Raw genomic sequence first — 42,681 nt, forward strand, 5'->3', positions numbered from 1 at the left:
CCGGCGTACTTCTTGGTCATCAGGTCGCCTGTCAGCCCCAGCTTGGTGAAGTGCCAGAAGCGCAAGGGCTGACCGTTGACGGTGATCGCGCCGTCCTTGCCGATGGCCACCTTGCGCTGGGAGAGATTCCAGCTGGCGACATTGTAGCCCGGGTCGCGCACCACCTTCACCTTGTCGAACAGGGCCGGCACGTGGTCGCACCACCGCTGATCGACGAACAGGCCGCGAGGTATGTCGTCATAACAGTATTCGAGCAGGCGATCGTTCCACCAGCTGGCGAAGCGCGCGCCCTCGCCCCGCGTGCGGATCGCCACGAAGCCGAGATTGAAGATCCCCGTGCGCGAGGCTGACAGGTCGTTGTCTAGGATGGCGGTGCGCTCGGTGTTCGGATCGAGCAGATGGGGCGTCAGCAGGATTTCGTCGGTCTGCAGCCAATCGATCAGGGGGTCGAGGGGCGCGAGCAGGGCCGTATCTGGATCCAGATAGATGGCGATGTCAGCCTGGCTGCAGGCCTGGTGGATGAAGGGCCCCTTCACCGCCGTACAAACCTCGACCACATCGTGGCGGAACAGCCAGCTGCGGAAGTTGTCGATCCCCAGATCCTGAGCCCAGACGACCCGATCGAAGGGCTCCTGGTCCGGATCGAAGGCGAAGCCCGCCGGCGGTTCGTCGGTGATCAGCGCCACCAGCTCCCAATCCGGATGGAACCGCCGCAGGGTGGAATAGAGCACGCGGGCCCGGTTGAGGTAGGAGAAGGTGAAGCTGGAATAGCAGAGCACCTTCATCAGACGGCCTCCCCATCCAGAAGGTCGAAGGTGAGGCGGCTATAGCTGAGAGCGGACAGGACGGGCTGGCGCAAAGACCGGCGAAGGTCGAGCACGGCGCCTGTTTCGAACATGTCGAACAAGGCCGCCTCGTCGTCGAGCACCCGCCCCTGCCCCGTCTCTGCAACGAAGGCGGCGACATTGCCCGTGTCCGGGCTCGTCAGGATCGCCGCGCCGGCGGCGGCAGCCTCGTAGGTCGTGAAGGAAAAGGTTTCGCGGCACAGGGACCAGATCATCACCGCATCGACGCCGAGCGCTTCCAGGGTGTCCTGCATGGCCGTGGGCTGGGCTTCGCTCACGGTCACGGGGTGGAAGCTGAGGGGAAGCGCCCCGGTGGCGTCGCGGGCCAGATGCAGGAACTCATAGCGAGGATCCTCGGCGAACCTGAGGACCAGGTCGCGGAAGACCGGCCAGCCCTTGAGGGTGCTGGCCATCCCCGGAAAGGCCAGACGGAAGGGGCGATCTGCGGGGGCGGCTAATTCAGCTGGCGCTCGCTCAACCAGCCTGGCCAGGGGCGCGACGACCGCGCGCACGCCAGCGAGGCCGGTCCCCCGCCGCCAGGTGTCCAGGGCCGCCTGGCTCGGGGCGGCGACAGACATGCTCAGGACACTGAACAGCCGGTCGTGCTCATCCAGATGAAACTGCCGGTGCGGGCCATAGACGCAGACGCCGCAAGCGGCGCTGCCTATGGGCGGGGCGCCGCAATCGGCGACGTCGTTGCGCAGGAGGTGATAGCTGGCGCAGACGCCGGCGAAATCATGGACCCAGAACCAGCCTTCGCGGAATCCGGCGGCCCGGGAGATCGCCAGAATGTCGCTGACCGAGTGGCCGAGCAGGCTGTGAACGGCGAGACTTCGCCGCCCGGGGACCACCGCCGCCAGGGCCGATTCAAGCCCCTCGACCAGAAGGCCGGGATAGAAGGTTCCCGCCGGGACGCCATTCCACACCACGCCCAGAAGCTCGGCATGGCCGGGGCGGCGCAGAACCGGCCGGGAATTGGCGGGATAGATGTGCAGATGGTCGCGCCCGACCGCAGCGGCTGCGGCGCCCTCGCGCTGAAGGCAGAGCTGCACGCCGCCCAGATTGGACATGTAGTCGTCGTGACTGAAGGTCAGGTGGAGATCGGCGAGGCCGGACCGGCTGGTCGCCAGCAAGGCTGCGAAGTCGCTCGCCGTACCGCTCGTCGGCGGCTCGTCCTCGGCCTCTGACGCCTTGATCCGCGCTTCCAGGGGCTGCAGCGCCGCGATGATCCGGTAACGGAACCCGAGCTCGAGACGCGGAACCCGACCCTCCTGACGGCCGGCCCGCAGATAGTGGACGAACGGGTTGATCGAGGCGGCCGCGACGTCGGGATTGAGCTCCAGATAGTCGGATACCGAGAACCAGCGCGTCGGGTCGCGGCCCTCACGCCAACCGACCTCGAGGAAGTGCGTCACCGGATCGGCGCCCTCTGCGGCGACGTCGGGATTCTCCGCCATATAGTAGGGGCGGTCAAAGGCCTCGGCGACCAGGTCATAGATCGCGCCCAGCGACTCAGACTCGGGCTCCGGCGGCTCCGGCGGCTCCGGCTCGGCATGGAGATCGTCCGGCGGAATGTCGGCTTCGTCCGGCTGGACCGTGTCGTCAGGGCCAGGCGCCGGAGCGGCAGGTTCGGGGACGTAGGCCCAGGCCACCCGCGTCGGATCGTCGGCCAGCACGCGCCCCAGGGCGGAGGCGCGGATGGTGCGACCTTGGCCGGCGCCGACCGCCAGGAAATGAGCCAGGGGGTTCTCCCCCGAAGCGGCCACATCGGCATGGTCGGCGAGATAGGCGGTGGTGGAAAACCAGGCGGCAGGATCGCGCCCTTCCTGCCAGCCCCGCTCCACATAGTGCGCGATGGGGTCGGCGCCGGCGGCGGCGACGTCCGGATAGGCGCGCCGATAGAAGACGGGATCGAGGGCGGTGCTGACCAAAGCCAGTGCGAAGTCTTGGGCGGCCGGAGCAGCCATGCGGGGCTCCTTGTCGAGGCCGAAAGGTTGTGTGCATCAGATGAACGGGGGGATCAACCGCAGCGTTCACGTCTTGCGGCGCGGACCGCGCGGCCATACAGCACCTTGTGTGACACTCGCCAAGAGCCATCCGATGGACCAACGAGCGGCCAGCCCCCCTTCGAGCCGGGCGGCTTATCTCGTGCTCGGCATGCATCGGTCGGGCACGTCTGCGATCACCCAGGTCCTGGCCCTGGCCGGCGCCTCGCTCCCGGAAAACGTGATGCCGGGGGACGAGTACAACGCGAAGGGCTACTTCGAGCCCTGGCGGATCGCGATCTTCAATGACCAGAGATTGCGCGCCGCCGGCTCCGCCTGGGACGACCCCTTCGCCTTCCCCTATCGTCCGCTGGAGGTCCGCGAGGAGAAGCGCTGGATCACGCGGGCCACCGACCTGTTCGACGAAGAATTCGCAGGCGCCCGCCACCCCCTGATGAAAGATCCCCGGGTGAGCGTCCTCTGTCCTCTGTGGCGAACGGTCCTGGACGATCTTGGAATATCGGCCCGGGCGGTCATTCCCGTGCGCCATCCTCTGGAAGTGGCGGGGTCCCTGACCAAGCGCAACGGCTTTCCGGTGGAGAAGTCGCTGCTGGTCTGGGTCGCCTATATGCTCGCCGCCGAAGCCCACAGCCGCGACATGCCCCGCGCCTTCGTGCCCTATGACGGACTGCTGAAGGACTGGCGCGCTCAGGCGGCGCGGATCGAGACCGCCCACGGCGCGCCCCTGCCCGCCCTGACGCCACAGGCGGGCAAGGCGATCGACGGCTTTCTGACCCAGGAGCTGCGCCACAACGCCGCCCATGGCGAGCTGGACAAGGTCCCGCACGTGGGGGCGCTCGCCGCCCAGGTCTATGACTGGTTCGAGGCTGCGGCGCAGGATCGCCCAAGGCCCTCGGCCGAACTCGCCGCCGCCGCAGAGGCGCTCGAGGAGATGCGACGGGTCATGGGCGTGTTTGTCTCGCCGGTGACCTCCGATCTCGATGCGACACGCAGCGACCTGCTGGAAATCCGCCAGATCGCCGCCTTCGAACAGGCCAAGATCAGATCCCTGGAATCGCAGCTTGCGAGCCAGCAGGCGATCAACCTGGCGCAGGCCGACGAGCTTCGCCGGCTTGAACAAACCTTGGACGAGCTTCTAGACGACCCTCTCAGCGAGAGCTGAACCCTCGCCCACCGACGGATCCCCGTGTCAGAATCCAATTTCTCTTCGCCGACCGATCAGGCCGCCGAACTCCTCGGCAAGCGCCAGCGCGTGCGCCTTCAGACGGTCGCCGCCGCCGCCCAGCGCTGGCGGCGATACCGCGAGGTCCGGGTCCGCCAGGGCTCCAGCCTTGTCCTGGCCCGCCTGGCGCAGCGCCTTGCGCTTCCCTTGGCCCGGGGCAAGTGGCCCGGGCGCGCTCTGCTGATCATGGCCTCCGGCCTTTGGCGGGAGGAGCAGGTCTATGGGCTGGGGATCGAACCCGCCATGACCCCTGGCCTCGACGCCTATGTGCGGGCCGGTCCCGACCCCGCCATCCAGCCCCGCGCCCTGTTCGATCAGTCGGACTATCTGAGCCGCGCCCCGGAACTGGCCGGGTCACGCTGGGCGCCCCTGGCCCACTATCTTGTCCTGGGCGACAGCGCCGGCCTCGATCCCCATCCTCTGGTCAGCGTCAATGACTACCGCCTGCGGCACGGCGTAGCCGTTGAGGCGAGCGGACTGAGCGTGCTTCAGCACTACCTGCTGGTCGGCGCCGCACAGGGGCTGGACCCGCACCCGCTGTTCGATCTGCGCCACTATGTGGGCCAGTGCGAGGCCGTGGCGACGTCGGGCGAAGATCCCCTGATCCACTACCTGCGGGAGGGCTGGCGGCAAGGCCTGGATCCGCACCCCCTGTTCGCCAACGACTGGTATCTGGAGCGCTACCCCGAGGTCGCCGTCGCCGGCGTCGCCCCCCTGCTGGACTATGTCACCGGCGGCGCCGAACTGGGACGCGATCCTCATCCCCTGTTCGACAGCGCCTGGTACGCCGAGCGCTACCGCGACCTGCGGACGCCGGGCTTCAATCCCCTGGCCCATTTTGTCCGCTTCGGGGTCCGCGAGCATCGCGACCCCAGCCCGCACTTCGATTCCGCCTTCTACCTGCAACAGGACGGCGCAGCAGAGGGCGGCGGGCCGGACCCGTTGAGCGACTATGTGGCGCGAGGCGCCTTCGAAGGCCTCTGGCCAGCCGCCGACTTCGATGAGGCGGCCTATCTTCTGGCCAATCCCGAGGCGGCCGCCACGCCCTTCAGCAGCCTGGAACACTGGAAGCGCCATGCCGGGGCCAAGCCTGAACCTCTGGCGGGGTCCGGGGTGCAAGGCGCCGCGGCCATGTTCGACCAGATGCGCGCAGCGAGCCGCCACCGCGACCCGGCCGCCTACGACCCCCAGGGCTATGACGACCTCGCCCGGGCCTGGGCCAGGATTCAGGCCGAGCGGATCGAGACCTTTGTTCCCACCCCGCCCAGCATGGTCTCGATCACCGGCGACCTCGCCGCGGCGGCGCGGCGGATCAGCCTGCCGGCTGCGGCCACGCCCCGCGTCTCGATCATCATTCCGGCCTTCAACAATCTGCGCTTCACCCTGGAGTGCCTCCAGGCCCTGGCCGACGCCGGAGGGCTGGAGGGCGCAGAGACCCTGGTCATCGACGACGCCTCCACCGACGAGACGGCTGCGGTGCTCGCCCTCGTCAACGGCCTGAAGGTCATCAGCAACCCTGAGAATCTGGGCTTCATCCGCACCTGCAACCGGGCGGCGGCCGAGGCCCGGGGCGAGGTGCTGATCTTCCTGAACAACGACGTGCAGGTGCGGAAGGGCTGGCTTGCGCCCCTGGCGGAGGCGCTGGCCGATCCACAGGTCGGCGCGGTCGCGCCCAAGATGCTGTTCCCCGATGGTCGGCTGCAGGAGGCCGGCGCCCGGATCAACGCCGATGGCTCCAGCGAGATGATCGGCCTCTTCCAGGACCCGGACCTGCCGCGCTGGAATGTGGCTCGAGAGGTGGACTACGCCTCGGGCGCCTGTCTGGCCGTGCGCCGGGCCGACTTCGAAGCGCTCGAAGGTTTCGACCTGGCCTTCGCGCCGGCCTATTGCGAGGACGCCGATCTCTGTTTCCGCCTGCGGGAGCGGGGCGCGAAGATCCTTTATGAGCCGCGCTCGGAGATCATTCACCACCTCAGCGTCACGGCCAATTCCATTGATGCGGGCTACAAGCTGCGCCTGGCGACTCGCAACCAGCAGCGCTTCGTCAAGCGCTGGGCCCACCGGCTGGACGCCCTCAATCAGGTGCGCACCATCGCCTTCCACCTGCCCCAGTTCCACGCCATCCCGGAGAACGATCGCTGGTGGGGCGCAGGCTTCACCGAGTGGACCAATGTCACCCGCGCCCTGCCGAGCTATCGCGGGCACTACCAGCCGCACCTGCCCGCCGACCTCGGCTTCTACGACCTGTCCGATCCCGCCGCCCTGAAGCGGCAGACGGCGCTGGCGGCCCGCTATGGCCTGGGCGGCTTCTGCTTCTACTACTACTGGTTTTCGGGCGGGCGTCGGGTTCTGGAGACGCCGCTCAACCATCTGATGGCTGACGATGGGCCGGACTTCCCGTTCTGCGTCTGCTGGGCCAACGAAAACTGGACGCGGACTTGGGATGGTCAGGAGCAGGACGTCCTGCTGGCCCAGACCTACAGCGACGAGGACGCCGTCGCCCTGATCACCGACATGGCGCCGCTGATGCGGCGGCCCAACTATATCCGCGTCAATGGCCGCCCCCTGCTGGTGATCTATCGCCCCGGCCTGCTGCCGGACGCCGCGGCCTGGGCCAGGACCTGGCGCGAAACGGCTCGGGCCCTCGGGCTCGGGGAGATCTATCTGGCCTTTGTCGAGACCTTCGATGTGGCCGGGACCTATCCCGATCCCGCCGTCCTGGGCTTCGACGCGGCCATCGAGTTCCCCCCCATGGGCGCGGCCCAGCCGATCAGCCTGCCCGGTCCCCTGCAGAACCGCGCCTTCGAGGGCGTGGTCAGCGACTACCGCGAACTGGTGCGGCATTTCCTGAAGGCGCCGACGCCCGGCCACACCCGCTTCCGCGGCGTCGCGCCCTCCTGGGACAACACCGCCCGGCGGCAGGACAACGCCTATGTCTTCCACCATGCCAGCCCCGGCGCCTTCCAGGCCTGGACTGAGGCCATGCTGGCCGAAGCTAGACGCCAGAACTTCGGCGACGAGCGGATCGTCTTCATCAACGCCTGGAACGAGTGGGCCGAAGGCGCCCACCTGGAGCCCGACGTCCGCTTTGGTCACGGCTGGCTGGAAGCCCTGAGGAACGCGGCCGAGGCCGACCTGCTGGAGCCCCGCTCATGAGCGCGCCAAGCCGCGACGCCGATCTGACCGACCTGGTGGTGGTCGGCCACCCCTTCGCCCCGATCGGCATGGGCGAGCATCTGAGGTCCACCGTCCGCGCCCTGCGCGCGGCGGGCCTGCGCCCCGGCCTGCTGGACGTCTATGGCATGGATCGTGGCCGGGATCCGGATCTCGAGCGAGCCTATGGCCCTGACGTGACCCGCCAGCTGTCGCGGGCCTTGAACCTGTTCTGCGTGAACGCCAATGAGGTGGACGAGGTCCTGGCCCGGCTGGACGCCTCAGCCTTCAGCGAAGCCCACAACATCATCTTCCCCGCCTGGGAGTTGCCCGACTACCCCCAGCCTTGGGTGGAGAAGCTGGCGGCCTTCGACGGGATCTGGGCGCCGACCGCCTTTGTCCAGGACGCCATCGCCCGGGCCACGGGCCGGTCAGTGGCGCGCATTCCCTTGGCTGTCGACATGAAGCTCTCGACCTTCCTGGGACGACGCTGGTTCGACATCCCCGAGCACGCCTTCGTGGTGATGTTCGCCTTCGATTTCTCGTCCTATGCGGCGCGGAAGAACCCCTTCGCCGTGCTGGAAGCCTTTGAGCAGCTGGTGGCCAGACGGCCCGAAGCCCCCCTTTACGCCGTGATCAAGTACAAGGGCGGCGCGCCGGACGATCCCGACCGTAAGGCCTTGGAGGCGCGGGTCGCGCAGCTCCACGGCCGGGCGCAGACCATCACCCGCGAGATGTCGGACAACGAGGTCAAGAACCTGTTCCGCAACATCGACGTCTTCGTGTCGCTGCATCGTTCGGAAGGGTTCGGGCGCGGCCTGGCCGAGGCCATGGCGCTGGGCGCCCCTGTGGTGGCGACCGGCTGGTCGGGCAATATGGACTTCATGGACGCCGAGACGGCCCTGCTGGTGGACTACCAGATCGTGCCGGTGAAGCCCGGGGCCTATCTCTATGGCGAGGGGCAACACTGGGCCGAGCCCGATGTCGCCCAGGCCAGCCGGCTGATCGAACAGGTCATGGACCGTCCCGCCGAGGCGCGGGCTCGCGCGGCGCGGGCCCGGCGGAACATCCGCATTCACCTCAATCCCAAGACGGTCGGCCTGGATGCGGTCGAGGCCCTGCGGCCCCCTAAGGCAAGCTAGGTCGCAGGCCGCAGGCCGATCGCGTTTTCCGGGGCGGGCGGCTCGGTGATCGCCACCTGATGGATCAGGAACTCCCCGCCGGCGGCCTCGTCGAGGTCGATGCGAACGCGGTCGATCACCGAGGCGGTCCAGTCCTCGCCCCCGGCCAGGGGCTTTGACATGTCATAGGCCAGGATCACCGTCTCATTGACCTCGGGTTCCTCGCCCTCGAACGGCCTGTTGGTGAACTGCACGGACTCGGGGTGGGCCTCGGTGGCGTAGTACAGGGCCCCGTCCCAACCCGTCCCACCGGCCAGCCGCGTGGCCCGCACCAGCACATGGGTATATCGCCGCCCCTGAAGCGCGAGACCGCTTGGGGTGCGAACCGCCGAGTCGACGACACGGGCGGCGATCCTCAGGCCGCCCTCCTCGGCGGGCGCCACCTCGCCGCCGCCCATGACGAATCCGTCCGTCGAGCCATCGAAGGTCCAGGTGCGGGCCGCGCGCAGGGGTTGGCCGTTCCACAGGAAAGCCTTGGCGGCCGGGTCCCAGGCGAAGGGGCTGGGCCGTTCCACCGTATTCTCCGGCGAGAAGTCCGTGGGCGGCAGGCTGAGATTGTCGGGCGCCACCGGCCGCGGATTGAGTTTCGGCTCGCGCGAGCGGGGCTCGTCGCAGGCGGCCACGACGGCGGTGGCGAGGATGACGGCAGGAAGAACGAAGGCTCTCAAAGGGCGCTCCCGGACTGGGTCGCTCAGCGAAGCCGCCGCCGCAACCGGCCATAGGGTGGGTCGAGGGCCAGATATAGGAGGCCTGCGAGCGCTGCGAGGTCCAGGAAGTAGAGATATCTGTAATCGCAGGCGATGGAGATCACTGCAAAGCTGGCCGCAAAGGCCAGGGCCGACAGCAGCATGGCGACGATCACCAGATCCGCCGCCTCTCGCCGCCACAGCAGCACGCCAGCGCAGACCAGGGCGATCAGGGCGTAGAACACGTGGGAATACAAAGGCGTATCGAAGAACCAGGTGGCGTAGTTGTACAGGGCCTGGTCTGCGGGATCGGCGGCGATGGCGATGCCGAGCGATGCGGCCAGATCCTCAGGCCCGCCCACCCCCACATGCATGGGCAGGCAGGAATCGATCTTGGGGGTGGTGAACACCCAGCGGAAGACCTCCCAGCGATGGCGCAGATAGGCGTCCGGCTGTTGCGTCACGATATCGCGCCACTGGGCGAACACCACCTCGTCAGGCAGGCCCCAGAGCGAGCGGCCGAACTCGGCGTCCTGGCCGAAGTAATCCATGCGTTCGGGCGTATAGAGCGCCACGCCGCGATGGCGGAGCAAGCGCTCGGTCGCGGGGTCATGCTGGCGTATGGCCTCCAGCGGCAGGGTCGGCTTGACCGCCGTGGCGCCGACGATGTCGTAGTGGGCGACGATGCGCAGGCCCCGCGTCCCGGCCACGTCGGGCCCCGCCTGCGGCGGCTGGGCCAGGTGCCCCATGGCGGCCGAAAGCGCCAGGGTCAGGATCAGGCCGCCGCCCCCCCCAGACCAGGCCTGAGCGCCATCCGCTCCGCCCCCAGGCGAGCCACGCCAGGGCCAGGGCGGCGAACACCGGCGCGATGAGGCCGTTCTGACGAACCTGGGCGGCGGCCGCGAACAGCAGCAGGGCGCCGATCAGGGCCAGCCAGGGCCGGCGGGGGCCATCCCAGACCCGGGCCGCCTGGGCGAGGCACGCAAACCCGGCGAGGGCGAGGTTGGCGAACAGCACGTCCTTCCAGACCACGCCCTGATAGATCAGCAGGGTCGGGGTCAGCACCATCAGCAGGGCCAACCCCACCGACAGCCAGGAGACCTGGCGGCGCAGACGGCGGAAGGACAGCAGACTGCCGGTCACCAGGAATCCGCTGGCCGCCACATAGAGTCCCGTCCCGGGGATAACCTCGTCGAAGGCGCCGAGGATCCAGGCATAGAGCGCCGGCCCGATGGATTCCCGGACATGCATCCGGCCTTCATGCAGCTGAATCAGGGAGTCGTAGGACAGATGCCCCGGCAGATTGCCCGCGAGCATCAGGACATAGCCGGCGAGCAGAACGATCCCCAGCGCCTGGCTGGCGCTGAAACCGAGCCTTTGTTCGAGCGTCATGGCGGCTCCCCCTCCGACATCTCCTACGATTGGCCGTGGCCGACGGAAAGGTCCATTCGCGTGACGCCCGCGAGAGGGCGGCCCGCAAGGGCGATCGCCAATCTGGCCGCCGGCCCAGGGGCGGGCTATGTGTCGTCATCCGTGACGCCAGGGTCGATCCAGATCGGGCGCGACGGGCGATGTCGCATCGTGCAGGGAGCCGATTGGGATGGATGCATTGATCGGCGCCACCGGGTTCGTGGGCGGAACACTGGCGCGTCAGCATGCGTTCGCCGCCGCCTTCGACAGCCGGACGATCGACCAGGCGCGAGGCTGCGCCTTTGACGCCGTGGTCTGCGCCGCCGCGCCCGGCTCCATGTTCGAGGCCAACCGCTTTCCCGACCGGGACCGCGCCCGCATCGACATGCTGATCGATCATCTCGCGACCCTGAGGGCCGAGACCTTCGTCCTGATCTCCACCATCGCCGTGCTGGCCGATGGCGGTCTGCAGGCCGACGAAACCGCCGACCGGTTCGAAACCGACAAGGCCTATGGCCGACATCGCCGGGACCTCGAGGTCTTCTGCGCCGACCACTTTCCCCGGTGTCTGATCGTTCGCGCCCCGGCGCTCTTCGGCCCCGGATTGAAGAAGAACTTCCTGTTCGACATCCTCAATCCGACGCCTTCGATGCTGAATGCGACGCGCCTGGCTGAGCTTCAGGCCGCCCTGCCTGCGGCCCTGGGCCAGGCCCTCGCGGGCTTCTATGTCTGGGACGCAAACCTCGATCTCTTCGTGCTCGACCGGCCGGCCTTCAACGCCTCTGGCCAGCGGCCCGCCTGCGAGGCGACCCTCATTGAGGCAGGCATGTCGGCCGTAGGGTTCACCAACCCCGCCTCCACCTTCCAGTACTATGACGTCAGCCAGTTCTGGGCGGACATCGGTCGGGGGCGGGAGGACCGCCTCGATGTCCTGCACCTGGCGCCCGCGCCGCTACAGGCCGCCGCCGTCTTTACGGCCCTCACGGGTCACGCGCCGCCCCCCAGCCCCGCGCAAGTTCACCATGAGGATATGCGCACCCTGCACGCGGATCTCTGGCGCCGCGCCGGCCCCTATATCTCGGAGCCTTCGGAGGTCCTGGCCGGCCTGGAGCGCTTCTACGAGTCTGAAAGACCTGCCGCGTGAAGCTCGCGGTCTCGAACATCGCCTGGCCGGCCGCCGACCGGGACGCGGCCTATCGCCTCCTGGCCCGCCACGGGATCAGGGGGTTGGAGATCGCGCCCAAACTGCTGTTTGCGCAGTCGCAGGACGCCTTCGCGCCCAGCCCAGACGAGGCCGCCCGCGCCCTGGACGCCGTCAGGTCGGAAGGCCTGCAGCTGGTGTCGATGCAGTCGTTGCTGTTCGGCGTCGAACGGGCGGCGCTCTTTCGCGACCAGGCGTCCCGGGACCGCCTGGTCGCGGCGACCCTCCGCGCCATCGACCTGGCCGGACGCTTCGACATCCCCAATCTCGTCTTCGGCTCGCCGAAGCAGCGAGACATCCCGCCCGACCTGGACCGCGCCGCCGCCGAGACCATCGCGCTTGATGTCTTCCATCGTCTGGGCGAGGCGGCGGCGAAGGCGAACACGCGGCTTGGTCTCGAGCCCAATCCCGCCGCCTATGGCGCCAACTTCCTCAACCGGTTCGATGAGACCGAGGCCTTTGTCCGCCGGCTGGATCATCCCGCCGTGCGGCTCATCCTTGATGGCGGCGCGCTGATCATGAACGACGAGATGGCGGTGCTTCAGGACCTGACCCCGGACCGGGTGAGCCGCATCAGTCATGTCCATATCAGCGAGCCGCAGCTCGCCCCCGCGCCGGCCGACCCGCAGACGGCCAGCCAGATCCTCCGCGCCATGTCGGCGGCGGGCTACGGCGGGTGGTTCTCGATTGAGATGAAGGCGTCCGCCGGGGGGCTGGAGGATCTCGATCAGGCCCTGGGTCGTCTGGGGGCGGCGGTCGAACTGGCCAGGTCGAAGGGTTTGGACGTCCGATGACCACAAGCCGTCGCGAGGATGTCCTGGTCTCCGTCTGCTTCGCCGACGCCGAGTTCGACGCGGCGGGATATGACGCGCTGAAGCGGCTTGCCCAGGCGCTGAATGAGAGCTTCCGCTATTGGGAGATCCTGATCCTGGACGACGGATCGCGGCGGCACATGGAGGACGACCTCCTCCGCGCGATCGAGAACCTGCGCCTGCTGCGCACCAGCCTTGGCATGCCCTTCTATCGCCGCCGGGTGGCGGTGGCCGCCGAAGCCATCGGCGACCTCGTCCTCCTGACCGCAGCCGAGGAGATCGGCCAGATCGACGCCATCGCCCTGTTGAGGACGGCCGAGCAGGACGGGGCCATCGTGGTGTCCCGCAAGCCCGGCTGGAGCGCCCTGAACCTTCCATTGCGCGTCCTGGGCCGCACGGCAGGGTTTCAGGTGAACGCCCAGGACATGTTGAGCGCCGCTTTCCCGCGGACCCTGCTCAACCGGCTGCTGGCGCGGCGGGACCGTGAGCTGGCGGTCCGTTTTCCCCCCGCAGACGGCCTGACGCCGGTCATCTGGCGCCTCTGCGACACCGCCCGGGGCAAGGGCCGGTCCCTGCGGGAAACGCGGCGCCGGTTCAATCTTCTGCACAGGCTGCTGGTGGCCTCGGCGCCGCGGGTGCTGGCGTTGCTGGGGCTGGGCTCGTTGTTGGTGGTGCTGTCGGCCCTGGCCTATATCGCCTACGCCATCATCGTCTGGCTGGTGATGGACGACGTCCAGTCGGGATGGCTGACCACCTCGGTGGTGCTGGGCCTGACCAGCGCCTTCCTGGGGACCGCCATCTTCGGCCTGTCCATCGGCCTGCAGAACCTCATCGAGCTGTTGGCCACCAACGCCGGCGACGACGTGCTGGAGGAGCGCAGCGCGGTGGACCTGTTTGGCCGCGTCATCGACGAGCTGAACGTCGAGATCAGCACCGGCCTCGCCCATCCGCCCCCCCGCGTCCGAGACAGACAGGACGGCCCGCGGGCATGAGCGGGCGGCGCAGGTATGACTATGTCATCGTCGGCGGCGGCTTCTACGGCTGCAACCTCGCCCTGTTCCTCAGGTCGATCTCCTCGAGCATTCTCCTGCTGGAGGCTGGCGACGACCTCATGACCCGCGCCTCGCGGGTCAATCAGGCGCGCATCCATACCGGCTTTCACTATCCCCGCAGCGCCCTGACCGCCGTGAAGTCGATGGTGTTGCGCCAGAGGTTCGCCGCCGACTACGCCGAGGCGGTGATCGACGACTTCCAGATGCTCTATGGGATCGCCAGGCGCCGCTCGCGGGTGAACGCCAACCGGTTCTTTCGCACCTTCAAGACCATGGGCTCGCCGATCGAGCCGGCCAATGCGTCCCAGTCGGCCCTGTTCGACCCGGCCATGGTGGAGGCAGTCTTCAACTGCGTCGAATACGCCTTCGACTACCGCGTCCTGCACAGGGGGCTGGCCAACCGCCTCGACGCCCTGGGGCTGGAGGTGGCCCTCAACACCGAGGCGGTCGAGCTGGAGGATCGTGCGGAGAGCGTCGTCGTCAGGTTGGCCGACGGTCAGGAGGTCGAGGCCCGCTACGTGTTCAACGTGACCTATGCGCAGATCAACCACGTCCTGCGCGCTGGCCATCTGCCTGAGGCTCACCTCAAGCATGAAGCGGTGGAGATCGCGCTGATCGAACCCCCGGCGCAGCTCGAGGGCTATGGGATCACCATCATGGACGGCCCCTTCATGTCGACCATGCCCTATCCGGCCGAGCGGCTCTATTCGCTCACCCATGTCCGCTACACGCCGCAGAAGAGCTGGACGGACGCCGAAACTTCCGATTCGCCCTATCAGGTGTTGGCCGCCGCCGCGCCCGTGAGCCGCCACCGCCACATGCTGCTCGACGCCCAGCGCTATGTGCCCAGTCTGGCTGAGGCCGCCTGGGTCAAATCGCTCTATGAGGTGAAGACGGTGCTGCTCAAGAACGAGGCCGACGATGGGCGGCCGATCCTCTACCAGCGACAGCCCCGGGATTCCCGGGTGATCTCCATCATGGGCGGCAAGATCGACAACATCTACGACCTGTTCGAACTGATCCGCACGACGGAGCCGGAATGGGCCGGCGCCGATGACCGCCACCTCTTTGCGCGTCAGATCCCTTGATTCCCCAGGTGCTCAGATTTGGCCTGGTGGCCGCGGCCGGCCTGGTCGTGGACCTGGCCGTGGCCTCGGCGCTCGCGGCAGGGGCCGGCCTGCCCCTGCCCCTGGCGGCGGCCTGCGGCTTCTGCGCCGGCGCGGCCTTCAACTATGTGGTCAACCTGCGTTGGACCTTCGCCGCGGCGCGACCGTCGGGGGGCGTACGGCGCATCGCCGCCTATGGCCTGACCCTGGCGGCCACGCTCCTGACCCGGGTGGTCATGGTGGCGCTGCTGGAGCCTCTGGCGGGCGAGGGCGCCCTGGCCGCGCTCGGGGTTCTGATCGCCGCCACCGGCGTCTCGTTCGTTGTGAACTATGGGCTGAGCAAGCGCTTCGTCTTCGTCCCCAGCCAGGATCGGACCTGAGATGACGTCGGACGTCCCGAGCCCTCCCGCCGACCGCGCCGGGTGGCGGATCCCCGCCCATGAGACGCTAAGCCTGGGCCCGCGCCGCCACGCCTACGCCCTGGTCATTCCGGTGATCAACGAGGGCACGCGTATCCAGCGGCAGCTGGAAGCCCTCCAGGCGGCGAACCTGCCGGTGGACGTGATCATCGCCGACGGCGGCTCCACCGACGGCTCCCTGGCGCCCGAGTTCCTGCGGCAGGCGGGCGTCCGGGCGCTGCTGACCAAGACGGGCCCGGGTCGCCTCAGCGCCCAGCTGCGCATGGCCTATGCCTGGTGCCTGGACGAGGGCTATCTCGGCGTCGTCACCATGGACGGCAACGGCAAGGACAATGTGGAAGCCGTCGCCCAGTTCGTGGCCCTGCTGGAGGCAGGCTATGACTATGTCCAGGGCTCGCGCTATCGCCCCGGCGGACAGGCCGAGAACACGCCGCTCGACCGCACCCTGGGCAACCGTCTGGTCCACGCGCCTCTGCTCAGCCTGGCGGGGCGGCGCTGGTTCACCGACACCACCAACGGCTACCGCGGCTATTCCAGCGCCTATCTGATCGATCCGCGGCTGGCCCCGTTCCGGGACGTCTTCTCCAACTACGAGCTGCTGTTCTACCTGACCGCCCGCGCCGGCCCCCTGGGCTACCGGGTCTGCGAGACCCCGGTCCGACGGTCCTATCCCGTGGGCGAGGCCACCCCCACCAAGATCGGCAGGCTGTCGGCCAAGCTGGCCCTGCTGGGCCAGACGATCCAGGCCGCCCTTGGCCGGTACGATCCGCCAAGGTCTCCGTCCTAGATCGTCTCCCCCGCACGGGAGGCCGCCTTGGCGGCGCCGCACAATCATGGTCATTTGGCCGCGATGGACACCGAAACCCCGGATATCAGCCCCTCAGGCGTGGCCCCCGCCGCGCTCGAGGCCTATTCGGCCCTGCTTTCGAATGTGTTCGGGGCGGGACCGAAGTTTACGCCCGAGGCGATCGCCTGGCGCTATCGCGACAATCCGGCCGGCCATGTGGTCGGGGCCGATGCGTGGTCGGGATCAACCCTGGCGGCCCACTATGTCACCTGCCCCATGCGCGCCTTGGTCGAGGGGCGGCCCCTGAAGGGCTTGCTGTCGCTGAACACCGCCACCCATCCGGACTTCCAGGGTCGTGGGCTGTTCACCCGGCTGGCGCGGGCCACCTATGAGCAGGGCGCCGAGCGGGGCTATGACTTCGTGATCGGAGTGGCCAACGCCCAGAGCACGCCAGGCTTTCTCGGACGCCTGGGGTTCCAGCATGTGGGCCGGCTGGAGGCTGGTCTGCTGGCCGTCGCGCCCCGAAAGTTCGCAGACGTCCCCCTGCAGTTCTGTGGCGACTGGGACGCCGCGATGCTGGCCTGGCGGCTGGCCAACCCGGCCGCCACATACCGGACAGCCCGACGGGGCGAACTCACCGCCGTCTATGCCGACACCCATTTGAGCGGCGTGCGCTGCGCGGCCTTCGTCGACGGCCAGGCGCTGGGCGCGACCGAGGCGGCCCCCCTGGGCTTCACGCTTTTCCTCGGTCTCGATCCGCGCTTCAGCCTGGATGGCCCGCGCCTCCTCCGCCTGCCCGACCGCTTCCGGCCCTCGCCGCTGAACCTGATCTACCGCCCCTTGAGCGAGGCCGCGCCACGCAGCCTCGATCCCCGGGCCACGGCCATCAGCTTCCTGGACTTTGATCCGTACTGAGATGACGGTCGTCTACATCCTGGCCCATTGCGACGACGAGTACGCCGCCCTGCCGCTGATCCTGGAGGCCAAGGCCGCAGGACGGGACCAAGTGTTCCTCTATGTGGCCGAAAATCCGGGCGCGGCCGTGGCCGAGCGGCGCCTGGGCGAGACCCGCGCCTTTCTCGCCAGCCTGGGGCTCCCAGAAGAAGGCGCCACCTACGCCGTGTCGGGCGCCGAGGCCTATGACGGCCAGGTTCACCGCCGCCTCGACGCCTGCCTGGACCAGCTCCGGAAACGGCTGGCGGCGAGCCCCCGTGTGGAAAAGTTCGTCATCGCCGCCTGGGAGGGGGGCCACGCCGACCACGACGCCTGCGCCGCCCTCACCGCCGTCCTCGCCGCCGAGTACGGCGCGGCGATCGAGCAGTTCGGCTTGTATAACCGCCGGGGCTTGAGCGCCCTGCCGTTCCAGGCCTGCGCGCCGATCCCGGAAAACGGCCCGGTGCGCCGCATCCGGCTCAGCCTGCGCCAGTGGCTGAACTGGGCTATGCTGGTGCGGCGCTATCCGTCCCAGGCCACCAGCTGGCTTGGCCTGTGGCCCTCGATGTTCGCGGGCTTCGCCCTGCGCGGCGGCTACGGCGTTCAGCGGCTGGACCCCGCCCGCCTGGCCGAGCGACCGCACGCGGGCGACCTGCTCTATGAGCGTCGGTTCGGGGTGGCCTATGCCGAGGTGGCCGAGGCGGTACAAGGCCTGATGGCCCGAGAGCTCAGGCCTGGCTCTGCGCCTGCATGACCACCGCAAAGCCTGCGAACATGATCAGATAGCCCAGGGCGAAGCGCCAGGAGACCGGCTCCTTGAACAGCGCCCAGGCCAGCAGCGGCACCAGGGCCGAGCCCAGGATCGAGAAGACATAGGCCTGCGACAGCGGCACTCGGGTGAGGATGTAGAACCACAGCAGCGCCGTCAGGCCGTACCAGGAGAAGGCGCCGATCAGCGGCAGGTTCTTGATCAGGCGCAGGATCAGCGGCCCATCAAGCCTGGCGTTGTAGAGCGCCGCCCATTTGAACATCACCTGGCCCACCGGCAGGGCCGCGGCGAAGACCACGCAGAGCGCCATGTCGCGCAGGGCCATCATGCGCGCGCGTCCCCGACGGCCATCGTCGCCTCGGTATGGGCGGCGGCCTCCATGCGGGCCAGGGTGCGCAGATAGGGGTGGATCGGCCGCACCGGCACATTGACCACGTCGAAGTTCATCGCCTGGAGCAGCAGCTGGACGCCGATGATCACCGGCAGGGCGGCGGTCATGACAACGCCGGCCGAGGCCGCCTGGCCGGGTTCGCGCACCGCCATCCAGTTCAGGGTGTAGAGGCCGCCGAACACCAGGAAGAGGGCGCCGAAGATCAGCTCCAGGGTGGCGACGTTGAAGTCCCGCACGAAATACTGGCCCAGCGCCCGACGCACGAAGTTGCGCAGGTGGCGCCAGGCGAAGGGGCCGAGCACCTCGGTGATCTTCAGATTGCTCACCTCGTCGCCGTAGCGGGCCGGCATCGGCACGTCGCGGACCACGGCGCGCAGCGTGCCCAGGTGATAGAGCAGGTCGGTCTCGAAGAAGAAGCGCTTGGCCACGCGCTTCTCGGCCACCAGCCGGGCCACGCTGGCCTCGATGGCCGTAAAGCCATTGGTGGGGTCGAACACGTTCCAGTAGCCGGTGGAGAGCTTGGCCAAAAAGCTCAGGCCCGCATTGCCCAGGATACGGACGCCGGGCATGCCCTGCAGGTGGCTCACGGACGAGAACCGGTTGCCCTTGGCGTAGTCGGCCTCCCCCAGCAGGATGGGCGTCACCAGCTGGGGCAGGTAGGACAGGTCCATCTGGTCGTCGCCATCGACCTTGACCAGGATCATGCCCCCCAGGCGCGCGGCTTCGCCATAGCCGGCCAGGGTGGCGCCGCCGACGCCCTGATTCTCGGCCAGACGCAGCACATGAACCCGAGGGTCTTCGCAGGCCGCTTCGATCAGGTCGCCCGATCGGTCGGGACAGGCGTCATCGACGCAGACCACCCCCTCGACCCAGGCTGGGACCTTGGCGAGGACGTGCAGGATATGGTCGCGCACCCTGTAGCAGGGGATGACGATCCACACGCCAGCGCCCTCAAGGGCCGGCTCCATCAGGCGCAGATCGTGATGCGCCGGGGCCGGCGACCGATGGAACTGATCGATGGACGACATGCGGGCGACGGTCTCCTTCGCTTTGCGCTATCACGGGGCCGCCTGTGTGCAAAGCTGCAGCCCCGGCGCCATGCTTGCGCCGCAAAAATGCACCTGATACCAGCGGCGCTCGCTTTGGGAGACCCTATGGAATCCGCTCAACACATGCTGCGGACCGGCCGGCGTGGCACGCTGTTCGAATTCAGCATGGCTCTGCGGGACCTCGCCATGTCCTGGGACCGCCGCGGCCTGGCGTGGTCGCTCGCCTGGCATGACGTGGTGTCACGCTATCGCGGCTCCATCCTCGGTCCGTTCTGGATCACCATATCCATGGGCCTGATGGTTCTGGGCATCGGCCTGCTCTATGCGCGGCTGTTCGGGATCTCGGTGGCCGAGTTCATGCCCTATGTGGCCATGGGCATCGTCTTTTTCGGCCTGATGTCCGGCACGATCAACGAGGGTTGCGAGACCTTCGTCCAGGCTCGGAACATGCTGAGCCAGACGGCGCTCCCCATGTTCGCCTTCGTCTGGCGGACCGTGCTGCGGAACCTGATCAACCTCGCCCACCATGCGGTGATCATCGTCGCGGTGATCGTGGTGTTTGGCCTGTGGCGGGAGATGGTGATCCTGCCAGCCCTGGCGGGCTTGGTGCTGACGGTGCTGAACCTTTCGTGGATCAGCATGCTGGCGGCCATCGCCTCGGCGCGATTCCGCGACATTCCGCAATTCGTCATGTCGGTGATGCAGTTCGCCATATTCATGACGCCGGTGTTCTGGAAACCGGACGCCTTCCCCGACCGCCACGCCTTCCTCACGCTGAATCCGTTCTACCACATGCTCACCACCATCCGGGCTCCGCTGCTGGGCGAGCAGGCCGACGGGCTCTCCTATATCGTGCTAGCTATTGCCGCGGTCCTGGGATGGGCGCTCACCTTCTCGGTCTTCGCTGTCACCCGCCGCCGGATCGTGCACTACTTATGAAGCCTCCCGAAGTCTCGATCACGGTCACCGACCTCAGCCTGCGCTTCCCCGTCTATGGGGTGGACGCCAAGTCGCTGAAGAAGAACCTCGCCCGGGTCACGGTCGGCGGTCGGCTGGGCTCGTCGAACACCGGCGCGACCGAGGTCACCGCCCTTTCCAACATCAGCTTCAATCTACGGCCCGGCGATCGCCTGGGCCTGGTCGGCCACAACGGCTCGGGCAAGACGACCCTGCTGCGGGCGCTTTCCGGGGCCTATGAGCCGGACGAGGGTCAGATCGAGGTGCGCGGCCGAATCGCCGCCCTGCTGGACCTGTCCCTGGGCATCGACCCCTCGGCCACCGGGGTGGACAATATCCGCCTGCGTGGCCGCATTGCGGGCATGAGCGCCAAGGAGATCGAGGGCAAGATGGACGAGATCGCCGCCTTCAGCGGTCTGGGTCCCTTCCTCGCCATGCCTATGAAGACCTATTCCGCCGGCATGCAGGCCAGGCTGGCCTTCGCCGTCGCCACGGCGGTCGAGGCCGACGTGCTGCTGATGGACGAGTGGATTTCGGTGGGAGATGCGGAGTTCAAGAAGCTGGCCCACCGCCGGCTGTTGAACCTGGTGGAGCGCGCCGGCATCCTCGTGCTGGCGTCCCACGACACGCAACTTCTGCGGCTCTACTGCAACAAGGTGATGCGGATGGAAGGCGGGATCGCCTCCGAGGTGAAGGACATCCGCCGCATCGACGAACTACTCGCCGCCGCCTGATCCTGGACGGCCCGCGGGGCCGCGACCAGTCGGGCGCCAGCTGTCGGGAGCGGGCCCTTGGACGTCGTCTTCACCATCGTCTCGCGGAACTACGCCGCCCAGGCCGCGGTCCTCATGCGGAGCCTGGCGCAGGTCGAGCCCGACGCCGCCCGGGTGGTGATCGCCGCCGACGGCCCGATCCCGGCGCTGGAGCCGTTCGCCCGGGTGATCGAGGCGGCCGAGACCGGCGCGCCCATGGGACCGATGAGCGTCTATTACGACGCCCTGGAGCTCAACACCGCGATCAAGCCCCACGCCTTCAGACGGTTGATGGCCGAGCCGGGGGTGACCTCGGTGACCTATCTGGACCCGGACATCTTCGTCTACGCGCCCCTGGAGCGGGTGCGCGCGGGTCTTGCCGCCGCGCCCCTGGTGCTGATCCCGCACCTGACCCGACCCCTGGCCGGCGAGGCCAATCCCAACGACCACACCATCCTGACGTCGGGCGCCTTCAACCTGGGCTTCATGGCCGCCCGGCGGGCCGACGAGATCTTCGCCCTGCTGGACTGGTGGGCCGAGAAATGCCGGTTCGACTGCCGGGTGGACTTCGAGAACGGCCTCTTCACCGACCAGAAATGGATGGATCTGTCGCCGGGCCTGGTCAGCGACGTGGCCATTCTGCGCGATCCCGGCCTCGACCTCGCGTACTGGAATCTTGAGGGCCGCACCCTGTCCGATGGCGGCGGGACGTGGATGGTCAACGGCCAGCCCCTGGGCTTCTTCCACTTCTCGGGCTTCGATCCCCGCAGCCCCGACGTGCTGAGCAAGCATCAGGACCGACAGGTGGTCCCGCAGGGCTCGCCCCTGTCGCGCCTGCTGGAAGGCTACGCCAAGGCGCTGCTGGACAACGGCCACGACAAGGCCCGCCACCAAGCCTACGCCTATCAGGCCTTTCCCTCCGGCCGCCCGATCAGCGGCCCCATGCGCCGCCGCGCCCTGCGCGCCGCGCGCGAGGGTCAGAGGTTCGACGACGGCCTCACCGCGCCGGTCGAGGCCTGGCTGGATGCGCCCGACCCCCTGGCCGCCGTCGATGGTCTGCCCGACGTGACCCGGGAGATGGACCAGGTCTGGCGGGAGGACGCCTTCGCCGCCGCCCGGTTCGGCCGCGGAGACCTGGAAAGCCGTCTGGGCTTCCACGCCTGGTTCGCCGCCCAGCCGCACAGCGCCACCGCCTCCATCGCGGCGGGTCAGGCTCTGCTGGACGCCTGGCGGGCCGGCGCGCGGATCGCCGCCCCCTGGCCCCAGGAGGATCCGCCCTGGACCGGCGAATCTTCCCAGATCGCCGAATGGCTGACCGCCCCTGGCGATCGCCCCCTGCCCCGGGCCGCCGCCGCCCTGCTGGCCGCCCGGGCAGACCTGCGCCGACGGTTCGAAGGCGGGCCGCCGGAAGACCTGCTGGCCTGGCTGCTGGGACCGGAGGCGCAAGGCGGGCGCTTCGCCCCGGCCCTGCTGGACGGTCCGACCCAGCTCGATCTCAGCCAGGAGGTCCAGCCCCTGCTTTGCGCCGCCCGCTACGCCCGGGCGGCCCAGGGCGACCTGGCGGCCTTCCGGCTGCAGGCCTGCGCCGGCTATGGCCTGGCCGTGCGCGGCCGGTGGCCGCCCGTCCTGGCCCAGGCGGTCCGCGGCGATGGCGACCGGCTGGTGGGCAGCCTGTCGAGCCCCTTTCCCTTCCCCCGCATCCTGATGCTTGTCTGGGAAAGCCGCCCGGATCTGCAGCGGCTGTTTCCCCTGCATCGGCCGCTGGGTCGGGTCCGATATCTGCGCTGGCTGATCGGCGGCGGGTTCGCCGAGTACGACATCGATCCGGCGGGCCTGCCCGATGTCCTGACCCGCAGCCTGGTCTATCGCCTGGCGCGGCTGAGCGTGCGCAATGGCGCGCCGCTGCTGGTGCGCAACCGGCCCGCGCGGGTCGCCGCGGTGGTCGTCGCGCCGATGCGCACCCGCGACATGGAAGACTGGCCCAATGACGTGGTCATACTGGAGGCCGCGACGGGCCGGCTGCGCCGGGCCGACGGCGGGCCGATGGGCCCGGTCGAGGCCGATCTCGTCGTGTACGCCACCGGACCTGGTTTCGTCGCCGCCGACGCGGTGGCGCTTGTCGCCCAGGGGGTCACCTGGCGGCAGGCGGCCGCAGCCTGGACCACGACGGCCCTGGCCGAACTGGCCGACGACCATCCGGTCTGGGGTTTCATCGACGAGGTCTGGAGCGACCGCCCCGCCGTGGACGATCGGCCAAGGCCGGTGCGGACCCTGTCGTCCCAGACGCCCCTGCAGGCCCAGATCGCCGGACTGATCGGCCTGTGAGCCTGCTCGGCCCGGTGCGCAAGGCCTGGCGCGACCTGGCGCCAGAGCGCCTTCGCCGTATGGCCCAGCCGGTGCTGGCCCCGATGCTCGAGGCCCATGTCCGCGCCCAGGCGCGGAGGCCGCACGGGGCGGCGCGGCAGGACGGCGGACCGATCCGCATCGTCGGCCATCTGTCCGGCTCCCACGGTATCGCCGCCTCGGCCCGGCTGGCGGCCCGGGCCTTCGAAGCCCTCGGCGTTCCGGTCGAGCGGATCGACGCCACAGGCTCGGCCCTCACCTGGAGCCCGCAGGGGCCTGCGCCCACGCCGGCGGCGGCCTGGATCTTCCACCTCAATCCGCCGGAAATGCTGGCCGCCCTGGGACAGATGGGCCCCCGGCGGGTGATTGGGCCCCGCTTTGGCTATTGGGCCTGGGAACTGCCGAGCGCCCCGCCGCAGTGGCTAAAGGACGCCGCCATGGTCGATGAAGTCTGGGCGCCCAGCCGATTCGTCGCCGCAAGCCTGGCCGGCGCGCGGGCGCCGGTGCGGGTCGTGCCGCATCCGCTGTTCCTGGAAGACTATGAAGACGTGCGCCCCGCGCCGCGGCGGGCGGCGTTTCAGGCCGTCGCCCTGTTCGATTTCAATTCCTCCCAGGCCCGCAAGAACCCGCAAGGCGCCATCGCAGCCTTCGTCCAGGCCTTCGGCGATGACCCGACCGCGCAGTTGGTGATCAAGACCCAGAACGGCGGTCAGCATCCGGACGCGCTGGCCCGGCTCCGCGCCGGCGCGCCGGCCAATGTCGAGATCATCGATGCGGTCTGGCCCTATGCCGAAGTGCTGGCCCTGATCGCCGGCGCCGACGTGCTGATGTCGCTGCATCGATCGGAGGGCTTTGGCCTGACGCCCGCCGAGGCCCTGGCCCTGGGGACCCTGGTCCTGGCCACCGACTGGTCGGGCGTGACCGACTTCCTGGACGACGAGGTCGCCCTGATGGTCCCGGCCAGCCGCACCCCGGTCGAGGACCCCCAAGGGCTCTATGCCGGCCAGACCTGGGCCGAGCCGGACATCGGCTATGCCGCACAGGCCCTGGTCGGCCTGCGGGCAGACCCCGGGCGCCGGGCGGTGCTGGCCGCGGCGGGCCGCCGCCGGGTGGCCGAGCGCCTCTCGCCTCAGGCCTGGTTCACGACCCTGCCGGACACGGTGAAGGCGGCAGCCATGCGGGCGGCGCAGGGACGCTGAACCGCCGGCGCCGATCTCAGAAGTCGAAGCGGACGCCCTGGGCCAGGGGCAGGGTCGCCCCGTAGTTCACCGTATTGGTCGCCCGGCGCATATAGGCCTTCCAGGCGTCGGAGCCGGCCTCCCGGCCGCCGCCAGTCTCCTTCTCGCCGCCGAAGGCCCCGCCGATCTCTGCGCCCGAGGGGCCGATGTTCACATTGGCGATGCCGCAGTCCGAGCCTTCGGCCGAGATGAACCGCTCGGCTTCCCGCAGGTCCAGGGTGAAGATCGCCGAGGACAGACCCTGGGGCGCCGCATTCTGCGCGGCGATCGCCTGATCCAGCTCCCGATAGCGAATGACGTAGAGGATCGGGGCGAAGGTCTCCCGCAGCACGACCTCACTCTGCTCAGGCATCTCCACCAGGGCGGGGCGGACATAGACGCCGGGCGCCTCCACCCGCTGGCCCCCATGGACCAGGCCGCCCGCAGCCTTCGCCTCATCGAGCACCTGCCCCATGGCCGTGGCCGCCGCCTCGTCGATCAGCGGTCCCACCAGGACGCCCTCGGCCCGGGGATCGCCGACGGCGACCGACGCGTAGGCCGCCTTCAGGCGCGGCACGAAGGCGTCATAGACATCCTCGTGGACGAACAGACGGCGCAGGCTCGTGCACCTCTGCCCCGCGGTCCCCATGGCGGCGAAGGCCACGCCCCGCAGGGCCAGATCGAGATCGGCCGAGGGGGTGACGATGGCGGCGTTGTTGCCGCCCAGCTCCAGCAGGGGGCGGGCGAAACGCCCAGCCAGCCGCGGCCCGATGGCCCGGCCCATGGCGGTGGAGCCGGTGGCCGAGATCAGCGGCAGGCGCGGGTCGTCGGCCAGAACCTCGCCCACCTCGCGCCCGCCGATCAGGACCGAGGACAGGCCTGCCGGCGCATCGCCGAAACGGGCGGCGGCGCGTTCGAAGGCCGCCTGGACGGCCAGGGCCGTGAGCGGCGTCTTCTCCGAGGGCTTCCACACCACCGGGTCGCCACAGACGAGCGCGAGGGCTGCGTTCCACGACCAGACGGCGACAGGAAAGTTGAAGGCGGTGATCACCCCGATGGGTCCCAGGGGATGCCAGGTCTCCATCATCCGGTGGTCGGGTCGCTCGGTGGCGATGGTCAGGCCAAAGAGCTGCCGCGAAAGCCCCACGGCGTAGTCGCAGATGTCGATCATCTCCTGGACCTCGCCCTGGCCCTCGGAGACCACCTTGCCGGCCTCCAGCGTCACAAGGCGCGCCAGGTCGGTCTTAATCCTCCGCAGTTCCTCGCCTAGCAGGCGCACCAGTTCGCCCCGCCGCGGCGGGGGAACCTTGCGCCAGGCCAGCCAGGCCTCGTGTGCGCGGCCGATGGCCCCATCGACAGCCTGCAGGTCAGCGTCATGGACCCGAGCCACCACCTCGCCGGTGACGGGCGAGACGACCGCGCGCTCGCCGCCGGTCCACAGGTCAGGCGCCACACCCAGGCGCTGCAGGGTGGCGGCGACATCGGCGGCGGCGTCCGGGGTCGGGGCGGACTGGAGAGAGGGGGTCATAGGTGTCCTTCAGGCCGAGCGGAGGGCTTGGTCGTCGCTGGCGTACCAGCGGCCAAAACGGTTGGCGAGGAAGCGGTCGAGGGGAATGTCCTCCTGCCGCACAAAGCCGCTCTGGGGCAGATCGCCCTGGGCCAGCATGTCGGCCACCGCGCAGATGGAGGCCGCCGTGGTGATCTGGATGGCGCTCATCGGCAGCCCGTCGACGGGCTGGGCGTATATGCGATTCACATAGGTTTCCTGCATCAACGCTCCGGCCTTCAGCCCGCTGACCGTGACGAAGACGATCACCACGTCCTGCAGGGTGGCCGGCACCGCATGCTCCAGGATGTCCTTCAGCAGGTCGCGGCGGTCGCGCAGGGCCAGGTCGTGCAGCAGGGTGCGCATGATGGCGGCGTGGCCGGGATAGCGGATGGTTCGGTAGTTCAGGTTTCGCACCTGGCCCACCAGGGTGTCGCACAGGCTGCCCAGGCCGCCGGAGGTGTTGAACGCCTCATAGGCGACGCCGTCGAGGGCGAAGGCCTCCAGCCCCTCCAGGGGCGCAACCTCGCGCCGCTCGCCCAGGACGATGGCCTCGCAGGGCTCGCAATACTCGTTGATGACCCCGTCGGTGCTCCAGGTCAGGTTGTAGTTCAGGCCGCCCGTGGGATAGCGCGGCAGGGCGCCGACCCGCAGGCGCGCCTCATGGACCTCGTCGAACCGGCGCGCCAGATCCATGGCCACGATGCTGATGAAGCCCGGCGCCAATCCGCATTGGGGGATGAAGGCCCCGCGGGCGCCCTGCGCCAGGGCGCGCACCTGGCGGGTGGCGGCCACGTCCTCGGTCAGGTCGAGATAGTGGGCGCCGGCCGCCTTCACCGCCTGGGCGATGGGTACGGTGAGTTGATAGGGCGCGGCGCTGATCACGGCGAAGACGCCCTCCAGCCGCGCCGCCAGGGCCGCGGGATCGCGGACATCGACGCAGATTCGCTCCACGCCCTCGCCCACCTTCAGGGCCGCCAGTCGCGCCGCGTCCTGGTCGATGACGGCCACCTGATAGGCGCCCGAGGTTCGGAGCATGTCGACAATGGCCGAGCCGATCTTGCCCGCGCCGACGACGGCGATCTTCCGCATGCTGCCTGCATCCTGTGGCCGGAGGTGTGATAGGCCAGGGTCACCGGCGGGCTTGGCGGTATCAATTGCGATATCGGCGAAATCGCCCCATAATCTCGGCGATCTGCCATAGATTTCCGGCGTAATCACCATGGACGACCTGGACCAGCATCTGCTGGCGCGACTGCAGGAAAACGCCCGCGCGCCGGTCGCCGAGCTCGCCCGCAGCCTTGGCCTGTCCCGCACCACCGTGCAGAGCCGGATCGCCCGGCTGGAGCGCCAGGGCGTGATCGCCGGCTATGCGGTGCGCACCTCGCAGGCCCATGAGCAGGGACAGATCCACGCCTTCGTCATGCTGACCATCCAGCCCAAGGCGGCGGGCCTGGTGGCCACGGCCATGCGCAAGATGCCCGGGGTGCGGCGCCTGCAATCGGTGAGCGGCGCCTTCGACCTGATCGCCATGGTGTCGGCGGCCGACGTCGCGGCCATGGACGCCCTGATCGACGAGATCGGCGCGCTGGCCGGCGTCGAGCGGACCAATTCCTCCATTGTGTTGTCCACCAAGTTCGACCGCTAGATCCCGGCCTTGCCCGTCACCTGGAACGCTCCCCCTGGAACTCTCCGGCGCGCCTGCGGATTGGGGATCGGTCAGAAAGGGACTCGCCATGACCGACGACAAGCAGGACGCCTTCCGCCAGGACGCCGAGCGGACGGCGCAGGACGAACGCGCCATCCAGGCCCGCATCGACCGCCAGGACGCCGCGGCCTCAACCGAAGATGAGGCGCCCAAGGCCATGCAGGCCGGCACCCGGGCCTATCCCGCCCCGCCCCTGCCGCAGCAACACCTGAAGAAGCCTGGGCGCGAGGTCGATCTTGAGCTGAAGCCCATGTACGACGCGCCCTTCTACAGGGGCTCAGGCAAGCTGGAGGGCTGCGCGGCCCTGATCACCGGCGCCGACTCCGGCATCGGCCGGGCCGTGGCGGTGCTCTATGCCCGCGAAGGCTGCGACGTGGCCATCGCCTATCTCTCCGAGGATGAGGACGCAAAGGCCACCAAGGCCGCGGTGGAAAAGGAAGGCCGCAGGGCGATCCTGCTGCCTGGCGACGTCGCCGATCCGGACTATGCCCGCGATGCGGTGGCCAAGACCCTTGAGGCCTTTGGCCGCCTCGATGTCCTGGTGAACAACGCCGCCTTCCAGGAACACGCCGACGACTTGGAGCAGATCACCGACGCCCACTTCGACCGGACGATCAAGACCAACCTCTACGGCTATTTCTACATGGCCCGCGCCGCTGTGCCGCACATGAAGCCCGGCGCCGCCATCCTGATGACCGGCTCGGTGGTCGGCCTGCAGGGCTCGGGCGAGCTTCTGGACTACGGCATGACCAAGGGCGGCATCCACGCCTTCGCCCGCTCCCTGTCGGCCCAGCTCATCCCCAAGGGGATCCGCGTCAATGTCGTGGCGCCGGGCCCCGTCTGGACGCCCCTGAACCCGGCCGACCGACCAGATGTCAGCAAGTTCGGCTCTGGCGTCCCCATGGGCCGACCGGCGCAGCCGGAGGAGATCGCGCCAGCCTTCGTCTTCCTGGCGTCGCCCCAGATGTCGAGCTACATCACCGGTGAGATCCTGCCGATCATCGGCGGCTACTAGCTCTCAACTCGCACGGGAAGACCCGCCTTGGCCGAACCTGACCTGAGCCCGCCGGCCAAGACCCCCAAGGCGTCTTCCCTGTCTCCTGTTTTCGTGCGGCGGGTGCTGTTTCTGGTCGGCGTCGGCCTGATCCTGGTGGTCGCCTGGCAGCTCATCGACGTCATGCTGCTGGTGTTCGGCGCCATTCTGGTGGCCGTGCTGCTCCGGGCTCTGGGCGACCCGATCCACAAGCTGACGCCCCTGAACGAGGGGTTGTCGCTGCTGGCGGCCGGGCTGCTGATCGTCAGCCTGCTGTCGGCCGCCGGCTGGCTGTTCGGCGCCACGATCGCCGAGCAGGTGCAGGAATTGCTGGAAAGCCTGCCCCAATCGGCCGAGGAGCTTCAGGCCCGTCTGGCGGAACTGCCGCTGCCGGCCGACGTCATGGCGCAGTTCCAGACCTTCGACCTCGACTCCGCGCGCCAGGCGGCCGGCCCGATCCAGAGCATCCTCGGCCGGGTGGGCGGCTACGCCATGACCGTGGCCGGCGCCGTGACGAACCTGCTGGTGGTGATCTTCGCCGGCATCTATCTGGCCATCAGCCCGCGCTCCTCCCGCGACGGCCTGCTCAGCCTTGTGCCCTCGGGCCCTCGGGAGCCGATGCGTCACGCCATGAACGTGACCGGCGTGGCCCTGCGCCGATGGCTGCTGGGGCAGTTCGCCTCGATGGTCATTGTGGGCGTGCTGACCTGGATCGGCGTGTCCATCATTGGCCTGCCCTCGCCGGTGGCGCTCGGCCTGTTCGCCGCCCTCGCCGCCTTCGTCCCCATCGTCGGGCCTGTGGTCTCGGTCATTCCCGCGATCATGCTCGCCCTGCAGGACGGGCCGATGATGATCGTCTGGGCGATCCTCGTTTACATCATCGTTCAGCAGGTGGAGAGCAACCTCACCTATCCCCTGATCCAGAAGCGCGCCGTCGCCCTGCCCCCGGCGCTCACCCTGTTCGCGGTTTTGGGCTTTGGCGTGCTGTTTGGCCCGCTCGGCGTCATCTTCGCCGCCCCCCTGCTGGTGGTCCTCTTCGTGATGGTGAAGATCCTCTACATCCGCAACACCCTGGGCGACGACGCCGATGTCCCCGGCGAGAAGGCGCTGGAAGCGCAGTAGGCCACCGGCAGGAGCCCCCGACTGTCAGGCCTTGCCGTGGTCGCGCCTGGCGTGCGACGGGCATAGAGGCGCTGAGGGTCGCGCGCCGGCCCCTTGCACGGCTCCACCGTACGCGGAGGGTCCGTCCCATGGTCGGATATGAGGTTGTTTCGTGACGGGGTGGGGAAAGGCGCCGCGGCTTGCGGCGCAGCTCGGCTGGTGGAGCGTGCTCGGCCTCGGCGGCTTGGTGGCGCTGTTCTATGTGAACCGCCTGTTCCCGGAATTCCCGCTCTATGCCAGCGACGAGGGCGCCTATCTCATCCGGGCGCTGTTCGCCGACCAGATCGCCCTCTATCCGGAGCTGCACCGCCACCTGCAGCCGGTCGGCAACTCGGCCTATCTGCTGGTCATTCGGGCCGTCGATGAGCTGACCCTGAATGTGCTGCCCTGGCTGCGCCTGATGGGCGCGGCCGCCTATTTCGGGGGGCTGCTTCTGCTCCTGCGGGCCGTCGGCGCGAGATTGCCCCGCCCCCAGCTGTGGGGGCTGGCGGCGGTGGCGCTCCTCTTTCCCTATTACCGCTTCGTCTTCTCGGCCATGCCGGAGGGCCTCTATGTGGGTCTGCTCTGCGCGATCATCGCGATCACGGCCTGGCTCTATCAGCGGCGGCCCTATGCGCACGCCCTCGCGCTCGGCGCGCTTGGCGCCACCCTGGTCCTGATCAAGCCCCATGGGCTCATCGTCCCCCTGGCCTTCGCCCTGCTGGTCGGAGCCGAAGCCCTGCTTTCACCGCCCGCACGGCGCGTCATGGGTCAGCGGCTGATCCTCTTCGCCATCGCCTTCCTGGCGACCGGCGCGGCCATCGACCTCGCCGCCCGGGGGCCGGAGGCCGATCCCCTGCTGTTCTTCCTCGGCGGGGCCTATTCCGAACACCTGGGCCTGGAGCCGCCGGGTGACGGCCTCTGGCTGGCGGCCCTCGGCGTGGCGTCGATGTCCGCCGTGCTCGCCCTCTTCGCAGGCCCGCCCCTGTTGGCCGGCCTGTGGTCGCTGGCTGCAGGCGCGCGCAGAATCCTGCGGGAGGGCGGCGCCTTGCGGCGGGAGGATCTCGTCTTCCTCTTCACCCTGATCCTGGCCCTGGGGACGGTGGCGATGGTGGCTGTCTTCACGTTCAAGATCGCGGCGGTCGAAGGCGAGCGATACCGCCTGTGGGGCCGATACTTCGAGTTCTTCGTCCCCATCCTCTGGCTCGCCGCCGCGCCGCACCTGCAGCCCTGGCGGCAATCCTATCGGCATGCGGCCCGCGCCGCCGCAGCCCTGGCCCTGCTGGGCGCCCTGGGGCTCGCCGCCGCCTTCTGGCTAGGAATCATGCTCTTTCCCTGGGACGGCACGGCGGTCACGGCCTTCTTCGCCCCCGATCCCGAGCGCTGGGGCTTCGCCCCGCAGACGCCGTTCCGCTGGCTCGCCTTCATCGCCACGGCAGGCCTGGTGGTGGCTGCGGCGACCCGACGGGATCTCTACAGGTCCTGGGCGACCTATTTCGTCGTGCTCGGCGTGCTCTCGACCCTGTTCGACGACGTGTGGGTCGGCGAGATCGCCCAGCAGCGCAGCGACATCGAACGCGAGCTTCATGTGGCCCAGGGCCTGATCACCGCGACGCCCGGCCCCTCCGTCGCCCTGGTCCCCAATCTGAACAGCGCCCACCTGGCCTATATGCGGCTGGGCGGCGGCGTTCGGGTCCAGCTCGTCGCGCCAGGGTCGGCGGCCGCGGAGGCCGAGGGCTATGACTGGGCCATCGTCATGAGCGGCGAAGCCCTGGCCGCGCCGTGGACGCCGCGATTCGATGGTCGCGAAGTCGATGTCTTCCAGCACGAGGATGGCCCGCCGCCATGAGACTGTTCCTCGCCGCCGTGATCCTGCTGGCGTTCGTGACCGGGTGCGACAAGCCGAACGTCGAACGGGTCTCCGTATTGGAGCCGCCGCAGATCCGTTGGGACCAGGAGACCCGGCAGTTCCGCTCGGGCCCTCACCCCCTGCAGATCGTCGCCGCCTGGCGGTTCGAGAATGCGACCCACGGCGTCTCAGCCGTGAACGCGAGCCTGACGCCGACGCCGGACGGGCTGAGGGTCGTGGCCACCGCCAACGACGCCGGCATCCGCACGCCCGCAGGCCTCAGGCTGAACGGCCGATACGCCGACCTCGTCCTGGTTCGCCTCACCCGCCTGGCCGAGGCGCCGAGTTGGGATGGGTCGCTCTACTACGCCACCGACGGCCAGGGAGAATCAGCCGAGCGACGGGCCGCGCCGCAGCCGGCGTCGTCGCCGCCCATCGGCGTGCCGACCCTGCTGATCTATGACATGAAGCAACCGTCCGTCGGCCGCGCCTGGCGCCGATCCCAGATCGATCAGATCCGCCTCGACCTCGACAACGAGGCCGGCGGCGCCGTCCTGATCCACGAAATCGCCATCGTCCGCAGGTAGGCCACACGCTTGAGCACGGCCGTCGCCTAGCCCCGTCGACCCTGGCAGATCGTCTGTATTTCCTGGAGAAATGGCGCGCCCGGAACGACTCGATCACCAACGATGATCCACCCCCGCAGGAGCCGTGCGCCATAAGAACTTCTATGATTTTCAGCGGCTTCCGGTGTTGCGCGGTGAAATTGGCGATGTAAATCGTGGTGAGAATTCGCGGCGTGTGTGGGTGCGATGGGACGGAAACGCAAAGCTGGCAACGAACGGCTCGGGCAATATGTTCAGCTGAAGTCAGGAGGGCTTCTCGAGTTGCGATTTCCGCTCCCAGTGGAGGTTCGACACGCCTTTCTGAACGCCCAGGGAGAGCCGAAATCGCAGATCATCGAGTCGCTCGGCACGACCGACATAAGGATCGCCAACGAGAAGGCAGACCGCCGTCGGACAGAGATCAGAGAGGACATACGTCGAGTGCGAGAGGCCCGTGCCTCTGGCACGTTGGGTGACTTTCTACGGTGGCTCCACGAATACGAGATGGCGGCGTTCCAACGGGAGCAAGACGCCGCTGCAGCTGAAAGGAGACGTGAGCGCTTCAGACAAGCCGATCAGGGGGCAGCGATTGGTGCCCTTCGGACTAATACCCGGATGAAATATGGCGCGGCGCTCACCTCCGACGACCCGGATGAGCGGCTCGCCGTTGCCGCGTGGGCTGCCGACAAATACTTCGAACAAAAGGGCGTCAACGCGAACCGTAGCTCAGCTGAATACCGAGCAGTTGCGGAGGAGTGCGCTCGCATTCTGGCCGACGCGGTTATAGCACAAGATGACATTCTTCAGGGCCGGCCCGCGCGGCTGCCTATCTCTTCAAACATCGCAGGGGTGGCCTCGACGGACCTGTCTAGCGCCCTCACTGACCGCGGAAAATTGAAGCTGTCTGCGTATTTCGCCGAAGTCTACGCCCCGTCCGAAGGACGAGATAGCTCCAGCCCAAAAGGGGAGCGCAATATTGGTGGGAAGCGCCAATCCGTTCGGCTGTTTGTAGATTTGGTTGGCGACAAGCCAGTCTGCGCCATCACGAAAGGCGACCTATATGAGCTTCTCGATAAACTTCAGGATTACCCCGACAGTCGTCGCCTAACAGGCGAGCTAAAACGTCTATCCGCACTTGGCATCCTCGGGAAGATGCGCTCTGGCGAGCTAGAGCTACCTCGCATGAGCCCCAAGACGCCAACAAACATTTGTCGAACCTTTCTGCGGTCCTTCAGTTTGCTGAACAGCGTCGTGACGTGAACAAAGTCGACTCCAGGGGCGTCAAGGCCCGCATCGACGGGGGGGAGCTTGGCGCAGGAAGGTCGTTCACGACAGCAGAACTCAACCGTATTTTTGCCCTTCCGCTCTTCGCCGGTTGCGCTGGAGATCAGATTGAAGGCGGGCTCTTCAAGCCCGGCTCGGTGAAGATCAGGGACGATCGGTTCTGGATACCACTTGCACTCCTGTTTACGGGGGCGAGATCATCCGAGATCGTCGGCATCCTTTCCAACGAAGTGGTGCTTGACCACGAGGTGCCCCACTTCCTCATCCAGCCCAACGCAGTCCGCTTACGCCTAAAGAACGTCCATTCTAGGCGTATGGTCCCGATCCACGCACGACTGATTGAATTGGGCTTCTTAGACTTTGCTAAAGCAAGGGTAGCCAATGGCGACGATCGCCTGTTCCCCATGGCAGAGCAGACCCAATATCGGGAGGGTGCCACTGGTATAGCGGTGAGACGATCACTCGCTTCTAGTCTAATCATGCGCCAGTTTAATCGGACCGTCCTAACTCACGCTGACGCACGGGCAGACGGCGGCTCTATCAAGTGCTTCCGCAACACATTCGAACAAGAGGCAGCGTCGAAGATATCCTCCGATGAGGTCAGACAACGGTTGACCGGGCGCAAAGTCGTTAGCACTTCCCGAATTTATACAGAAAATATTCCATACGACCCCGTTAAGAGGGCTTCTCAGCTACTTATGCTGAAGAGTGAAATTGATAAGATCACTTATGACCACGTAAATCTAGATCATCTGCCCATAAGAACCGAAGTCTAAACTAGGACGCGCGATGCGTATCCCGGTCCGTTGTGTCGGCAGGACCCCAGGGGGCAGGCTCCCTTATAGGGCGCATGAATTCGCCGATATCGGCTTTTATCGGTCACTTTTCGTCCTTTATTCATGCGCAGAAATTTTTGGTTGATGCTCGATAAGACGGGCTATCTCCGCGTGGAGCTAGGCGCTGGCGGAGTGTAAGTTGATCATCGGGTAGCTGCGACAGGCCTGATCCAGCCCCACACGAGTGACTTCCTTCGTGCTTTCTACGTTGGGGTGCTTACCCCTCATATTCGGCCCCCTCTTGAGCATTGGCCCAGGACCGCCGAGACTTCTTTGTTCAGTTCAGCGGCGTTACAACAAATGCAAGGCTCAGCTTGGTGGAACTTGGTCCGCCGGCCAAGTCCGGCGAATTTTGCACCGATCTGAAGTTATCGGCGTGACTTAGCCGCGCTCCGCCGCTAAAATTTTGGCAATTGTGGAGTTCTTCACCCGACGTCTCGTCGTCGGCCAACCGGCTTGCCGGCCCTCCACAGCCACATGAAGCCCACACCCATCATGACAAAAGGACTTCCCCATGCGACCGCTTGCGCATGACGCTCGCGGCCAAGATTACTGCGACGCGCGCTAGCCTCGCAGCCAGCCGATGCTCTCTCCCAGCCGCTCTCATTGAAGGTTACGCGGACTTCTGGGTGGAGAATGGCGCAACGCACGAGCTGACAGTCTCACTCGGCGTTCATCCCACCAGGTTCGACCCAGAGACCGAATTCCTACCTCAGATGCGCCGGATCGCCCGCGAGATCACACGTCGCGTGCGCGGGGTTCCGAAGCGTCAGATGCTTTGGCTTGCTCCTCAGGATGCCGTCTGGATGGCGGGGTTCTATGAGCCGACGATGGGGGACGGATGCCTTTTCCCGCACTGGCATGGCGTTATCGCCCTTCGCGAGGGAGAGGAGTCGATCCTCCGGTCGCTTCTGGTCGAGTGCGTAGGCGAGGACAAGACGCAGGGCTCAGTGGGCCCTTTCGAGACTCCTCGGCCCGTCATCACGACGCCTAAGGCAAAGCCGACCTTCCATCTGACCTCGCTAGAGACGCCAGAGCGCTACGTCGCCTATGCCAACAAGACGGTCCGTGGACGCGATCCGACCCATTGGACCACCGCCGACTTCCTGCCCCAGCAAGACTGACCAACCCGAAACGTTATTCGCCAACAGCCCAACAGCCCAACAGCCCAACAGCACGAAGCAAATACGCCAGGCCGCAGATCAAGCGCGGCCTGGCCAATCCTCCTGAATAGCCGAACCGCCTCCTCTGCGAGGGATAGGTGGCCAGGGGGTCGCGGTGGTGGATTGGCCATAGCCGTGAACTACAGCCTGGAGCCTCCGACTAGGCGACAGCCTGTGCCGCTACAGCGCGGCTTCAAGCTCAGCAGCAGCATGTCGCGCCCGCAGAACGCGGGTGTCGGTCTACGACCGGGGGTCGCCCTCCCAACAAGGCGGGAATGGCGGATCGGGAGCGCGCCCCGACCGCCAGTTCTCATCATGCCTGAAGACGAGGGCGACGAGTCGAGACGCAAGGCGCTGGTTAGTCATCCATCCACTGCTAACATTCCCACCAGCCTCGCTTCCGGAGATGATGGCGCCGTGTTCGTCCCGTTCCCCAACAACCTGCCAGATGGCCCCGCAGAACGGGCTCTCGTTCTTCAGGATACCCTGATCAGTCGCTCTACAGGGGGCGCCTTCAATCCAGGGGTCTACAACCTCCTCCGCAAGGAGTTCATCGCTGATCCCGAGGCTGCGCCGCTACTCCCCCGCTACGTCAGGAGATGCAGGGACCTGAATGCGTTTTGGTCAGAAGCGAAGGCAATGTCTGACACCTATGAAGGCCGCCGCGCTCAGATTAGAGCCGACTTCCAGCCCCTGCTAGATCACTTGGAAGGTGCGGGACGCGCACCACTTGACGATGCGATTACGGACGCGCTTGCCGCCTTCAATGCCGAAGGCGTGTCGGTAGTCTGGCGTAAAGCGCTTGAGCGACGTGAGAGGGACCCGGAGGGGGCGATAACGGCCGCAAGAACGCTGCTAGAAACCGTCTGCAAGCACGTCCTGGATGAAGCTGGAGAAGTCTATGACGATGGAGCCGATCTACCCAGCCTTTACAAGCAGGCGGCGAAGCTCCTGAACCTTGCCCCCTCTGCCCACACGGAAGAGGTCTTTCGCCAGATACTCGGCGGCTGCACGTCGGTGGTAGCGGGGCTAGGGGCGGTTCGAAACAAAATCAGCGATGCCCACGGTCGTGGAGCAGCTGGGGTCCGCCCTGTCGCGCGGCACGCGCAACTCGCGGTCAACCTTGCGGGGGCCATGGCCACCTTTATCGTCGAGACTTGGCAGGCTCGCAATCAGCTGTCTGGCTGAGGCCATCTCGACCCGGCGGGCCACCTTGGCAAACCCGCTGGCGCCTCGCGACCCCTCTTAAGGCGAGGCGCTAGGCCTCGCAGTGAGGACTCGCTTCCCAGTCGGATGTTCTTTATATGTTCCGCCCCGTGTCCGAGGGCAGAATGGGCAGCAGAAATCCCGACCGCGTTCCAATCTCCTACCGTCGTCGGAAGTGCGAGACGGTCGGCGACATGATCCACCAAGGGTGGGACGTTCATTCCCGCTGCATGACCTGCGGAACGCTCTTCCGAGTCAATCTCCGGATCATAGCTAAGTTGAAGGGGGCGGGGTTCAGCATCTGGAACCGCAAAGACCGCTGCCGACGGTTGGGTTGCGTCGGTCACGTCGAGTTCCATGGACGCGCTCCGGATATGTCCTGGCATGAGGTGCTAAGCACGCCATAGCACTAGGGCCGATGGCCCCCGCCGACGCCCATTTCCCGGACTCTCAGGAGTCCGCAGGGCCGCCCCAGCAACCTCTCCGCTTGTTGGGTAGCGCAACAGCCTCATGAGCGCTCCAGCACGCTCCTGGCGGCTCGGCCGTGCCCCGACCAATTCCCACATTGTTCCGAGGGCGTGAGGCGGAAGAGGTGTGCACACAAAGTATTGCAGCAATACAACTCGGCATCATCTCATTTCGATAAATAGTCAACAATGACTATATAATATCCCAGTAGACTCCAACCTCAATAAGGTGCATTATGACATCGCTCTGTTAAGCAATACCCGAATTAACTCGGGCCGGCCTTCGGGTCGGCCCATTTTTTTGAGGTTGTGGATATGCAGCGATACCACATCGTGCGTTGGATAGACCAAATTCCGTTCGCCCATGAACGGTCTGTTCAAAACGACGACCAAGCGATTGGCTGCGCGACCGAAACAGGCCTCCGCCACCTCGAGCAGTGGGGTGAAAGCGCCGCAGGCATGGCGCCCCATATCCACGTCTACAAATCCGAAGAGGGCGCACGTGTTGTGCGCTTTTCGGTAGAGACCTTTGTCGCCTCGCTCCTTCCTCTCAGGAAGGATGGAGAACTTGGCTACGCGCTGAATTACCCAGCGGCTCAAGGCCGCCAGCCGAACAAGCGCGACCTTGAGATATGAGTTCAGAGGATGGACCGGCCGCCCAGGTGACGCAACGGCATCTTGGCGAGCTGGATCGAGAGCTACGCGAACTCGGGATTGTGAACCTGCGGCTGGACGCCCGTCTGGCAGAGCAGCGTGTCCGACTGGCGCCATGGTGGGCGGCAACTGGCGGCGCTGGCCTTCTAGCGGCTATCGTTTGGGCGGGGACGATCCTGGCTCGGGTGAGTGGCTCTTAGTTCTGACTGCCCTCACCTGGCTCTCGGCGCGTTTCAACAGGGAGATGGATGTGCGGGCTGCGACCGGCGCCCAAGCGGTTCGAACTATGGGGCATCCGCATCTTCGATAAGCTGCCGCAACTCCTCCACCCCCAACCAGGGCCGTGAGGAGTGGATCATCCGGTGGCAGTTCGGGCAGACCAGAGCGAGGTCCTCTAGCTTCGTCTTTCCTTCTTCCGGAAGGGTATGGACGGGCTTCGTATGGTGAGCCTCGATGAAGCCCTTTCCTCTGGCTCCATACGTCTTCTCGAAATCGAACCCGCAGACTTCGCATTCGAGTTTGCCGATCTCCTTCAGAGCTTTCGCCTTCCGGTTCTCGACAAGCTTCCTGTTCCGCTCCTTGTAGCGATGAAGCCGGGTGAGGATTTTTCCTTCCGGGGCTTCGACCAGGTCCTCATCGAACGCGATCTGGAGATCCTCGATCTCGACGGGAAGAGTGACCTGCTGGCGGATCGCCTTCGCTACCGCGGTCAACCGTTCCGGATCATCCGCGAAGAGGTCCCAGACGACCTGTTCATCCTTATTTCCGCGGACTAGGCCGACCCCTCCGGATGCGGCGACTTCCGGGTCCAGCCTCCGGAAGTTCATCATCTTCATGTAGACGCCGTTTGGGTTTCGGAAGGTCTCTGCGTCACCGCCCCCGGTTCGCTTCGCCAGATCGTTGAGGGTCGCCGAGAGTTCGGCGATGGGCTTGGACGTCTGGGAGGGCATGTGCTCCCGGTGTCGCATGTAGAAGTCCAGCGCCAGGATCAGTTCGTCCCGGGTCCAGGACGGGTTCCGAGGAGCGTCTTCGGTGAGCTTCACAACATCAAATCCGAGCGCAGTGAGGGCCGCTGAGACCGTCTTCTCACCTCCAGTGAAGTCCGCAGACTTGAGGGAGTCTCGCCCCTCAAGACGCCCATGAGCTGCCCCAGCGATGGCCTTGGAGTCATACCGGACACCATCCCGCACAACGAAATAGGAGCGCGCTGGTCCAAAGCCGTAGCGCTTTAGGAACGCGTCTCTTCCCAGGGCGTCGAATTCATCAAGGGCGGCTGTGACAGCAGCCTGTGTGAGGTCCTTGAGTCCCATGATCCCCCCGGAAAACTCTCGCTACCGTAGCGGGCGCTAGGGCGAGCCACTACGATCACCCTCAGGTGCATGGAGGTAAAGTGCGACTCCGGACGAAGGTGACCATTCGGACACTGGTCATTGCTGGTCTGGCGGGACTTGCGACGCCGGCGCTGGCGGACCCCTGTAAGGCGATCCCGGACCGTGGGCCGCTCCCTGCCTACCTCGCCCGTGGCTCAATTTTCTCCGGACCGGTGGTTTACATCGGGGACGGCGACAGCCTCTGTGTCGCCGTTGGCTCCGGTCCGGAGAACTGGGTTGAGGTCCGGGTGGCCGACTTCTACGCCCCCGAATTGAACACCCCAAAGGGCAAGCGAGCGAAAGCGACGCTTGAGCGGCTGGTGAAGGGGGAGCGAGCCGTCTGCCGCGCCGAGAAGCGTAGCTATGACCGGATGGTCGCCCGTTGCGAGGTCGGCGGGCGATCCATCGGAGAGCTGATGCGGCACGCCGGCGTGGAGAGCGGGGGCCGTGGAAGGTAGAATGCGCCGGCGGTCGGGGTCGCGGTCGGATGCCTGAACGGGCTATGGTGCCTTGGCTATCGCGCATATCAATGACAGGCTTCTCCACACAATCCGGAGGCCGCCATGAAAGCACTCTTCGCGCTGTGTCTCGTATGGCTCCTGACCACGCTCGCCGCCCCTGCTTTTGCTCAACAGCAATGCCCTATCGGCTCCTACCCATGGGTGGACTCATGGGGCAACCAAACCTGCAAGCGCCATGGGGATGGGAGCACAGCGACAACCCAGGCCCCTCGCGGAATGACATGCCCAACGGGCTCGTTTCCATGGGTGGACAGCTGGGGGAACAAGATTTGCCGCACTCACGACACCCCCAGCAAACCGCGCACCGACTATTACGACACCAGCAAGGGCTGTCCGGTCGGGACCTATCAAACGGTGGATAGCTGGGGCAACAACGTCTGTAAGAAGTTCTGACGGTTAGCCAAGCGCCCGATAGACGCTCGCTCGCCCGATCCCCAGTCTCTTCGCGATAGCGGACGCCCCGAGGCCCTCAGCCTTCAAAGCCACAATCTGCTCCGGATCGACTGACTTTGGCCGACCACGATAGCGGCCAGCAGCCTTCGCCTTCGCGATCCCGTCTGCCTGGCGCTCCTTCCGGATTTCAGTCTCGAACTCGGCGAAGGCTCCCAGCAGGTTCAGCATCAACCGCCCCTCAGAGGAAGTGGTGTCGATATGTTGCTGGAGACAGCGGAAGCCGACTTCCTTGTCGGTGAGCACGTCCACGATCCGGCGCAGGTCTACCAAGCTACGGGCAAGTCGGTCCAAGCGCGTGACCAGGAGAACATCGCCCTTCCGGACATATCGCAGGGCCGCTTCGAGCTGCTCGCGCCCTTCAGTGGTGGCGCCACTCCGCTTCTCTTCGAAAATCTGCTCGGCTCCAGCGGCGAGTAGCTGCTCGCGCTGAACGTCGAGGGACTGACCCGCGCTGGAGACCCGCGCATAACCGACAATGCTCATCTAACTGTCTCATTAGGTTCTAGACCTCCAGACAGTAGCGTCTCGAAATTGGTTTGTCGGGTCATTTGAGACAGGAAATGCGTCTCGCAGCAGGTGTCTCGTCGGGTATAAGCATCTGAGACATGAATACGACTGCATGACACAATGGGCGAGCTCGACGATATTCAGGAAATAACGGCCCGCTCAGGCGCCGAATGCAGAGTTGGAATGCTCAGACGATGAGAAACACCGCCCTACGATCAAGTCAGCCCCTTGTGCTTGGATTGGTAGGCGCAACCGGATCAGGCAAGACCACGATTGCTCGACTTCTCACCCAGCAGCACGGCTTCGTGAATTTCCATATGGGCCGACCTCTGAAGGACATGCTGCTAGCACTTGGTCTTTCTGAAGAGGATGTCGCCGGCACCCCCGAGCAGCGCGCCAAGCCGCAAGAATTGCTCGGCGGAAAATCCGCTCGGCAGGCGTTAACAAGTCTGGGAACCGACTGGGGTCGCAACATGGTCACGCCAGACATATGGGCGAACGCCGTGAGGCAACGGTTAAGGAGGCACTTCTCCGACGCAGCCTCACCTCCGCCCGTCGTCATCGACGATCTGCGCTTTCCGAATGACTGGAAGGTCGTTCGAGAGTTCGGCGGCGTCATACTCCGAGTTAGACGTTCGGATGTCGAGCGACACCGCACAGCACTGGAAAAGGCGCTATATCGCATTGGTCTGGGCTCATACGCAGCTGAGCGGTACGCATCCGGTGAGGACCGCGGCGGCTAGGCTGTGAAACGCCGGGAAGTGGCTTAGGCGGCAAGCGCCGTGGGCGTCCAGTTCCAGGGCAACAACTCGTTGAGACGACTGGCCGGCAGGTCGTTGATGCGCGCGAGGACATCGGCGAGCCAGGCCTGAGGGTCGACGCCGTTGAGCTTGGCGGTTGCGATGAGGCTGTACATGGCCGCCGCACGCTGACCGCCACGATCGGAGCCGGCGAACAGCCAGGACTTGCGGCCAAGGGCGATGCCTCTGAGGGCCCGCTCGGCGGCGTTGTTGGAGAGACAGACGCGGCCGTCATCCAGGAAGCGGATGAAGGAGGGCCAGCGTCGCTTGAGGTAGTTGATCGCCTTGATGATGTGGTGGCTGCTGGTGAGCTGCTGGCGGGTCTCGGCCATCCAGGCTTCGAGCTCGGCGAGGATCGGCGCGCTCTGCTCACGGCGGACGACCAGGCGAGCTTCGGGGCTTGCGCCGTTGATCTGCCGCTCGACGGCGAAGAGGGCGTCGATCAGGCGCACCGCGTCCAGAGCCTTGGGATAGACGGCCTTGGGCTTCTCGCCGCGGGCCTTCTGGCGCTCGGCGGTCTCGATGTCGGCCAGCTCGAAGAACTTGCGGCGGGCGTGCGCCCAGCACCCGGCCTCCACGATGAGACCTGGAGATCGGCCTGGCTTGTAGAGCTCGGTGTAGCCGCCAAAGGCGTCGGCCTGGAGGATCCCGCTCCATGTCTGCAGGTGGCCTTGCGGATGCACGCCCTTGCGATCGCGGGAGTAGTAGAAGATCGCCGCGGGCGGACCTGCGCCGCTGAAGGGGGCGTCGTCTCGCACATAGGTCCACAATCGGCCCACATCGGTCTGGCCCTTGGCCAGGACCGGAACGGTCGTGTCGTCGCCGTGCAGGCGCTCGGCGGCCAGGACATGGGCCTCAATGCGCTCGACCAGCGGCGCCAGGACCGTGGCCACGCCGCCGACCTGGTCGGCCAGGGTCGAGAGGCTGAGCGGCACGCCCTCGCGGGCGTAGCGCTCGGCCTGGCGATTAAGCGGCTGATGCTGCCCAAACTTCTCGAAGACGATCATGGCCAGCAGGCTGGGGCCGGCCCAGCCGCGGGGTAGGACATGGAAGGGGGCTGGAGCCTGGGCGATGGTCTCGCAGTCTCGGCAGGAGACCTTCTCGCGGACGGTCTGGATCACCTTCCACTGGCGGGGGATCACCTCCAGCGTCTCGGTGACGTCCTCGCCGAGCTTGGTCAGGCGCGCGCCACCGCAGCAGGCGCAGGTCTTGGGGGCCTCGATCACGACGCGCTCGCGCGGCAGATGC

Annotated in this window: 39 protein-coding genes (1 of these 39 only partly in view); 27 read left to right on the forward strand and 12 right to left on the reverse strand. The window is 67.0% G+C overall.

All coding sequences use genetic code 11. The annotated features are described in order from the left end of the window. Window positions 1-785, reverse strand: partial view of a hypothetical protein gene (locus Q8L83_RS11040; protein ID WP_305286872.1) — the 5' portion only. The gene continues 256 nt to the left of window position 1, outside the view; the window shows 785 of its 1,041 coding nt (coding positions 1-785); the start codon lies at window positions 783-785; its stop codon lies beyond the left edge, outside the window. Further along, window positions 785-2,812, reverse strand: coding sequence for a hypothetical protein (locus Q8L83_RS11045; protein WP_305286874.1), 2,028 nt, complete (start codon window positions 2,810-2,812; stop codon window positions 785-787). The genes Q8L83_RS11040 and Q8L83_RS11045 overlap by 1 nt, the downstream gene beginning before the upstream one ends. Window positions 2,813-2,945: 133 nt before the next feature. On the opposite strand from Q8L83_RS11045, the gene Q8L83_RS11050 reads away from it, so the two are divergent. From Q8L83_RS11050 to Q8L83_RS11060, 3 genes are read left to right on the forward strand one after another with little or no spacing between them, the layout of a single operon-like run. After that, window positions 2,946-4,013 (forward strand): sulfotransferase family protein, encoded by a 1,068-nt coding sequence (locus Q8L83_RS11050; protein WP_305286876.1) that lies wholly within the window; start codon window positions 2,946-2,948, stop codon window positions 4,011-4,013. 24 nt (window positions 4,014-4,037) lie between these two features. Then, window positions 4,038-7,229, forward strand: coding sequence for a glycoside hydrolase family 99-like domain-containing protein (locus Q8L83_RS11055; RefSeq protein ID WP_305286878.1), 3,192 nt, complete (start codon window positions 4,038-4,040; stop codon window positions 7,227-7,229). Then, window positions 7,226-8,368 carry a glycosyltransferase family 4 protein gene (locus Q8L83_RS11060; RefSeq protein WP_305286880.1) on the forward strand — a complete coding sequence of 381 codons (1,143 nt, stop codon included), beginning with the start codon at window positions 7,226-7,228 and terminating at the stop codon, window positions 8,366-8,368. The genes Q8L83_RS11055 and Q8L83_RS11060 overlap by 4 nt, the downstream gene beginning before the upstream one ends. On the opposite strand, the gene Q8L83_RS11065 is transcribed toward Q8L83_RS11060, so the two are convergent. From Q8L83_RS11065 to Q8L83_RS11075, 3 genes are read right to left on the reverse strand one after another with little or no spacing between them, the layout of a single operon-like run. After that, window positions 8,365-9,075, reverse strand: a complete 711-nt coding sequence (locus Q8L83_RS11065) for a hypothetical protein (protein ID WP_305286882.1) — start codon at window positions 9,073-9,075, stop codon at window positions 8,365-8,367. The two genes, Q8L83_RS11060 and Q8L83_RS11065, sit on opposite strands and share 4 nt — an antisense overlap. 23 nt (window positions 9,076-9,098) lie before the next feature. After that, complete coding sequence (locus Q8L83_RS11070; protein ID WP_305286884.1) at window positions 9,099-9,803, reverse strand: hypothetical protein; 705 nt, start codon at window positions 9,801-9,803, stop codon at window positions 9,099-9,101. After that, complete coding sequence (locus Q8L83_RS11075; protein ID WP_305286886.1) at window positions 9,703-10,485, reverse strand: hypothetical protein; 783 nt, start codon at window positions 10,483-10,485, stop codon at window positions 9,703-9,705. Before Q8L83_RS11075 ends, Q8L83_RS11070 begins: the two co-directional genes overlap by 101 nt. Before the next feature lie 208 nt (window positions 10,486-10,693). Here Q8L83_RS11075 and Q8L83_RS11080 point away from each other — a divergent pair, with 208 nt between their 5' ends. The 8 genes from Q8L83_RS11080 (at window position 10,694) to Q8L83_RS11115 (ending at window position 17,567) form a co-directional block, all read left to right on the forward strand. After that, the gene (locus tag Q8L83_RS11080) at window positions 10,694-11,647 is read left to right on the forward strand and encodes a hypothetical protein (protein WP_305286887.1); all 954 of its coding nucleotides are present in this window, start codon (window positions 10,694-10,696) and stop codon (window positions 11,645-11,647) included. Next, window positions 11,644-12,498 (forward strand): sugar phosphate isomerase/epimerase, encoded by an 855-nt coding sequence (locus Q8L83_RS11085; RefSeq protein ID WP_305286889.1) that lies wholly within the window; start codon window positions 11,644-11,646, stop codon window positions 12,496-12,498. Before Q8L83_RS11080 ends, Q8L83_RS11085 begins: the two co-directional genes overlap by 4 nt. Next, window positions 12,495-13,508 (forward strand): hypothetical protein, encoded by a 1,014-nt coding sequence (locus Q8L83_RS11090; RefSeq protein ID WP_305286892.1) that lies wholly within the window; start codon window positions 12,495-12,497, stop codon window positions 13,506-13,508. Before Q8L83_RS11085 ends, Q8L83_RS11090 begins: the two co-directional genes overlap by 4 nt. Then, window positions 13,505-14,656 (forward strand): FAD-dependent oxidoreductase, encoded by a 1,152-nt coding sequence (locus tag Q8L83_RS11095; RefSeq protein WP_305286894.1) that lies wholly within the window; start codon window positions 13,505-13,507, stop codon window positions 14,654-14,656. The genes Q8L83_RS11090 and Q8L83_RS11095 overlap by 4 nt, the downstream gene beginning before the upstream one ends. A gap of 8 nt (window positions 14,657-14,664) precedes the next feature. Next, window positions 14,665-15,054, forward strand: a complete 390-nt coding sequence (locus Q8L83_RS11100) for a GtrA family protein (RefSeq protein ID WP_305286896.1) — start codon at window positions 14,665-14,667, stop codon at window positions 15,052-15,054. A 1-nt stretch (window position 15,055) separates the two neighbouring features. Continuing rightward, window positions 15,056-15,880, forward strand: a complete 825-nt coding sequence (locus Q8L83_RS11105) for a glycosyltransferase family 2 protein (protein ID WP_305286898.1) — start codon at window positions 15,056-15,058, stop codon at window positions 15,878-15,880. A gap of 63 nt (window positions 15,881-15,943) precedes the next feature. Then, entirely contained in the window at window positions 15,944-16,795 is an 852-nt protein-coding gene (locus tag Q8L83_RS11110; RefSeq protein WP_305286900.1) for a GNAT family N-acetyltransferase, read from the forward strand. 1 nt (window position 16,796) lies between these two features. Continuing rightward, window positions 16,797-17,567 (forward strand): PIG-L family deacetylase, encoded by a 771-nt coding sequence (locus Q8L83_RS11115; protein WP_305286902.1) that lies wholly within the window; start codon window positions 16,797-16,799, stop codon window positions 17,565-17,567. On the opposite strand, the gene Q8L83_RS11120 is transcribed toward Q8L83_RS11115, so the two are convergent. Both Q8L83_RS11120 and Q8L83_RS11125 read right to left on the reverse strand, forming a co-directional pair. Continuing rightward, window positions 17,542-17,910 carry a hypothetical protein gene (locus Q8L83_RS11120; RefSeq protein ID WP_300578028.1) on the reverse strand — a complete coding sequence of 123 codons (369 nt, stop codon included), beginning with the start codon at window positions 17,908-17,910 and terminating at the stop codon, window positions 17,542-17,544. The two genes, Q8L83_RS11115 and Q8L83_RS11120, sit on opposite strands and share 26 nt — an antisense overlap. Continuing rightward, the gene (locus Q8L83_RS11125) at window positions 17,907-19,001 is read right to left on the reverse strand and encodes a glycosyltransferase family 2 protein (RefSeq protein ID WP_305286909.1); all 1,095 of its coding nucleotides are present in this window, start codon (window positions 18,999-19,001) and stop codon (window positions 17,907-17,909) included. Before Q8L83_RS11125 ends, Q8L83_RS11120 begins: the two co-directional genes overlap by 4 nt. Window positions 19,002-19,127: 126 nt before the next feature. Here Q8L83_RS11125 and Q8L83_RS11130 point away from each other — a divergent pair, with 126 nt between their 5' ends. From Q8L83_RS11130 to Q8L83_RS11145, 4 genes are read left to right on the forward strand one after another with little or no spacing between them, the layout of a single operon-like run. After that, the gene (locus Q8L83_RS11130; RefSeq protein WP_305286911.1) at window positions 19,128-19,961 is read left to right on the forward strand and encodes an ABC transporter permease; all 834 of its coding nucleotides are present in this window, start codon (window positions 19,128-19,130) and stop codon (window positions 19,959-19,961) included. Further along, window positions 19,958-20,713 (forward strand): ABC transporter ATP-binding protein, encoded by a 756-nt coding sequence (locus Q8L83_RS11135; RefSeq protein WP_305286912.1) that lies wholly within the window; start codon window positions 19,958-19,960, stop codon window positions 20,711-20,713. The genes Q8L83_RS11130 and Q8L83_RS11135 overlap by 4 nt, the downstream gene beginning before the upstream one ends. 57 nt (window positions 20,714-20,770) lie before the next feature. Next, the gene (locus tag Q8L83_RS11140) at window positions 20,771-23,056 is read left to right on the forward strand and encodes a hypothetical protein (RefSeq protein WP_305286914.1); all 2,286 of its coding nucleotides are present in this window, start codon (window positions 20,771-20,773) and stop codon (window positions 23,054-23,056) included. Beyond that, window positions 23,053-24,273 carry a glycosyltransferase family 4 protein gene (locus tag Q8L83_RS11145; RefSeq protein WP_305286916.1) on the forward strand — a complete coding sequence of 407 codons (1,221 nt, stop codon included), beginning with the start codon at window positions 23,053-23,055 and terminating at the stop codon, window positions 24,271-24,273. Before Q8L83_RS11140 ends, Q8L83_RS11145 begins: the two co-directional genes overlap by 4 nt. A 16-nt stretch (window positions 24,274-24,289) precedes the next feature. Here Q8L83_RS11145 and Q8L83_RS11150 read toward each other — a convergent pair whose 3' ends face one another. Both Q8L83_RS11150 and Q8L83_RS11155 read right to left on the reverse strand, forming a co-directional pair. After that, entirely contained in the window at window positions 24,290-25,819 is a 1,530-nt protein-coding gene (locus Q8L83_RS11150; RefSeq protein ID WP_305286918.1) for an aldehyde dehydrogenase family protein, read from the reverse strand. A gap of 9 nt (window positions 25,820-25,828) precedes the next feature. After that, window positions 25,829-26,929 carry a saccharopine dehydrogenase family protein gene (locus Q8L83_RS11155; protein WP_305286920.1) on the reverse strand — a complete coding sequence of 367 codons (1,101 nt, stop codon included), beginning with the start codon at window positions 26,927-26,929 and terminating at the stop codon, window positions 25,829-25,831. Window positions 26,930-27,059: 130 nt separating this feature from the next. Here Q8L83_RS11155 and Q8L83_RS11160 point away from each other — a divergent pair, with 130 nt between their 5' ends. The 10 genes from Q8L83_RS11160 to Q8L83_RS11205 all read left to right on the forward strand — a co-directional run bounded on the left by Q8L83_RS11160 (window position 27,060) and on the right by Q8L83_RS11205 (window position 37,764). Beyond that, a complete protein-coding gene (locus Q8L83_RS11160) occupies window positions 27,060-27,485 on the forward strand; it encodes an Lrp/AsnC family transcriptional regulator (RefSeq protein ID WP_305286922.1) in 426 nt (141 codons plus the stop codon). A gap of 88 nt (window positions 27,486-27,573) precedes the next feature. Next, complete coding sequence (locus Q8L83_RS11165; RefSeq protein WP_305286925.1) at window positions 27,574-28,560, forward strand: SDR family oxidoreductase; 987 nt, start codon at window positions 27,574-27,576, stop codon at window positions 28,558-28,560. Between the two features lie 27 nt (window positions 28,561-28,587). After that, window positions 28,588-29,700, forward strand: a complete 1,113-nt coding sequence (locus tag Q8L83_RS11170; RefSeq protein ID WP_305286927.1) for an AI-2E family transporter — start codon at window positions 28,588-28,590, stop codon at window positions 29,698-29,700. A gap of 151 nt (window positions 29,701-29,851) precedes the next feature. Further along, entirely contained in the window at window positions 29,852-31,567 is a 1,716-nt protein-coding gene (locus Q8L83_RS11175; RefSeq protein ID WP_305286929.1) for a hypothetical protein, read from the forward strand. Continuing rightward, window positions 31,564-32,154, forward strand: a complete 591-nt coding sequence (locus Q8L83_RS11180) for a hypothetical protein (RefSeq protein WP_305286931.1) — start codon at window positions 31,564-31,566, stop codon at window positions 32,152-32,154. The genes Q8L83_RS11175 and Q8L83_RS11180 overlap by 4 nt, the downstream gene beginning before the upstream one ends. 300 nt (window positions 32,155-32,454) lie before the next feature. After that, window positions 32,455-33,432 (forward strand): hypothetical protein, encoded by a 978-nt coding sequence (locus Q8L83_RS11185; RefSeq protein ID WP_305286933.1) that lies wholly within the window; start codon window positions 32,455-32,457, stop codon window positions 33,430-33,432. Next, on the forward strand, window positions 33,429-34,232 hold the full coding sequence (locus Q8L83_RS11190; protein ID WP_305286935.1) for a hypothetical protein: 804 nt from the start codon (window positions 33,429-33,431) through the stop codon (window positions 34,230-34,232). The genes Q8L83_RS11185 and Q8L83_RS11190 overlap by 4 nt, the downstream gene beginning before the upstream one ends. Before the next feature lie 776 nt (window positions 34,233-35,008). Beyond that, window positions 35,009-35,416 (forward strand): hypothetical protein, encoded by a 408-nt coding sequence (locus Q8L83_RS11195; protein ID WP_305286937.1) that lies wholly within the window; start codon window positions 35,009-35,011, stop codon window positions 35,414-35,416. A 354-nt stretch (window positions 35,417-35,770) separates the two neighbouring features. After that, window positions 35,771-36,643, forward strand: coding sequence for an abortive infection family protein (locus tag Q8L83_RS11200; RefSeq protein WP_305286939.1), 873 nt, complete (start codon window positions 35,771-35,773; stop codon window positions 36,641-36,643). Between the two features lie 800 nt (window positions 36,644-37,443). Beyond that, window positions 37,444-37,764: a hypothetical protein gene (locus Q8L83_RS11205; protein ID WP_305286941.1), complete on the forward strand. Its 321-nt coding sequence runs from the start codon at window positions 37,444-37,446 to the stop codon at window positions 37,762-37,764. 302 nt (window positions 37,765-38,066) lie between these two features. Here Q8L83_RS11205 and Q8L83_RS11210 read toward each other — a convergent pair whose 3' ends face one another. Beyond that, window positions 38,067-39,092, reverse strand: a complete 1,026-nt coding sequence (locus tag Q8L83_RS11210; RefSeq protein ID WP_305286943.1) for an HNH endonuclease — start codon at window positions 39,090-39,092, stop codon at window positions 38,067-38,069. Window positions 39,093-39,172: 80 nt separating this feature from the next. On the opposite strand from Q8L83_RS11210, the gene Q8L83_RS11215 reads away from it, so the two are divergent. Further along, window positions 39,173-39,610 carry a thermonuclease family protein gene (locus Q8L83_RS11215; protein ID WP_305286945.1) on the forward strand — a complete coding sequence of 146 codons (438 nt, stop codon included), beginning with the start codon at window positions 39,173-39,175 and terminating at the stop codon, window positions 39,608-39,610. A 459-nt stretch (window positions 39,611-40,069) separates the two neighbouring features. Here Q8L83_RS11215 and Q8L83_RS11220 read toward each other — a convergent pair whose 3' ends face one another. Beyond that, window positions 40,070-40,609, reverse strand: coding sequence for a recombinase family protein (locus tag Q8L83_RS11220; RefSeq protein WP_305286947.1), 540 nt, complete (start codon window positions 40,607-40,609; stop codon window positions 40,070-40,072). A gap of 218 nt (window positions 40,610-40,827) precedes the next feature. Here Q8L83_RS11220 and Q8L83_RS11225 point away from each other — a divergent pair, with 218 nt between their 5' ends. Next, complete coding sequence (locus tag Q8L83_RS11225; RefSeq protein ID WP_305286949.1) at window positions 40,828-41,376, forward strand: hypothetical protein; 549 nt, start codon at window positions 40,828-40,830, stop codon at window positions 41,374-41,376. Window positions 41,377-41,399: 23 nt separating this feature from the next. On the opposite strand, the gene Q8L83_RS11230 is transcribed toward Q8L83_RS11225, so the two are convergent. Further along, the coding region (locus Q8L83_RS11230) for an IS66 family transposase (protein WP_305286951.1) at window positions 41,400-42,681 on the reverse strand (1,282 nt) is incomplete at its 5' end.

This window comes from Phenylobacterium sp., assembly GCF_030680185.1.
Taxonomy (GTDB): Bacteria; Pseudomonadota; Alphaproteobacteria; order Caulobacterales; family Caulobacteraceae; genus Phenylobacterium.

Bases quoted from the DNA above. Each gene is read 5' to 3' on its own strand.
- Q8L83_RS11045 (WP_305286874.1), bottom strand. From the start codon at position 2,812: ATGGCTGCTCCGGCCGCCCAAGACTTCGCACTGGCTTTGGTCAGCACC.
- Q8L83_RS11050 (WP_305286876.1), top strand. From the start codon at position 2,946: ATGGACCAACGAGCGGCCAGCCCCCCTTCGAGCCGGGCGGCTTATCTC.
- Q8L83_RS11060 (WP_305286880.1), top strand. From the start codon at position 7,226: ATGAGCGCGCCAAGCCGCGACGCCGATCTGACCGACCTGGTGGTGGTC.
- Q8L83_RS11075 (WP_305286886.1), bottom strand. From the start codon at position 10,485: ATGACGCTCGAACAAAGGCTCGGTTTCAGCGCCAGCCAGGCGCTGGGG.
- Q8L83_RS11080 (WP_305286887.1), top strand. From the start codon at position 10,694: ATGGATGCATTGATCGGCGCCACCGGGTTCGTGGGCGGAACACTGGCG.
- Q8L83_RS11090 (WP_305286892.1), top strand. From the start codon at position 12,495: ATGACCACAAGCCGTCGCGAGGATGTCCTGGTCTCCGTCTGCTTCGCC.
- Q8L83_RS11095 (WP_305286894.1), top strand. From the start codon at position 13,505: ATGAGCGGGCGGCGCAGGTATGACTATGTCATCGTCGGCGGCGGCTTC.
- Q8L83_RS11105 (WP_305286898.1), top strand. From the start codon at position 15,056: ATGACGTCGGACGTCCCGAGCCCTCCCGCCGACCGCGCCGGGTGGCGG.
- Q8L83_RS11110 (WP_305286900.1), top strand. From the start codon at position 15,944: ATGGACACCGAAACCCCGGATATCAGCCCCTCAGGCGTGGCCCCCGCC.
- Q8L83_RS11115 (WP_305286902.1), top strand. From the start codon at position 16,797: ATGACGGTCGTCTACATCCTGGCCCATTGCGACGACGAGTACGCCGCC.
- Q8L83_RS11120 (WP_300578028.1), bottom strand. From the start codon at position 17,910: ATGATGGCCCTGCGCGACATGGCGCTCTGCGTGGTCTTCGCCGCGGCC.
- Q8L83_RS11125 (WP_305286909.1), bottom strand. From the start codon at position 19,001: ATGTCGTCCATCGATCAGTTCCATCGGTCGCCGGCCCCGGCGCATCAC.
- Q8L83_RS11130 (WP_305286911.1), top strand. From the start codon at position 19,128: ATGGAATCCGCTCAACACATGCTGCGGACCGGCCGGCGTGGCACGCTG.
- Q8L83_RS11135 (WP_305286912.1), top strand. From the start codon at position 19,958: ATGAAGCCTCCCGAAGTCTCGATCACGGTCACCGACCTCAGCCTGCGC.
- Q8L83_RS11150 (WP_305286918.1), bottom strand. From the start codon at position 25,819: ATGACCCCCTCTCTCCAGTCCGCCCCGACCCCGGACGCCGCCGCCGAT.
- Q8L83_RS11155 (WP_305286920.1), bottom strand. From the start codon at position 26,929: ATGCGGAAGATCGCCGTCGTCGGCGCGGGCAAGATCGGCTCGGCCATT.
- Q8L83_RS11160 (WP_305286922.1), top strand. From the start codon at position 27,060: ATGGACGACCTGGACCAGCATCTGCTGGCGCGACTGCAGGAAAACGCC.
- Q8L83_RS11165 (WP_305286925.1), top strand. From the start codon at position 27,574: ATGACCGACGACAAGCAGGACGCCTTCCGCCAGGACGCCGAGCGGACG.
- Q8L83_RS11180 (WP_305286931.1), top strand. From the start codon at position 31,564: ATGAGACTGTTCCTCGCCGCCGTGATCCTGCTGGCGTTCGTGACCGGG.
- Q8L83_RS11195 (WP_305286937.1), top strand. From the start codon at position 35,009: ATGCGCCGGATCGCCCGCGAGATCACACGTCGCGTGCGCGGGGTTCCG.
- Q8L83_RS11200 (WP_305286939.1), top strand. From the start codon at position 35,771: ATGCCTGAAGACGAGGGCGACGAGTCGAGACGCAAGGCGCTGGTTAGT.
- Q8L83_RS11205 (WP_305286941.1), top strand. From the start codon at position 37,444: ATGCAGCGATACCACATCGTGCGTTGGATAGACCAAATTCCGTTCGCC.
- Q8L83_RS11210 (WP_305286943.1), bottom strand. From the start codon at position 39,092: ATGGGACTCAAGGACCTCACACAGGCTGCTGTCACAGCCGCCCTTGAT.
- Q8L83_RS11220 (WP_305286947.1), bottom strand. From the start codon at position 40,609: ATGAGCATTGTCGGTTATGCGCGGGTCTCCAGCGCGGGTCAGTCCCTC.
- Q8L83_RS11225 (WP_305286949.1), top strand. From the start codon at position 40,828: ATGAGAAACACCGCCCTACGATCAAGTCAGCCCCTTGTGCTTGGATTG.